Origin of the sequence: Streptomyces venezuelae, assembly GCF_008642355.1 — a bacterium.
GTDB classification, from domain to species: domain Bacteria; phylum Actinomycetota; class Actinomycetes; order Streptomycetales; family Streptomycetaceae; genus Streptomyces; species Streptomyces venezuelae_B.
This window is the reverse complement of record NZ_CP029193.1, coordinates 2,166,773-2,223,097: the sequence shown is the minus strand read 5'-3', so window position 1 is coordinate 2,223,097 and position 56,325 is coordinate 2,166,773. Positions and strand designations below refer to the sequence as shown.

The window sequence follows — 56,325 nt, the reverse complement described above, 5'->3', positions numbered from 1 at the left end:
AAGGAGTGGGATGCTCGTGTGCCCGGTGTGTCCCTGGGCGCGAATGCAGGTGGCCTGACCAGCAAGGATGGGTGGAAGCGGAAGATGAACAAGCAGCAGGAATTCGTGCTCCGTACGTTGGAGGAGCGCGACATCCGGTTCGTGCGCCTGTGGTTCACGGACGTCCTCGGCTTCCTCAAGTCGGTGGCCGTGGCCCCGGCCGAACTGGAGCAGGCCTTCGACGAGGGCATCGGCTTCGACGGCTCGGCCATCGAGGGCTTCGCCCGGGTGTACGAGTCGGACATGATCGCCAAGCCGGACCCGTCGACCTTCCAGGTGCTGCCCTGGCGCGCCGAGGCCCCCGGCACGGCCCGCATGTTCTGCGACATCCTGATGCCCGACGGCTCCCCGTCCTTCGCGGACCCGCGCTACGTGCTGAAGCGCGCCCTCGCCAAGACCTCCGACCTGGGCTTCACCTTCTACACCCACCCCGAGATCGAGTTCTTCCTGCTGAAGGACAAGCCGCTGGACGGCTCGCGGCCCACCCCCGCCGACAACTCCGGCTACTTCGACCACACCCCGCAGAACGTGGGCATGGACTTCCGCCGCCAGGCCATCACGATGCTCGAATCCATGGGCATCTCGGTGGAGTTCAGCCACCACGAGGGCGCCCCCGGCCAGCAGGAGATCGACCTCCGCTACGCCGACGCGCTCTCCACGGCCGACAACATCATGACGTTCCGCCTGGTCATGAAGCAGGTCGCCCTGGAACAGGGGGTGCAGGCCACCTTCATGCCGAAACCGTTCTCCGAACACCCCGGCTCCGGCATGCACACCCACCTCTCCCTCTTCGAGGGGGACCGCAACGCGTTCTACGAGTCCGGCGCCGAGTACCAGCTCTCCAAGGTCGGCCGCTCCTTCATCGCGGGCCTGCTGCGGCACGCCGCCGAGATCTCCGCGGTCACCAACCAGTGGGTGAACTCGTACAAGCGCATCTGGGGCGGCTCCGAGCGCACCGCGGGCGCGGGCGGCGAGGCACCCTCGTACATCTGCTGGGGCCACAACAACCGCTCCGCGCTGATCCGCGTCCCGATGTACAAGCCCGGCAAGACGGGCTCGGCCCGGGTCGAGGTCCGCTCGATCGACTCCGGCGCCAACCCCTACCTCACCTACGCGGTGCTGCTCGCCGCCGGCCTCAAGGGCATCGAGGAGGGGTACGAACTCCCGCCGGGCGCGGACGACGACGTGTGGGCACTGCGTGACGCCGAGCGCCGCGCCCTGGGCATCGAGCCGCTCCCGCAGAACCTGGGCGAGGCCATCGCGCTCATGGAGAAGTCCGAACTGGTCGCCGAGACCCTCGGCGAGCACGTCTACGACTTCTTCCTGCGCAACAAGAAGCAGGAGTGGGAGGAGTACCGCTCCGAGGTCACGGCCTTCGAGCTGCGGAAGAACCTGCCGGTCCTCTGAAACCTGCCGGTCTCTGACACCTGCGGGTGTCTGACACCTGCGGGTCCTCCCACACCTGCCGGTCCTGCACCACCCGGGTGAAGTCGTCCCGCCCGTCCGCCGCCCCTGATATGCCCCGGCGCAGGCCGGGTACCCGTGCCGTGCCGCGTGATCGCGTGGCACGGCGGGTGCCGTGGGGGCGAGGAGGAGGCAGGCGTGGACGCCTCGGTGGACCGGATCGCACGGCCGTGGGGCAGCCGCACCCCGTACGACCGGCATGAGCCGTGGCCCGCACGGGTCGACACGTTCCTCGCGGACGGCGTCGAACCCGGCGCGGTGACGGACTGGGTGCAGGCCGCCTCGATCCTGCACTCCGACGGCGACGCCATGGACATCGCCGTCGTCGACGGGCGCATCGCGGGGGTGCGCGGCCGAGCGGGCGACCGGGTCAACCGGGGGCGGCTCGGCCCCAAGGACCTGTTCGGGTGGCAGGCGAACGCATCGCCCGACCGGCTGACCAGGCCGTTGATCCGCCGGGACGGGCGGCTCGTGGAGTGCGACTGGGACACCGCGATGGAGCGGATCGTGAGCCGGTCGCGCGAACTGCTCGCGGAGAGCGGCCCCGGCTCGCTCGGCTTCTACACCAGCGGGCAGCTGTACCTGGAGGAGTACTACACCCTCGCGATCCTGGCCCGTGCCGGCATCGGCACCCACCATCTGGACGGCAACACGCGGCTCTGCACGGCCACCGCCGCCGAGGCGCTGAAGGAGTCCTTCGGCTGCGACGGACAGCCCGGCAGCTACGACGACGTCGACCACGCCGACACGATCGCCCTCTTCGGGCACAACATCGCCGAGACCCAGCCCGTGCAGTGGATGCGCATCCTGGACCGGCTAGCCGGGGGAGACCCGCCCCGGCTGCTCTGCGTCGACCCGCGCCCCACGCGCGTCGCCCGCGAGGCCGCCGTACATCTGGCGCCGCGCGGCGGCACCAACGTAGCCCTCCTCAACGCGCTCCTGCACGAGATCATCCGCACCGACCGCGTCGACCACGACTACCTCGCGGCGCACACCATCGGCTTCGACGAGCTGGTGTCCGAGGTGGCGGAGTGCACGCCCGCGTGGGCCGCCGGGATCTGCGACGTGCCCGCCGCCCGTATCGAGGAGGCCGCCGAGCTCGTCGGCACCGCCGACCGGCTCCTGTCCACCGTCCTCCAAGGCGTCTACCAGTCCCACCAGGCCACCGCCGCCGCCGTGCAGATCAACAACCTGCACCTGATCCGCGGCATGCTGGGGCGGCCCGGCGCGGGTGTCCTGCAGATGAACGGACAGCCCACCGCCCAGAACACCCGCGAGTGCGGTGCCGACGGCGACCTGCCCGGGTTCCGCAACTGGCAGAACGACGACCACGTCGCCGACCTGGCACGCGTGTGGAACGTGGAACCGGAGACCATTCCGCACTTCGCCCCGCCCACCCACGCCATGCAGATGTTCCGCTACGCCGAGCAGGGCTCGATCCGCATGCTCTGGATCAGCGGCACCAACCCCGCCGTCTCCCTGCCGGAGCTCGCCCGCGTCCGTGCGATCCTCGGTCAGGAACGCCTCTTCGTCGTCGCGCAGGACCTGTTCCTGACCGAGACCGCGCAGCTGGCCGATGTCGTCCTGCCCGCGGCGACCTGGGGCGAGAAGACCGGCACGTTCACCAACGCCGACCGCACCGTGCACCTGGCCGACAAGGCCGTCGAGCCCCCCGGCGAGGCCCGCCCCGACCTCGACATCTTCCTCGACTACGCCGCCCGGATGGACTTCCGCGACAAGACCGGCGGACCCCTCGTCACCTGGCACGACCCGGAATCGGCGTTCGAGGCGTGGAAGCGGTGCAGCGCAGGACGGCCCTGCGACTACACCGGACTGAGTCATACGAAGCTGCGTGGCGGCAGCGGGATCCAGTGGCCCTGCAACGACGACGCGCCGGACGGCACGGACCGCCTCTACACCGACGGCATCAGCTGGGCGCGGCCCGACCACTGCGAGACGTACGGCAAGGATCTGCAGACCGGCGCGGCGACCGACGCCGACGAGTACCGCGCGTCCAACCCCGAGGGCAAGGCCATGATCAAGGCAGCCGCCTACCTGCCGCCCCATGAAGCGCCCGACGACCGGTACCCGTTCCAGCTCACCACCGGCCGCACCCTCTACCACTTCCACACCCGCACCAAGACGGGCCGCGCGCCCCAGCTGAACGAGGCCGCCCCCGACGTCTGGGTGGAGGCATCCGCCGCCGACGCGGGCGCCCTCGGCCTCGACGAGGGCGACCTGGTCGAGGTCAGCACGGATCGCGGGTCCCTGCGGGGGCGGCTGCGGGTGACCGGCATCCGTGCGGGGCTGCTGTTCGTCCCCTTCCACTACGGCTACTGGGACACCAAGGCGGGCAGCGGCCCGGACGGCGAAACCCCTGGGCGTGCCGCCAACGAGACGACCGTGACCGACTGGGACCCCGTCTCCAAACAACCCCTGTTCAAGACGGCCGCGGCCGCGCTGCGCCTCGTCGAACGCGCACACGGCGAGATCGCCTCCGCGCCCACGACCACCGCGTCCGCGCCGGCCCGCCACGGCTCCGTACCGGACACCACGGGCGGCCCTTCCGCCTACGTCACCGAGGACACCGCATGAACGGCATCGGCCTCACCCTGCGCGCCCTCCACCGAGGCGAGTGCCGACTGGCCGCGGACCTGCTCGCCGCCGCCGACCGGCACCGCGCCGACCACGAGGTCCGCCACGTCGCCACGGACCTCGCCCACTGGTCCCGGGAACACGCCCGGCGCCTGACAGAGGCCGGGGCAGGGCCGGAACCCGCCGCCCACGAGGACACGCGCACCGCCTGCCCCGGCCCCGACCCGGAGGAAGGCCACCGCGGCCTGTCCCTCCTGCGCGACCTGCGCGCCCTCCACCTCGCCGCGGTCGACAACTCCCTGCACTGGGAGATGCTCGCCCAGGCCGCCCGGGCCACGCGCGACGAGGCGCTGCTCGTCCTCGCCTCGGAGTGCCATCCGCGGACGCTGCGGCAGATGCGCTGGACCAACACCGTGATCAAGAACATCGCGCCGCAGGTCCTGGCCGTCAGTCCTGCGCGGTGATCGCCTCCCGCAGCGGCGTGGTCGCCCGCACCCGGTACTCCTGGATCGCCCAGCCGTTCCCGTCCGGGTCCTTGAAGTACATGAACGTGCCGCCGTCCTGCGGCGCGTGCTGCACCGGCTCCGAGACGTCGAGCCCGCGCGCGACCAGCTCCGCGTGCGCGGCCTTCGCGTCGGCGACGCACAGCTGCAGGCCCTGGTAGGAGCCGACGGCTGGCCTCGGGCCCGCCATCGTCTCCCAGAGCGCGTCGCCCGCCAGCGCGATGGAGCAGCCCGACCCCGGCGGGGTCAGCTGGACGATGCGCATGCCGGGCATGACCTCCGTGTCGATGTCGACGTGGAAGCCCAGCTTCTCGCTGTAGAACTCCTTCGCCCGGTCGATGTCGCTGACCGGAAGCGGGATCACTTCGAGTGTGTATTCCATGGTCCGCAGTACACCAGGGAGTTGAGCCCCTGTCAGCGGCCGTGCGCAGGGTGTCGCGGGGTGGCCGGGCGCCGGTTCGCCGGGGAGGCCTTAGGCTCGGGCCGAGGAGTGATCGAACGGAGGCTCGCATGACGGTGCCGCAAGGGCGACGAAGCAGTACGTTCACACGGCTGCTGCGGCACGGCTTCACCGACCCGTCAACCGCCGAGCGGCTCCTCGACGACCCCGCGCTGAGCGCCCTGCGCGACGACCCGCTGCTCCTGGACGCCCTCGGCGCCACCGCCGACCCCGACCTGGCGCTGCTCGGCCTGGTCCGGCTCGTGGAGGCGCAGGGCGACGACCTCGGACGGCGCGAGCTCCTCGACACCCTCGTCACCGCCAAGCCCCTGCGCGACCGCCTCCTCGGTGTGCTTGGCGCCTCCGAGGCCCTCGCCGACCACCTGGCCAGGCACCCCCTGGACTGGCGTGCCCTCGTCACCTACGAATCGGCGGACCTGCACCCCGGCGTGGCGGAGTTCGAGCGGGGCCTCGCCGACGCCGCCGATCCCGAGTCGCTGCGCGTCGCGTACCGTCGCTGCCTGCTCTCCATCGCGGCCCGCGACGTGTGCGGCACGACCGACGTCGCCCAGGCGGCGGCCGAGCTCGCGGACCTCGCCACGGCGACGCTGCGGGCGGCGCTCGCCCAGGCCCGCGCGGCCGCGCCCGGCGACGCCGCGCAGTGCAGGCTCGCGGTGATCGCGATGGGCAAGTGCGGCGGTCACGAGCTGAACTACGTCTCCGACGTCGACGTCATCTTCGTCGCCGAGGCCGCCGAGGGCACCGACGAGGACAAGGCGATCCGGGCCGCGACGCGCCTCGCCTCGCACATGATGCGGATCTGCTCGGAGACGAACGTCGAGGGCACCATCTGGCCCGTCGACGCGAACCTCCGTCCCGAGGGCAGGAACGGCCCCCTGGTGCGCACGCTCTCCAGCCACCTCGCGTACTACCAGCGCTGGGCCAAGACCTGGGAGTTCCAGGCGCTGCTCAAGGCCCGCCCTGTCGCGGGCGACCTCGCGCTCGGCGAGGAGTACGTAGAAGCGCTCGCCCCGCTCGTCTGGCAGGCCGCCGAACGCGAGAACTTCGTGCCCGACGTGCAGAAGATGCGGCGCAGGGTCATCGAGAACATTCCGGCGGGCGAGGTGGACCGCGAGCTGAAGCTCGGCCCCGGCGGGCTGCGCGACGTCGAGTTCGCCGTGCAGATGCTCCAGCTGGTGCACGGCCGCAGCGACCGTTCGCTGCGGAGCGGCTCGACGCTCGTCGCGCTCCAGGCGCTCGGCGCGGGCGGCTACGTGGGGCGCGTGGACGCCGCCCAGCTCGACGACGCGTACCGCTTCCTGCGCTCCCTCGAACACCGCATCCAGCTCTACAAACTGCGCCGCACCCACCTCGTGCCCGAGGACGACGCCGACCTGCGGCGCATCGGCCGCTCCCTCGGCATGCGCACCGAGCCGATCACCGAGCTCGGCCGCGCCTGGAAACGGCACACATCCGTCGTGCGCAGGCTCCACGAGAAGCTCTTCTACCGCCCGCTGCTCGACGCCGTCGCCCAACTCGCCCCGGGCGAGGCGCGGCTGAGCACGGAGGCGGCCCGCGAACGCCTCGTCGCCCTCGGCTACGCGGACCCCAGCGCGGCGCTCAGGCACCTGGAGGCACTGGCGTCGGGCGTGACCCGCAAGGCGGCCATCCAGCGCACCCTGCTGCCGGTGCTCCTCGGCTGGTTCGCGGACTCCGCCGACCCCGACGCGGGCCTCCTCGGCTTCCGCAAGGTGTCCGACGCGCTCGGCAAGACCCCCTGGTACCTGCGGCTGCTGCGCGACGAGGGTGCCGCCGCGGAGAACCTCGCCCGCGTCCTGTCCGCCGGACGCCTCGCCCCCGACCTGCTGCTGCGCGCCCCCGAGGCCGTCGCCCTCCTCGGTGACCAGGGCGGCCTCGAACCGCGCGGCCGCGCCCACCTGGAGCAGGAGATACTGGCCGCCGTGCGCCGCGCGGAGGGCGCCGAGCACGCCGTGACCGTGGCGCGCGGGGTACGGCGCCGCGAGATGTTCCGCACCGCCGCCGGCGACCTCATCGGCACGTACGGCACGGAGGACAGCCCCGCCGAGGCCGACCCCGGCACGCTCGTGGACCGGGTGGGCGACGCCGTGTCGGACCTGACGGCCGCCACCCTCGCGGGCACGCTGCGCGCCGTCGTCCGCGAGGGCTGGGGCGACACGCTCCCCACCCGCTTCGCCGTCATCGGCATGGGCCGCTTCGGCGGCCACGAGCTGAGCTACGGCTCGGACGCGGACGTCCTGTTCGTGCACGAGCCGCGTGAGGGCGCCGACGAGCAGGAGGCGGCGAAGGCGGCGGCGAAGGTCGTCGCCGAGATGCGCAGGCTCCTGCAGCTCCCCTCCGCCGATCCGCCGCTGCTCATCGACGCCGACCTGCGCCCGGAGGGCCGCAGCGGCCCGCTGGTGCGCACCCTCGGGTCGTACGAGGCGTACTACCGCCGCTGGTCCCTCGTCTGGGAGTCGCAGGCGCTGCTGCGCGCCGAACCGGTCGCGGGCGACGAGGAGCTCGGGCGTGCCTTCATCGAACTCGTCGACCCGCTGCGCTACCCCGCGGAGGGCCTCGGCGAGGACGCGGTCCGCGAGATCCGCCGCCTCAAGGCCCGCATGGAGGCGGAACGCATGCCGCGCGGCGCCGACCCGACCCTCAACGCGAAGCTGGGCCGCGGCGGTCTCTCCGACGTCGAGTGGACCGTGCAGCTCCTGCAGCTGGAGCACGGCTGGGCCGAACCGGGGCTGCGCACGACCCGGACACGGCAGGCGCTGGCCGCGGCCTGCGCGGCGGGGCTGATCCCGACGCAGGACGCGGCGACCCTCGACGAGGCGTGGGTCCTCGCGGCACGCGTCCGCAACGCGGTCATGCTGGTGCGCGGCCGGGCGGGCGACACGTTCCCCTCCGACGGCCGCGAACTGGCGGCGGTCGCCCGGTACCTGGGGTACGACCCCGGCCACGTCGGCGAGATGCTGGACGACTACCGGCGCATCACGCGCAGGGCGCGGGCGGTCGTGGAGGAACGGTTCTACGGGGCCTGAGCGCCGACCCCGGAACCTGCCGGGACTGCCCCGCCGAGCCTGTGGCCCGGCAGCGTCACAGCTGCCGGGCCCCGGTCCACTACGTGCGGTACGCGAAGTAGCGCGCGTCGGGGTAGGACGCGATCAGGCTCGCGAGCGACCTGCGGTAGGTGTCGGTGGAGTGGTAGGTCAGGTACGGCATGCCCTGCCTGTTGCGGTACGTCACCAGCATGGTGTGGTCCTTGGACCCGTTCTTGTCGAAGTCCACCTGCAGGACGTCGCCGACGTCAAGCTGATAGGCGCTCGTCAGGTTCGGGGCCCGCCGGTTGGACAGCGTGAACCAGGCCCATTCGTTCACCCCGACCCAGGAGGTGCTCTGGCCCGCGCTCTCGTACCACCAGTTGCGGTAGTCGTAGGCGGAACCGGGGACGGGCTTCCAGCCGCCCGCCTTCAGCGCCTGGCTGACGAAGTTGGTGCAGTCGCCGCCGGCTCCGTTGAACTTGCGGTAGGCCGGGTTGTAGCTGCGCCAGTACTTCTCCGCGTACCGCGCCATGGCGGAGTAGTCGTAGGTGCCGGCCGTCTTGCCCGAGGGCATCGGCGTGGTGGGGTACTTGGTCGAGGCGGGTGTGCCGTCCGGGTACTGGTTGCCGTCGTCCTCGACGGTTCTCGTCCGGGCCGCCGCGGGCTCGTCGACCGCGACAGGGCCCTGGTTGCGCGAGGTGATCGCGGTCAGCTGCCAGCCGCCGTCCTTCGTGTTCGCGAGCTTCAGCTCCTGCCGCGTCGAGAACGCGGTGGTGCGCGGCCCGCCCTCGCGCACCTTCTTGTACGTCAGCGTCGACGACGCGGTGACCTGGACGGTCGCCGTGCCGCCGGTGAGCGTGGCACTGTCCACGACGACGCGGGTGTCCGCCTTCGTGTAGGCCTCGCCGAGCTGGGCCAGACGCGACTTGCGGGCGCGCAGCGACCGCAGCGCGGCGTCCTCGTCCGTCCGCAGCCGCCCGGACATGCGCGGCGTCACCGCTCCGGTGTCCTGGCCGCCGCGCCCCGCGTGGTCCTCCACCAGGGCCTGGGTGCGCCGGGACAGGACATCGTCGGCGATGCGGGCGAAGGTGGCGAGTGTCCGCTGGTCGGCCTTGCGGGGCGCACCACCGGCGTCCGCGTGCGCCGGGGGCGCGAGCAGGCAGCCGCACATCACGGCCGCGGCGACCCCGGTGAAGGCGGCGGGTCTGTATCTCTTGGGTATCGCTATGGATATCACTGCGTTTCCTCTTCCGTTGCCCGATCACCCCGACCGGGGCACGGAATCTTGACACAAGTGCGGGCCCTTCCCGAGCCGTTGCCCCCTCTTCGCGGAACCCGAAAGCTGCCGGACCGGACGGCCGGGGCCCCGCGAGCCCGGCCGTACGCCTCCAACTGCCTCTAATGTGAGCGCCAGAGCGCTACAGAGGAGGCACACGGGGTGGGTGCGCGCAAGAGGGCCGCAGGCCAGGGCGGCGGGAGACGGCGGGCGGCACAGGGGGAACGCCGCGCGGCGACCGGCCGACGCAGGAAGTCCAGGCAGCGGACCACGGGCGGCATACCCGGCGCCCTCGCCGGGGTGCGGGGGCAACTGCGCCGGCTGCGTCCGGCCTACCCCCGGCCGGGCCGCAGCGGTTGGCGCCGGTGGCTGCCTTCGTGGCGCCAGTGGCTCGGCGCTTTCCTGTACCTGGCGCTCGCTCTGACCGGCTTCGTCACGATCGCGTACGCCACCACGGACATACCGGACGACCTCAACTCGTTCGCCACGCAACAGGACAATGTGTACTACTGGTCCGACGGCAGCGTCATGGCCCGCACCGGCTGGGTCATCAGGCAGGAGATCCCGCTGAAGAGGGTGCCGCCGAAGGTCCGGGGCGCCGTCCTCGCGGCCGAGAACGCGAGCTTCTACTCGGATGCCGGCGTCTCACCGAGCGGTGTCCTGCGTGCGGCGACCGCCGCGATCACCGGAGGAGAGACGCAGGGTGGGTCGACCATCACCCAGCAGTACGTGAAGAACGTCTACCTCAGCCAGGACCGCACCCTGTCCCGGAAGTTCACCGAAGCCCTGCTCGCCGTGAAGCTGGACAACCACACGAGCAAGGACAAGATCTTCCAGGCCTACCTGAACACGAGCTGGTTCGGGCGGGGCACCTACGGCATCCAGCGCGCCTCGCACGCCTACTACGGCAAGGACGTCTCGCGCCTCAACCCCAGCGAAGGCGCCTTCCTGGCCTCTCTCCTCAAAGGCGCCGGACTCTACGACCCGGCCCTCGGCAAGGAGAACCGTGAGCGGGCCGTCGACCGCTGGAACTGGATCCTGGACCGCATGGTGGCGACCGGCCACCTCACCCAGGCCGAGCGGGCCACCTACAAGAAGTTCCCCGAACCCACGAAGTCGGGCTCCGGCGACATCCCCGGCGCGCGGACCGGCTATCTGGTGGAGCTGGCCAAGCGGCACGCGATCAAGTCCGGACACATCACCGCCGCCGACTACGACCTGGGCGGCTACCAGATCCGCACGACCTTCGACCGCAAACGCACCAAGGCCCTGACCGCCGCCGTTCACCGGGCCGAGAAGGACTTCGACGCCGAGCGGCGGCCCGACACCGACGAGCACGCGAAGATCGGCGCGGCGAGCGTGGCCCCCGACGGCCGGCTGCTCGCCGTGTACGGTGGCCGCGACTTCCTGAAACAGGGCTTCAACCAGTCCAACGCGACGACCATTCCGGCCGGTTCGGCGTTCACCCCCTTCGTCTACGCCGCCGCGCTCGAGGACGGCGTCAAGCGCACCCGGGAGGGGGACCGCACCCCCGTCTCCCCGGCGAGCGTCTACGACGGCGACGACAAGATCGCCGTGAAGACGCCGGAGGGGCCCTACTGGGACCGCAGCGGCAAGGTGGTCAAGGGCCGCAACGAAGGGGGCCGCGACTGGGGCCAGGTGACCTTGCGCCAGGCTGTCGCCGACTCCGTGAACACACCTCTGCTCCAACTCGGCCTCGACGTCGGCCTGGACCGGGTGGAGAAGTACGCCCTGCGGGCGGGACTGCTCCCCGCCAGCCTGGGAGAACGGATACCCGTGTTCGCACTCGGGGAGAACTCGACGCCCAGCGCCATCCGGATGGCCGGTGCCTACCAGACCTTCGCCGCCCACGGCATGCACACCGACCCGTACTCGGTGAGCTCGGTGACCCGGGCCGGGGACGCCGTGCCGCTCGCCGTACCGCGACCCGCCCGTGCGATGTCGGAGAAGACCGCCCAGGCGGTCACGGACGCCCTGCGGACCACCATGACCGACGGGTCGGCGAAGACGGCGGGCGCGGCACACCCCGCCGCCGTGGGCAAGACCGGGACGACCACGGCGAACACGGCGGGATGGTTCGTGGGAGGCACCCCCGACGAGACCACGGCCGTGGTCGTCTACCGCATGTCGCTCAAGGACCTGGTGCCCCTGTCGCTCAAGGGGCTGGGCGGCGACGCTTCCGCCACATCCGCCAGCCGGCGAGCAGTGGATCTGTGGACCCACTACATCAAGGCACTCACCTAGGGCGTGTGGGGCATGCCGCCCCCGCTACCTGATGAGCGACTTCCACTTCGGTGCCTGCGCCGGGTCGAGCAGGCGCAGCCGGTCCAGGACCTTCGGGTCCTGGACATCGAGCCAGTCGGCCAGCTCGCGGAACGACACGCAGCGCACTTCCTTGCGCGGACACACCTTGCGCATCACGTCCTCGACGGCGTTCATGTAGATGCCGCCGTTCCAGTCCTCGAAGTGGTTGCCGATGAACATCGGCGCCCGGCTGCCGTTGTAGACGCGGTTGAACCCGTTCATGTACGACGTGGCGACCTGCTTCTCCCACGCCGGGAACTTCGCCGGGTCGCCCTGGGTGCTGTCACCGGACTGGTGGTAGAGGAAGTTGAAGTCCATGGAGAGGACCTGGACCTCCTTGCCCTCCAGGGGCAGGAGTTGCAGAGGAAAGTTCCACATGCCCCCGGCCTTGGACGGCCATATCTGGAAGTCGCCGGACGAACTCGCGTCGTAGCGCCAGCCGAACGGCTCGGCCGCGGCCAGCAGGTTCTCCTGGCCCTCCAGACAGGGCGCACGGCCGCCGACCACTTCCCGGTCCGGATCGAAGGGCAGGGGCTTCTCCTCGGTGAACCCGGTGTTGGTCTTCCACTCCTTCATGAACGCGTACGTCTGCTCGATCTCGCTCTTCCACTCCGCGGCGCTCCAGTCGCCGCCGCCCTTGGGACCGCAGAAGTGCCCGTTGAAGTGCGAGCCGATCTCGTGCCCGTCCTTCCAGGCGCCGCGCAGCTGCTCCAGCGTGGTCCGGATGTGCGGGACGGTCGGATACGAGATGGCGGCCGCGCCCTGGTTGTGCTGCGGCGGACGGTAGAGCGACTTCTTGCTCTCCGGCAGGAGGTAGATCCCGGTGAGGAAGAACGTCATGTGCGCCCCGCTCTCCCGCGCCACCTGGCGGAAGTGGGAGAAGCGGCGGTCATCGCCCTCCAGTGCCCCGTCCCAGGAGAAGACGACGAACTGCGGCGGCTTCTCGCCGGGCTTCAGCTTCTTCGGCTTGAGCTGCCCGCGTTGGGGCCCGGTGTACGAGGTGGAGCCGTCCCCCAGCACCCGCACCTTGCCGTCCCACTTCTCCTCGCCCTTCTTGGCCCGCTTGGCCGCACGCGCCTTCTGCGCCGCACTGCCCGAAGAAGCGGACGCGGTGCGTCCGGAGCCGCCCCCGTCCCCGGAGGAGTCGGCCAGAGCGATGACCCCCGTGGTGGCCGCCCCGCCCAGCCCGATCACAGCCGCGACCACGGCCATCTGCTTGCGCCGCCGCGCCTTCGCACGCGCCTTGCGGGCGGCACGGGACCCGGCGCGGGCGGGTTCAGTGCCGTCGGGTTCGATCACTGCGGTCCCACCCCGTGTCCAGCGCGGCAGGGCCACGCGTGAATTGTTTGTATGAATATAGGACCGACAGCGTGGGTGTGCGCACCCCGGGTCGCTTCAAAGCGCTCACCCCGACGCCCCCCGCTGCCCCATCAGACGCCCGACACTGCCCCTGCGCACCTGGTCCGGGGGCCGTCCCATGGCGTATTCAGGAAGAGTTCGAGTCCGTCTGCCTGGAGGCCCCATGCGCGCCCGTGAAACCGCCCGACCCGCCGACGGGGAGCGCGCAGGCCGCGTACCGGCCCGCGGCACCGCGTCGTCGTCGAGCGCGGAGGGCAGCATGTCCGCGCAGGAGATCCGGGCCCTGCAGCGCAGCGCGGGCAACGCCGCCGTCGTCCGCGCGGTGCAGCGCTCCTCCGTCCACGACGTGCTCCGCGGCGGCGGACGCCCCCTCGACACGGGAACCCGCACGGACATGGAGGCCCGCCTCGGCGCGGACTTCTCCGACGTACGCCTCCACGACGACAGCGCCGCGAAGGCCTCCGCGGCCGAGGTCGGCGCCCGCGCCTACACCTCCGGCAACCACGTCGTCATCGGCGACGGCGGCGCCGACCGGCATACGCTCGCCCACGAGCTGACGCACGTCATCCAGCAGCGGCAGGGCCCGGTCGCGGGCACCGACAACGGCTCGGGCCTCAAGGTCTCCGACCCGTCCGACCGGTTCGAGCGCGAGGCCGAGGCCAACGCCCACCGGGTCCTCTCGGGCCCGGCGCCCGCGGCCCGCACCGAGACGGCCGCGCACGACCACGGGGCCGCGGACCACGCCGGGGCCGCCGTGCAGCGCGCCCCCGCCACACAGACCCAGACCGCTCCCCGCGTGGACTGGAACCAGCTCCTGGACATCATCGTCGGCTCGGACCGTACGCTCGCCGGGTTCCAGTTCGGGTCCGAGTGCCGGAACAACGGCGGCAACAACCTCATCTCCCGGCCCGTGGAGGTGACCGTCACCGCGGGCGGCACCACGGCCCGTCTCGCCGTCCACCTCAACGTCATGCTGACCAGCGGCGGCGAGGTCCGGGACCGCAAGACCGGTGCGTCCACGGCGGCGATCAAGGGCTCCCTCTTCCACCTGACCGCCCGCCCGATGGCCGGCCAGAACCTGATCCACGAGGCGGGCGCGTCCAGCCTCACGGCCCAGGAGTCGATCCACGTGGGCCGCAACAACGCCGAAGGCTGGAACAACCGCCCCGGGAACACCCAGACCCTCGCCGGCGCCGTCGACGTGCCCCGCGACGCCCTCCTCGCCGCGCTGGACGCCAAATACCCGCACAGCGGCATCGAGGACCTGATCGAGCGCTTCAAGAGGGACGTCGGCCGCGCGGTGATCCACGGCCTGGCACCGGAGGTCGTCCACGTCAACTGGGACGGGGACGAGTCGTTCAGGTAGACAGACGGTCCGGCGCGGCCACATCGCGCGGCAGTGCGTACGGCATCGCGCCGTACCAGAACCGCACGACCGCGAAACCGAAGGCCAGGCAGAGCATGCCGCCGACCGCGTCGAGCCAGAAGTGGTTGGCGGTGGCCACGATGACGACGAGCGTCGCCACGGGGTAGAGCAGGCCGAGCACCTTGGCCCACGGGACCGAGGCCAGGGCGAAGATGGTGAGGCCGCACCACAGCGACCAGCCGATGTGCATGGACGGCATCGCCGCGTACTGGTTCGACATGTTCTTGAGGTCGCCGGAGGCCATCGAGCCCCAGGTCTGGTGGACGACCACGGTGTCGATGAAGTGGGTGCCGTTCATCAGACGCGGCGGGGCCAGCGGGTAGAAGTAGTACCCGACCAGAGCGACCGCCGTCGTCGCGAAGAGGACGAGACGCGTGGCCGCGTACCGCCCCGGATGCTTGCGGAAGAGCCAGACGAGGACACCGAGCGTGACGACGAAGTGCAGGGTCGCGTAGTAGTAGTTCATGCCGACGATGAGCCATGTCACCGAGTCGACGGCGTGGTTGACGCTCTGCTCGAACGCTGTCCCCAGGTCGTGCTCGACGCGCCAGATCCAGTCCGCGTTGCGCAGCGCCTGCGACTTCTGCTCCGGCACCGCGTTGCGGATCAGCGAATACGTCCAGTAACTGACGCCGATGAGCAGGATCTCGAACCACAGACGCGGCCGGCGGGGCGTTCGGAGGCGACGGAAACGACGCAGCCCGTTCCGCCCATTGCGGCCGTTCTTCGCGTCCGCGACGGGTGATGAGGCGGGCTTCTCACGGCCCTCAAGTGTCGTCACGGTCGTCTCACCCATAGGGACAGAGTCTGCCAGATCCCCACCCTTCGACCGATCATCCCTTGGTCGGGTTCGGACCGCATTCTCTACGCCGCAGGAAGGAGAGCCCGTCCCTCAAGTGGCCCCGGAGGGCCCTAGGGGCGCCCGGGACCCGAGGCGGTTGAACCTCGAACGACCAGTTCGGGCATGAAGACGAACTCGCCGGGCGGCGCGGGGGTGCCGCCGATCTCTTCCAGGAGCGTGCGCACCGCGGCCTGGCCCATGGCGGGCACCGGCTTGCGCACCGTGGTCAGCGGCGGGTCGGTGAACGCGATCAGCGGCGAGTCGTCGAAGCCGACCACGGAGATGTCGTCCGGCACCTCCAGGCCGCGCCTGCGCGCCTCCCGTACCGCACCCAGCGCCATCATGTCGCTGGCACACGCCACAGCCGTGCAGCCGCGGTCCAGGAGCGCCGAGGCGGCGGCCTGACCGCCTTCCAGGGTGTACAGGGAGTGCTGGACTAGTTCCGTCTCGACGGTGGCGGGGGAGAGGTCCAGCTGGTCCCGCATCGTGCGGACGAAACCCTCGATCTTGCGCTGCACGGGCACGAACCGCCGCGGGCCGAGGGCGAGACCGATGCGTGTATGCCCCAAGGAGACCAGATGGGTCACCGCGAGGCGCATCGCCGCGCGGTCGTCCGGCGAGACGCACGGCGCCTGCACCTTCGGCGAGAAGCCGTCCACGAGGACGAAGGGGACGCCCTGCGCGCGCAGCTGTTCGTAACGGTGCGTGTCGGCCGAGGTGTCCGCGTGCAGCCCCGAGACGAAGATGATCCCCGCGACCCCGCGGTCCACCAGCATCTCCGTGAGCTCGTCCTCCGTGGAACCGCCCGGCGTCTGCGTGGCGAGCACCGGCGTGTACCCCTGCCGGGTCAGCGCCTGCCCGACGACCTGTGCGAGCGCGGGGAAGATCGGGTTCTCCAGCTCCGGCGTGATCAGTCCGACCAGGCCCTCGCTGCGGCGGCGCAGCCGCACCGGGCGTTCGTAGCCGAGCACGTCGAGCGCGGCGAGCACGGACTGACGGGTGCCCGCGGCGACGCCCGGCTTGCCGTTGAGCACGCGGCTCACCGTCGCTTCGCTGACCCCCGCCTGGGCTGCGATGTCGGCTAGCCGTGCGGTCACAGGGTTGGACTGTACCGGTCGCCCCTCAGGCTGCCCACCAGACCGCCGAATCCGCCGGAAGCACCGCCCGCCCCGCGCCCGGCGCGATCTCCGTGCTGGCCAGGAGCGGCGTGCCGGGCGTCGGCAGCGCGACCGGCGACGAGGCGAGGTTCACCGTGCACACGAACGAACCCGCGGAGGTGGTGCGGCGGAACGCCAGCACACCGTCCGGCGCGGGCAGCCACGTGATGTCGCGGCCCGCGCCGAGCGCCGGATGCGCACGGCGCACGGCCAGCGCCCGCCGGTAGAACTCCAGCGTCGACGCAGGATCGCCCGTCTGCGCGGCCACCGACAAGCGCTTCCACGCGTCCGGCTGCGGCAGCCAGCTCGGACCGCCCTCGCGCGGCCCGAAGCCGAACGGGGCACGCTCCCCGGACCACGGCAGCGGCACCCGGCACCCGTCCCGCGTGCCGTCCTGCCCCGACCCGCGGAAGAACGCCGGGTCCTGCCGCACCTCGTCCGGCAGCTCCGTCACCTCCGGCAGACCCAGCTCCTCGCCCTGGTACAGGTACGCCGAGCCCGGCAGCGCCAGCATCAGCAGCGTCGCCGCCCGCGCCCGACGCAGCCCCCGCGCCTCGTCGCCGTCCGCGAAGCGCGTCGCGTGGCGTACGACGTCGTGATTGGAGAGCACCCACGTGGCGGGCGCGTCCACCGCGTTCATCGCGGCCAGCGACCGGTCGATGACGTCGCGCAGCGCGTCGGCGTCCCACCCCGTCGTCAGGTACTCGAAGTTGAACGCCTGGTGCAGCTCGTCGCGGCGCAGGTAGCGGGCGCTGCGCTCGACCGTCGGGGTCCACGCCTCGGCGACGGCGATCCGCCGCGCCCCGCCGTCCCGCCCGTACTCGTCGAGGATGTGCCGCCAGTCGCGGTAGATCTCGTGCACGCCGTCCTGGTCGAAGTACGGCACGGCCTGCTTGCCGAGCAGCTTGACCTGTTCCGGGTGACCGATGTCCGGCAGACCCGCCGCCTTGACGAGACCGTGCGCGACGTCGACGCGGAACCCGTCGACGCCGAGGTCGAGCCAGAACCGCAGCACGGACCGGAACTCGTCGTGGACGTCCGGGTGCTCCCAGTTGAAGTCGGGCTGTTCCGGCGCGAACAGGTGGAGGTACCACTCCCCGTCCTCGACGCGCGTCCAGGCCGGGCCGCCGAACACGGACTCCCAGTCGTTCGGCGGGAGTTCGCCGCCCGCGCCCCGGCCGGGGCGGAACAGGAAACGCTCGCGGGCCGCGGAACCCGGGCCCTCGCGCAGCGCCCGCACGAACCACTCGTGCCGGTCGGAGCAGTGGTTGGGCACGATGTCGACGATGACGCGCAGACCGAGCGCGTGCGCCTCGCCGATCAGGCCGTCGGCGTCCGTGAGCGTGCCGAACATCGGGTCGACGGCGCGGTAGTCCGCCACGTCGTACCCGGCGTCGGCCTGCGGCGACGCGTAGAAGGGGGAGAGCCACACGGCGTCCACGCCCAGGTCGCGCAGGTACGGCAGGCGGGCCGTGATGCCGGGCAGATCGCCCATGCCGTCGCCGTTCGCGTCGGCGAAACTGCGCGGATAGACCTGGTAGATGACGGCGTCGCGCCACCACTCCCCGGCGGGCGAGGACTCGGTGGCGGGCGCGGAGGTGGCGTTCTGGGTCATGGAGTCCCTCAGGACGGGTGCGGAGGTCGGCTTCTCCGGTGAGAACGCCCGGCGGAACACGAAGGTCACGAGGGCGCGAGGGCACCTGGGGGCGGGCGGGAAATTCTATCGCCAAGGTCCTTGTCCGCGAGGAAAGTTCCTGGATCTTCACTGATCCCGGTCGTGGGAGCGCCATCATCTCCCGCCGCGCGCCCCGGAACGCTAACTTGGTCGGGCAGGCCCGCGGGGGGTCTGCCCCACCAGCCCCAAAGGGGCCCTGTGTGACCGTGAACGCCAAGGCAGGCAGCACGATCCTGGTGGTGGACGACGTCGCCGCCAGCCGTTACGCACTCGGTGCGGTCCTGCGCAGGGACGGCCACCGCGTCGTCCTCGCCGCCAGCGCGGGCGAGGCCCTGATCGAACTCGACGTGCGCCGACGCGCCGGCGAACTGCCGGACGTGGCGCTCGTCGACGTCGGCCTGCCCGACATGAGCGGCTTCGAACTGTGCCGCAGGCTGAAGGAGACACCGCCGTTCGCCGCCCTGCCCGTCGTGCACTTCTCGGCCGCCCGGATAGCCCCCGCCGACCGGTGCCTGGGTCTCGACGCGGGCGGCGAGGCCTATCTGACGGTGCCCGCCGAACCGGAGGAGATCCAGGCCGTCGTGCGCGCCGCGGCCCGCGGCGCACGCCACCGCAGCGACGCCGAGGCACAGGCCGGACACCTCACCCGGCTCGCCGAGACGATCCTCGACGTCCAGTCTGCCCGCTGCCCCCGCGAACTCGCCGACGCCGCCGCGGCCGGCACCGCCCGCCTCAGCGACGGCCCCGCCGCGGCCTTCGTCATCGCCGACGACGGCGAACTCCACCGCAGCCTGTCCCGGCGCAGGACCGCCGCCTCCCTGCCCGACGAGGGCGCGCACGACACGGTGGTGCGCCTGATCCAGCGCGGCATGGCAGGCCAGACCGGCGTCCGCGAGACCGTCGTACCCGCACCCGTGTGGCCCGCCGGCTTCTTCCACGCCGAGCCGTCCGACGGCGGGGAACGCCCCGTCGGCGCCCGCCTCACCCTGGCCCGCGCCCGCGAAGGGTCCGCGCCCGTCTGCCTCGCCACACCCGTGTACGACCGAGACCCCGCACCCGGCACCGGACGGTTCGTGGGGCGTCTCGCCCATGCCACCGCCGTCGCCGCCGAACGACTGCTGATGTACGAGGTGGAACGCCACATCGCCCTCACCCTCCAGCGCAGCTTCCTGCCGGCGCACGTCCCACAGACCCCCGGCACCGAAGTCGTCGTCCGCTACGAACCCGCCTCACGCGACACCGAGATCGGCGGCGACTTCTACGCCTCGCTCACCACATCCCAGGGGCTCCTCACCGGCATCGGCGACGTCGTCGGCCACTCCCTGGACGCCGCCACCGTCATGGTCGAGATCCGGCACGCGCTGCGCGCCTACTGCATCGAGGACCCCGACCCGCGCACACTCGCCGAACGCCTCGACGGCATGCTGCAGCGCTACCACCCCGAGGTGACCGCCACCCTCTGCCTGGCCCTCGTCGACCCCGCCACCGGCCACACCCGCGTCGCCAACGCCGGACACATCCCGCCCCTCGTCGTCACCGACGACGGCACCGCCACCTACCTCAAGGCGAAGGGCCCACTGCTCGGCCTCGGCCTGGACAGGCCGCCGCCCACCGAGACGGTCCTGCGCCGCACCGACCGGCTCCTCATGGTCACCGACGGACTCATCGAGACCCGCGGCACCGACCTCGCCGTATCCATGGAGCACCTGCGCACGGTCGCGGCCGGAGCGCCCCTCGGCGTCACGGCCCTCTGCGACACCCTGCTCGCCTGCCTGGGCCACAACCGCGAGGACGACATCGCCCTCCTCGCCATGCGGCTGCGGCAGAGCGACACGCCCCGTACGCCTAGCCGAGCGGCCTCTCCATGAGCAGCACGCCGTACGGGGTGCCGTCCGCCGCGAGCTTGTCCGTGAGTTCGCCGACGACCGCGTAACCGGCCTCTTCGTAGTACGTGCGCAGGCGGGGGCTCGTCACCATGACGTCCAGGCGGCACAGTTCACGGCCCGCCGCCGCGATGCGGCGCTCCGCGTCCCGCAGCAGCGCGCGGCCCGTCCCCGCGGGCGCTCCTGGCCGCGCCATCAGCCGGTGCACGTACCCGGCGACCGGCGGCCGCGCGCCCCACGCCTGCTCGTCCGACCACCACAGTTCGTACGCGCCGAGGACGCCGGAACCGTCGTACGCGAGCCACGCCTCCGCCGTCGACGAGCCGATCACCCGCTCGAAGTGCCGCTCGTCCTTGGCGCCGGACTTCCACTGGTCGATGCCGTGGTCCAGCATCCAGTCGACCACGTCTTCGTACAGCCCCGCCAGGGTCGCCGTGTCGCCGATGTCCGCGCGGCGGCAGGTCAGTTGCGCTGTCATGGGGCCAGTGTCGCAAGCCGTTCCAGGAGTTCCGCGAAGGGGCCGTCCGGCGGCTCCGACGCGAGGACCTCGCGCAGCAGCGTCGCCATGCCCTCGTCGTAGGCGGCGCTCACCGCGGCGAGGGCGGCGAAGTCGTGCACCAGCTGGAGCTCCAGCTCCGCGCGGGGGATGCGTCGGCCGTCCAGCCAGATCAGCGCCGTCGACTCGGCCAGCGAGATCCAGGATCGCACGACGAGTTCGAGCCGGGCGGAGGGCTCGGTGACGTCGAGCTGGAACAGCACCTGCTCGTACGCCGCCTGGCGCACCGAGTCGACCAGCGCGTTCGTCGTCGAGGAGCCGACGGCGGGGCCGCCCCGCATCAGCGCCGAGAAACCGGGCCCGTGGTCGTCGACGAAGGCGAAGAAGCGGCCCATGACCCGCAGCAGCCGCGCCCCGGGCGGGCCCTCGCGGGGCTCCACGAACCGCCCCGCCAAGTCGTCCGCCGCCCGGCGCAACGCCGCCTCGTACAGGCTGAGTTTGCCGGGGAAGTAGTGGTAGACCAGCGGACGCGAGATGCCCGCGGCCGCCGCTATCTCGTCGATGGACACGTCGTCGGGCGAGCGGTTGCTGAACAGGTCGAGCGCGACCCCGATCAACTGCTGCCGCCGCTCCTCGACACCCATCCTGCGGCGCACCCCGGTTGTCATGCGAACACCTTACCGAGCAGAACCGGCCCCGCGACCGGCCGGTCCGTGTCCGTTCCGGCGTCCGGCTCACATGTCGAGGACGAGCCGCTCACCGCGCGCCCGCGAGACGCAGATGAGCATCGAGCCGGTCCGCTCGTCATCGGTGAGCAGTTCGTCGCGGTGGTCGATCTCCCCCTCCACGACACGCTGTCGGCACGTCCCGCAGAAGCCCTGTCGGCAGCTGTACGGGGTGTCGGGCAGCTCGGCGCGGACCGCGGCGAGCACGGTGGTGTCGGCGGCGACCGCCACCGTACGTCCGCTGCGCCGCAGCTCCACCTCGAAAGCGGTGTCGCCTTCGGTGGAGGTGCGTGGCGTGAACCTTTCCACGTGGAGGGAGCAGCCGTCGGGCAGGGCGGCGGCGACGGCGTCCATCAGCGCCTCGGGCCCGCACACGTGGACGGCTGCCCCGGGCGGTGTCCCGTCCAGGAAGGCGGCGACATCCGGCAGTCCGTCCTCGTCCTGGGCGACCACGGTGACGCGCCCGCGCCCCGCGCCGCCGAGCTTCTCCACCTCTTCCAGGAACGGCATCGACGCCCGCGACCGCCCGCCGTACAGCAGCCGCCACGGCGCGCCCGCCGCCTCGACGGCCCGCAGCATCGGCAGGACCGGCGTGATCCCGATGCCGCCCGCCACGAAGACGTACGACGCCGCGACGGCCAGCGGGAACCGGTTGCGCGGCCCGCGCACCTCGACCACGGCGCCTTCGCGGAGCTGCTCGTGCACCTCGCGCGAACCGCCCCTGCCGCCCTGCTCCGCCGTGATCAGGCGGGTCGCGACGGTGTACGAGGACGTGTCCTCGGGGTCGCCGCAGAGCGAGTACTGCCGCACGAGCCCCGAGGGCAGCACCAGGTCGAGGTGGGCGCCGGGCAGCCAGCCGGGCAACCGGGCGCCCTCCAGGCGCAGTTGGACGACGCCGTCGGCGACCTTCTCGTGCCCGGCCACGCGGAGCCGCAGCGCCCGGGAGCGGGGCTGCCCCGAGACGGGCTCCTCCAGGGCGGGCAGCGGCCACAGCGGGGAGACCGCGATGCGGCGGCGCAGGGCACGCCGGGCGAGCAGGGCGGCGCCCGCGGCGAGGGCGACGGTGCGGATGCGGGGCATGTCAGGCGGTCCCCTTCTCGGCGGCGAGCGCGGCGACGGCCGCGGGCGAGGACGCGAGATAGGCCACGGCCTGCTCGGTGCTGCCCTCCTGCGAGGGGTGGTAGGCCCGGCTGAGGTAGCGCGGGATGGAGCGGATCATGTCGCCGGTGGAGGGCAGCGTGCCCGCCTTGCCGCTGCGGTGGAAGTCCTTGAAGGACGCCTTCCCGTCGACGAGCGTCGGGTCGTTCTCCATGAAGAACCGCGCCCCGCGCTGCCAGAGGAAGACCAGCGCGGTGAACGCCGTCGCCCACGTCCTGACCCGGCGCCCATAGCCGCCGTCGACGTGCATGAACAGCTCGAAGGCGACGGAGCGGTGCTCGACCTCCTCAGCGCCGTGCCAGCGCAGCAGATCGAGCATGGTGGGGTCGGCGCCCCTGCGGTCCAACTCCTGCGCGTTGAGGACCCAGTTGCCGAGGAACGCGGTGTAGTGCTCGATGGCCGCGATGATCGCGACGCGTTCCATCAGCCACCACCGGCGCGCCTTGCCGGGCGGCAGCGTCCGGTCGCCGAGCAGCTTCTCGAAGAGCCAGTCGACCTGCGCGGTGTACGGCGTCGGGTCGAGACCCTGCTCCTTGAGGTGCGGCAGGACCTCGTCGTGCGCCTGCGCGTGCATGGCCTCCTGGCCGATGAACCCGATGACGTCCTCGCGCAGCCGCTCGTCGCGGATGAGCGGCAGGACCTGCTTGTAGACGTGCACGAACCAGCGTTCGCCCGCGGGCAGCAGCAGATGCAGCACGTTGATGGTGTGCGTGGTGAACGGGTCGTCGGGGAGCCAGTGGAGCGGGGTGCTCTCCCAGGCAAAGGAGACGTTGCGTGCCTTGAGCGCTATGTGCTCGGACGCGACGGGCTCGGGCGCCCGGCTCTGCGTATTAGACATGGCGTCAATGTACTGATGGGTAGTTCGGGGGTACAGGGGTCTGCGCGGGTGAGTTCGGTCAGCGGAGCGTGTTCACCTTCGTCCCGTCGGCCAGCGTGCCGCTGAGCCGCGCCTTCGCGGTCCGCTCGCTCCGTACGGCGAGGACGTTGCCCGCCGTGCGCTCGCCGCCGGACCCGGTGACGGACGTGACGTTCTTGCTGCCCGCGCCGAGGAGGTACCAGGAGCCGGCCCGTGACTTCCACAGGACGCCCGCGAGGACCTTCGGGTCGCGGCTGCCGCAGGCGGGGGAGTCCTCGGCCTTGGCGGCGACGGCGCCCACGGGCCCGTCGGCGGTCTGGAACTGGGCGAGGATCCGGCTGCCCTCGCCGCTCCAGGTGTCGGCGCGGGTGCAGACCCAGTCGGCGGCGCCGTTGGCCTCGGGCAGAATCTGACGGGCGTACGTCCACGCGTTCACGGTGCGGACGCCGTGCGAGCGGACCGTGGCCAGGGAGCATGCGGACTTCGACCACTCGGCGGCCGTGGCCTCGCGCGGGGCCTGCGGGCGGCCCGCCGTGAGATGCGCGGGGACGAGCTCGCCGAGGTCGGTCGTCAGGCGCGCGGCCCCGGTGTGGTCGCGCAGCCGCAGCGCGTTCCACGACGTGCAGGCGCCGGTCTGCGCGGGGCCCGCGAACGGGTCGGTGACGCCGTCGGCGGAGCGCCGCACCGCCACGGGCTTCGCGGCAGGCTTCAGGAGGTCCTGCACGCCCACCGAGGTGATCCACGGGGCGGTCAGATAGCGGATGTTGCCGTCGGCGCGGTCGACGACGACGGCGTTCGCCTCCGTGCCGGTCGCGCCGTCCACGCGGGCGAAGTCGAGCGCCGCGCCACCGGTGCCCTCCTTCGGCTCGGCGTACCGCACGATGCGCAGTCCGTCGTAGAGCAGCACCACGCGTGCGGAGTCGACCTCACCGGCGTAGAGCAGCCGGGCGGGTCCGGGCGGCGCCCCGGCGGGGGTGCCCGGGGTCGCGGAGACCTGCACGGACTCGCCGGGGCGCGCCCACACGGCCAGGGCGCGACGGAGCAGTTCCTTGTCGCCGATGAGGTCGCCGCGCGCGGGCCACATGGAGAAGTCGGTCCGGGCGGAACGTTTCCACGCCCCCGCGGCCGCCGTCGTCAACTGGCCCGGATCGAGCGCGGCTTGTCCCGCGGGGTTCTGCGCGTAGGGCGGCGCGGCGGCGCCGTCGGGTCCCCAGCCCTCGCCCGGCAGCCCGAGGAGCGCCCCGCACACCAGGACGGCGGCGGCCGCGACACCCGCGGCCTTCATGTGCTGCCTGCGCCGCATCAGGTCGGTCGGCCGCGCCTGCAGGGAGCAGGGGTCGAACTCGGGGGACGCCAGCAGGTCGTACCGCGCCTCGACCTCGTCGGCCTCGTCCAGGGCGTCCTCGGGGTCGTCGCAGCCCGCGGCTGCGAGCACGGCACCCACGCCGGCGTCGTCCAGCGCTTCGAGACCCCGCAGGACGTAGGCGGCGCGGGCGGCGCCCGACAGGGTGGAAAGCCGCTGATCCAGAGCGAGCTCGTCGGATCCTCCCGAGCGTGGGAAGAGCCGGAGACCGCGCACCTGCGGCAGCAGCGGCGGCAGTTGGGCGCGCTTGGGCCACGCGTTCCACCGCAGGGGGACACTGGCGTCGAGGGCGCCGCGCAGCACTTGGAGCCGCATGTACGCGTAGGCGGGGTCGCCGAGCGCCCGCGCCCTGCCGCCCTCACCGGCCTGGCCGCCACCTCCGCCCCGCTGTCCGGGGACGGCGGCCTCGCCCGTTCTGCGGCTGCGCGGCAGGGCGCGCTGGGTGAGGGCGTGGGCGGTCAGGACCCGGCGGTTGCGGCCGAGGCTCGGCGGCAGCACCAGGTAGGCGAGCCGGACGAGCCGCGGGTAGTGCTCGACGAGGGCGGCCTCGGCCTGCTCCACGTCGACCACCGGGGTGGGGCGGCTGGACTTCGGGGACTTCGACGGAGACTGCACATTCGACGACACGTTCAACAAAACGAGCGAATCGTCGGATGGTCACCTCATGCCGGTGTGTCGGCCACGAGTGCGCGGGCGTAGTTGGCCATGGAGCGCTGGTAGCGGGGGAGGTGCGGGGCGAGGGCCTCGAGCACGAGGGCGAGGCCCTCGCGCTCCCTGCCGAGGCTGGCCAGGCACAGCGCGAGACAGGCACGCACCGCGTCGTCCAACTCGTCGCCCGGCTCGTCCAGTTCCGCGGTGAGCAGGGCGGCACCCTCCTCGGCCCGACCCACGTTCCGCAGCGAACTCGCCAGCTGCACGGCCGTACGCCGCCTGCGGTATCCGTCGAGCCCGCGCTCCAGGGCTTCCTGGTAGAGGGGCACGGCGCGGTCCGAGTGCCCGGTGGAGTCGAAGGCGCAGGCCCGCTCGAAGGGCCCCACGGGGTCCCCGTCGGGCAACTCGTCGACGAGCCGGTCGATCACCGCCCGGAACTCCGCGCCGCCGTCCTCCCCGTAGGAGTCCAACGTCTCCCAGGCCGCCGCGACCCGCTTCTCCCAATCCGTGTCCATCCCGCCAGCCTGACACCGCCCGCCCCACCCGTCACGTCCTTTTCCCGGCGCTACCCGAGCCGCCAGCCGCTGAACTCCACCGTTCCGCGCCCTCCGTCACCTCCGTTCGTCGCGCTCATGAACAACCCCACGTCCTGCACGGCCGCGGCCCCCGGCACCGGCACCGTCGCCACCGTCCGCCACGTCGCGCCGTCGTCCGTCGAGCACGCCCCCGTGAAGGAGTCCCCGGAGCGGGAGAGCCGGAGCAGCACCGGCGCCGTGATGCCCGTGACGCGCTTGTACGTGTCGAGCGTGCCGTCGCCGTTCGTGTCGTAGGAGAGGACGACTCCGTTGGACGGCGTCACGGCCAGGTCGACGAAGCCCGGGGACAGCGGTGTCGCCAGGGAGTTGCGGGCGATCAGGCCCGCCCTGGCCCACGGGCCCGTGTCCGCCTGCCGGTCGACCCGCACCGTCACCGACACCCCGTCGCGCAGCGCCCCCTCGCGGTACAGCGTCCCGAACTCCGCCGTGCCCTTCCACAGGTCGGCGCCGCCCCCGTCGATCGCGTACCGCTCTCCCAACTGGCCGAACACCGCCGCGTTGTTCGTGTAGGTCCGCCACGCGTCGTCCACCGGGCCCGCCTCGTACAGCACGCCCTCGTGGACGGTTCGCACCCGCCGCTCGCCCGCGGGCCCGTACCGGACCGCGATCTCGTAGGGGAGCGGGCGCAGCGGGCGGTCCAGCGGGGTGTCCGGGGCGGAGGCCCGCCACGTGACCGTTCCCGTGCCCGCGGGAGGCACGCGTGGCAGGGACACGGGTCCCGTCGGCTCCGCCTCGATGCCCGTCAACGTGAAGTCGACGCGGCCCGTGGCACGGAGACCGTTGACGTTGCGGAAGGACGCCGTCAGGCGGGAGCGGCCCCCGGGCGGGACGGCGGGCGGGTCGGCGGTGATCTGCAGGCTGCCCTGGTACGGCGCCCGTGCGAGGACGTCCCGGACGCGGGAGGCGACGCGGTGGGGAGTGCCGCCGACGGGGCGCTGCGGATAGTCCTTGCGCTCCCGCGTCCACTTGTCCTCCATCGCGAACCAGTCCACCGGCTTCGGTGCCCGGTTCGCCGCGAGGGCGTCCGCCAGCTCGTCGAGCCACGTCTGCCAGCGCGGCACGTACAGGTCGGCGATGAGGCCTTGCCATTCGCGGTTGCCGTAGTCGTGCAGCCGGCCCGCGTCGGCCGTGGCGCGCTCGCCCCACACGGTGATCAGGACCTTCGCGGTCCGCTCGAACTCGGCGCGTTCCGCCTCCGTCGTCCCCATGCGGCGGGCGGCCGCGATCCACGGGCCGAGGAGGAACGCCGGGTGCGTGCCCGTCACCTCGTCCGAGAGCCGCATCAGCCGCAGCCACAGCTCCGCGAGCGTCCCGAACGTCCGCCGGTCCCGGCGTTCGTACGCCGTCCGCAGCTGCGGCAGGAGCTGGCGGCTGCGGTGGGCGAGCGCCTGCCGTGCGACGTCGACCAGGTCGTGGCGGTAGGCGCCGCTGTCCCGCAGCGGTCCCGCCACGCCGAGCAGCCCGGTGAGCGCGGCATCGAACCGCGCGGGGTCGTAGGTCAGCGCGCGCGGCGCGTACTCGGCGGCGCGGGCCGCCGCGAGGTCGGGGCGGGCGGCGAAGAGCGAGTCGTGCGGGTCGCTGCGTTCGACGGCGGTGTGCTGGTAGGCGGTCGCGTTCAGGGTGCGCCACGCGGACCGCGCGTCGGCGTCACGCCCGCCGTACCGGAAGTCGGCGTACGAGGAGAACCAGGCGGCCCGGTCCACCGGCCCCTTCGTCCACGCCAGCTCGGAGAAGAGCTCGAAGGCGGCCGGGTCGCGGTCCGTGGCCTCGGGCATGAAGGCGGTGCCGGTCAGGGCGCTGCCCGCTTTGTCGCGCCAGGCGAAGAACCGCTCGTTCCACAGGTGGGTGCGGGCGCCGATCGTCGTGCGCCCGCCGAAGTTGGGGATGGTCCCGAAGGCGTACGGGGTGCCGCCCCAGTCCTTCTCCCGGTCCGGCTCCTTCGCGTACCGGTCGGAGACGCCGTCGACGATCAGCATCCGCTTCTTGTCGACGGCGTCGAGCAGCGCGGGCAGCGGGTTGGCCTCCCAGCCGAGGATCACCCATGTGGCGTTCGGCCGCGCCGTGCGCAGGGCCGCCTCCACGCCGCGCGCCGCAGCCGGGACGGGCACGTCGCCCGCGGTGCCGCCCTCGTGCAGCAGGTCCATCTTGAAGAGGTCGGCGGGCCCGAAGAGCGCCTCCTGGTGGCGGTAGAAGGAGGCGGCGACCTTCGCGAACGCCGAGGTCCGCGGGTCGAGCCAGTCGGGCCGCTTGAACCCGTGCCAGACGCCCTGCGGGATGACGCGCGCGTCCCCGCCGTTGCGCTCGACGAACCCGTCGGGCACGTGCCCGTAGTAGCCCGGCAGGACCGGCGCGATGCCGAGGTCGCGGAGCCGCCGTACGATGCGCCGCCCCAACGCCGTGCGGTCCGCGATGAGTCGGTCGGAGAGCGGCCCGCCGTACCCGGAGAGGTTCTGCAGCAGCCACCAGGGCTGGTGCGAGGGCGCGGGCAGCCATGCTCTGGCCTCGGCGTCCGAGTAGCCGAACTCGGTGAGCACCTTCCGGTACACCGCCTCGGCACCCGCGATCACGAGGACCTCGTTGCAGCCGTGCAGGGCGAGCACGTCGATCATCCGCTCCCAGTACGCCCAGTCGGCGTACGGCGCGGTGTACCCGTCGTTCGTGTCGTTCAGGGCGAACCGGTGCGGGAGCGAGGTGCTGCGCGTCAGCGTCCTGGCCGGGGCGGGCAGCCTGCGCGGCAGGTCCAGTTGGCTGCCGTTCCAGGTGATGTGGGCCCCGCACACGTACTTCAGGTACCAGTGGACGCCGGTGAGGAGCACGGCGGGCGTCGTGCCGGACACCTCGATCCGGCCGGTCGTCCCGGTGACCTCGAAACGGTCCTCGCGGCCGCGCGCGGGGAGAAGTCCGAGGCGGAACTGTTCCGCGTGATGCGGCAGGAGTCTGTTGAGTGCCGAGCGCGCGGAATCCGTATCGAAGGCGGGGCCCGCGGCGGAATCCGCGGGCCCGTCGGCGGCGTGGGCCGGCAGCGGTACGCCGCCGACGGCGGCGCCGAGACCGAGGGCTCCCGCGGTGCCTAGCACCGTACGTCTGGACGGTTCGGACATGTGTACCCCCTGGGGAGACGGCTGCGGCGCACGGTATCCGGGCGGTCGACCGGCAACAACGGTGCATACGAGACAGGCGAGTTGAACTCGCCGGAAGAGGCTGGTGGGACGATGACGAGGACGGTCGGCGCGGCGCGGTGCGCGCTTTCGGGCATGGCTGCGGGAGCCCTGATGATGGTGATGGGATGCGGCTCGGGGGGTGACGGCACACCACGCACGGCGAGCGGCAGTCTTGAGCAGCTGGCGGCCGAGGCGGGGTGCAGGCCGGACGTCCGGACGGACGCGGCGGAGCTGCGCCAGGCCACCTGTCAGAACGGTGCCCGGCGCTACGTGCTCGTAACCTTTACAAACGCCCGTGGCCAGGCCGAATGGCTCGACGAGGCGAACGACTACGGCGGTACGTACCTCGTCGGCGGCAGCAGCTGGGTCGCCGTCGGCGCCGCCGACGACATCGCGGCGCTGCACGACCGCCTCGGCGGGACCGTGGTGGACGCCGCGGGAAGGCACGGCGGGAACCACCACGGCCACCCCGAGGGGTGAGAACCGCCCAAGGGGGTCGTCAGGTGCAGCGCCGGCCGGAGTTGATGCACTGGGCGACGCGGCGCATCAGCCGCTCGTCGAAGACGTTGATGAAGTCGCCGTGGTCGGTGACGGGCTTGTGCAGCTGCTCGGGGAACGAGTCGACGGCGAAGCCGGGGCCCGGCGGCACGTCGTACACGATGCGCTGCACCAGCTGCGGCACGGCCCGGAAGCCGCGCGGGCAGGCGCCGGTCCGCGGGTCGGCGAAGGCGACGTGGGTGCGGTGGTTGGCGCTGTCGGTGTTCCGGCCGTCCCAGCAGCTCTGGAAGTTGAACGTACGGACCACCTTGCTGCCCCGGGGGCAGATCGGGTACTTGTCCTTCAGCTGCCGGTTCTCGAAGCCGGTGCAGCTCCACGACGCGTTGGCGTTGGCGTCGCCGTTGGTGAACGCCTTGGCGTCACCGGTGATGATGCGCAGGAAGCGCGGCATCGCGACGACCTTGCCCACCGGGTTCCCCGTGAACTTCAGCGACACGGATGCGGGTGTCTGGATCTCGCCGACGTTCTGGTCCTTGCCGCCGCCGTCGGCCTGCGCGTCGTCCTCGTCCTCACCGTTCTGCAGGCGCAGGACGGGCCAGTAGTACGTCGACTTGTCGCCCTGGTTCCGGCAGCTCGTCCGCCCGTTCGCGAGATCGTCGTCGTCGGAGAAGGCGTCCGTGGCCTGGTTGCCCACGTAGTCGTGCATGTGGTGGGCGCCGTTGCTGACACCGGGCGCGACGATGACGTTGTCCGGGTTGAACTTCCCGTTCTCGTTGCGGCCGCACTGGGTGGTGAAGGTGCCGCGCGAGGCGTTGCGGCCGTTGCGGGGGCGGTTGACGTTGGGGCGGACGGACCGGATCTCGACGAAGTCGTCGGCTTCGGGTCCGTTGGTGGACGCGTTCTGTTCTCCCGAGTCCTCCTGTTGTTCTCCTGCCTCCTCCTGGTCGTCGGCGCGCAGCGTGCAGGGCGCCATGCCGTCGAGGCCCGCGGGGCGGGCGCCGGACCGGTCCAGGGTGTCCGAGATGCCGCCGAGGGTCTCCCTGCGCTTCTCCTCCAGGGGGCCGAGCAGGGACTCCTTGTCCCGCGTCCGCTCGAACTGCCCGTACGCGTCCGTGATCTGGCTGTCCAGGTCGGCGAGCTGCCGGTCCACCTCGCCGCGCGCGGCCTCCGGCACCTCCGGCAGCTGATTGCCCACGTCCGGGCAGCTGATGGTCGCCAGCTGCTGCCCGGCACTCTGTGGCGGGGGCTGATCCGTGCCCTCCTCGGCGTTCGCGTAGACGTTCACGGCGACCAGGCCGCCGCCGCCCATGATTACCGCTGCGGACGCGGCGACCACGCGCCGCGCCAGCCTTGATCGTTTTCGTGAGGTACGTCCCATGGGGCTACATACGCATCAGCGACCCACCGCGTTCAGGCGCACCCCCGATGCACCGGAGGGTGTTCAGCGCCCCTGGTCGAGATAGGCGAGGACCGCGAGGACCCGGCGGTTGTCGTCGTCGGAGACCGCCAGGTCCAGCTTCCCGAAGATGTTGGACGTGTGCTTCGCGATGGCCCGCTCCGTGACGACGAGCTGCGCCGCGATCGCCGCGTTCGACCGGCCCTGCGCCATGAGTTCGAGGACCTCGCGCTCGCGCGGGGTGAGCGCGCCGAGCGGTTCGTCGGCGGCGGACCGCCGGGACAGGAGCTGCTGGATGACCTGCGGGTCCATCGCGGTGCCACCCGCCGCGACCCGCCGCACGGCGTCGACGAACTGCGCCGCGTCGAAGACCCGGTCCTTGAGCAGATAGCCGACGCCACCGTTCCCGTCGGCGAGGAGCTCGCGCGCGTACAACTGCTCCACGTGCTGCGAGAGGACCAGGACGGGCAGCCCGGGGCGGGCCCGGCGCGCGGCGAGCGCGCACTGCAGACCCTCGTCCGTGTGGGACGGCGGAAGCCGGACGTCGACCACGGCGACGTCCGGCTGCAACTCCTCCAGGGCCTTGGCCAGTTCGGGCCCGCTCTCCACGGCGGCCGCGATCTCGAAGTCGAACGCCTCCAGCATCCGCACCAGGCCGTCACGGAGCAGGAAGAGGTCTTCGGCTAGGACAACACGCAAGGGATCTCCATGGTCACCATGGTCGGGCCGCCCGCGGGACTGCTGACGGCCAGTACGCCGTCGAATGTACCGAGCCGGCGTTCGATGCCGCTCAGCCCGGAGCCCGCCCCGGCGACCGCGCCGCCCTTGCCGTTGTCGGTGACGGCGATGCGCAGCATGCCGTCGGCGTGGTGCATGTCCACCCAGACGCGGTCGGCGCCCGAGTGCTTGATCGCGTTGGTCAGGGACTCGCTGACCGCGAAGTACGCGGCCGACTCGACCGGCGCCTCCGCACGGCCAGGCAGCTCCACGTCGACCTCGGTGGGCAGCGGCAGGCGCAGCGCGAGGGCCTTGACGGCGTCGCCGAGACCGCGTTCGGCGAGGACCGGCGGGTGGATGCCGCGGACCAGGTCGCGCAGTTCGGTCAGGGCCTCGCCGGAGTTCTGCCGGGCCTTGACGATCAGCTCCTTGGCCTTCGCCGGGTTGGTCTCGATCATCGCCTCGATGGTGCCGAGGTCCATGCCCACGGCGACCAGGCGGGCCTGTGCGCCGTCGTGCAGGTCGCGCTCGATGCGGCGCAGCTCGGCGGCGGAGTTGTCGACGGCGTCGTGCCGGGTCTCGGTGAGCCGGTCCACCCGCCGCGCCAGGGCGCGCTCCCGCATCCGCGCGGTGGGGGAGAGGCAGGCGCGGGCGAGGAGGAAGTGCCCGTGTACGAGCGCGGGGTTGACGAAGACCGCGAGGATGAAGAAGCCGGTGCCGAGCAGCGCCGCCTGGTCGGCGGTGTCCTGCGAGGTGACGTGGATGAACGCGAACCACTCGCCGCCGCCCGCCTCGTAGATCGGCTTCCACACGCCGGCGGCGAGCACCCAGCCGTACACCATGTAGAGCACGAGCGAGGGCGCGAGGACCGCGACGACCGGCGCCACGGTCATGTTGACCAGCAGCCACTGGAGGTCGCGCCAGGTCGCCGGGTCCTTCAGCATCAGCGAGCAGCGCTCCACCTGCCCGGTGACGCCGCCGCGCAGGTCGGGCGGGAAGGGCCGGTAGGCGTGCGGGATGGTCACGCCCGACCACGACCCGGCGAGGCCGCGGTAGGTGTTGGCGTACGAGCGCAGCAGCATGAGGACCGCCGGCGTCGTGAAGACGCCGATGCCCAGCAGGATGAACGCGATCGACAGCACGGAGAACACGAAGAGGACGATCGAACCCACCAGCGCGAAGATCGTGAGGAAGAGGCCGCGCACCCCCGCGACCACCGCGTCCTTGAGCCTCTTCATGGTCATCCATCCCTCTCGTCACACCGTGGGTCCGGTCGCGTTCCGTGCGTCCGGCACGGTCACATCTTCGCCGTTGACCGCAGGGCGAGTCATTGGGCCCTCCACCCGGCCGGGGGTGTACCTGACGACACCCCCCGGCCTCGCCCTGCGTGCCGACGAGAGGGGGCCTCGGCGGCTGGGGCGCGCGGCCCCCGATTCCTAGCGTGAGTCACGTCTTATCCGACGCATACTCACGCAGACTTGATGGGGGCGAAGCGCCATGAGGCGGAACCTCGCGGCACGACTCGGTGTGTGGAGCGCACACCACCGGAAGACGGCCGTTCTCGGCTGGCTGGTCTTCGTGGTCCTGGCCACGGTCATCGGCGGGGCCACCGGCACGGTCACCGCCTCCGACGAGGAGATGGGCGTCGGCGACTCGGGCCGCGCCGCCGAGATCCTGAAGGACGCGGGCATCGACGAGCCGGCCGGCGAGCTCGTCCTGGTCGGCGCGCGCACCGCCGACGGATGGCGGGACGCGGCCGCCGACCTGTCGCAGGCCCTGGACGCGACCGGCGAGGTACGCGGCCTCAAGGCGCCGCTGCCCTCCGAGGACGGCAAGGACGCGCTGCTCCGGTTCGAGATCAAGGGGGCGTCGGACGAGGCCGTCGACCGCGTCCAGCCGGTCCTCGACGCCGTGGCGAAGGCGCGGGCGGACGGCGAGGCGCGCGGCATCTCCGTCTACCAGTTCGGCGACGCGAGCTCCGAGAAGGAGCTGTCCGACCTGCTCGCCGACGACTTGAAGAAGGCCGAGTTCACCGCCGTGCCGCTGGCGCTCGGCATCCTCCTGATCGCCTTCGGCGCGGTGGTCGCCGCACTGCTGCCGGTGGGACTCGCGCTCACCGCGTGCGTGGCGGCGTTCGGGCTGCTCTCGCTGGCCAGCCACCAGTTGCACCTGTTCGAGACGACGTACTCCGTGATGTTCCTGATGGGCCTCGCGGTCGGCGTCGACTACTGCCTCTTCTACCTGCGCCGCGAGCGGGACGAGCGCGCGGCGGGACGGGACGCGGAGACGGCCCTGCGGATCGCCGCCGCCACCAGCGGACGCGCCGTCCTCGTCTCCGGCCTCACCGTGATGGTCGCCATGGCGGGCATGTTCCTGTCCGGGCTGCTCCTCTTCAAGGGTTTCGCCGTCGCCACGATCCTCGTCGTGTGCGTGGCGATGCTCGGCTCGGTCACCGTCCTGCCCGCGCTGCTCGCCTGGCTCGGCGACCGCATCGACGCGGGCCGCATCCCGTTCCTGAACCGCCGCGCCAAGAAGGGCGCGCACGCGAGCGGCGGCCTGGCCGGGAAGGTGTTGCGTCCCGTCCTCGCCCGCCCGAAGTTCTTCGCCGTCGGCGCCACCGTCCTCCTGCTCGCCCTCGCCGCGCCCGCGCTCGGCATGAAGACGGAACAGCTCGGCCTGGAGAAGCAGTTCGGCTCCGACGCGCCGCTGTCCGTCGCGTACCAGGAGATCACCGACGAGTTCCCGGGCGGCCCCGCCCCGGCCCGCGTGGTCGTCGAGGCGGACGACATCGGTGCGCAGCCCGTTCGGGACGCGCTCGACGCGTTGACCCGCAAGGCCGGTGACGGCGCCGAACTCACCGTCCACGAGGCGGCGGGCGTCGCCGAGATCGCGGTGCCGCTGCCGGGCACCGGCACGGACGCCGAGGCGAAGAAGGCCCTGCACGAGCTGCGGGACGACACGGTTCCGGCCGCATTCGACGGGCTGGACGTGGAGGCGTACGTGGGCGGGGACCTGGCCTCGTCCGAGGACTTCGGCGACCAGCTCGGCAAGGGCATCGTGCCGGTCTTCGCCTTCATCACCGCCGTGACGTTCCTCCTGATGCTGTTCAGCTTCCGCTCCGTCGTGATCGCGGTGACATCGATCGCGCTGAACCTGCTGTCGGTGGGCGCCGCCTACGGCGTCATGACCGCCGTCTTCCAGCACGGCTGGGGCGCGGAGCTGATCGGCTCGGAGAAGGTCGGCGCCGTCGAGAACTGGATGCCGCTGTTCGTCCTCGTCGTCCTCTTCGGGCTCTCCATGGACTACCACGTGTTCGTGGTCTCCCGGATCCGCGAGTCCCGCGACCGGGGCATGGACAACCGCTCGGCGATCCATGAGGGCATCATGCGCACGGCGGGCGCCGTCACGGGCGCGGCCGTGATCATGGTGGCGGTCTTCGCGGTGTTCGGCACGCTGTCCATGCAGGACATGCAGCAGATGGGCGTGGGTCTGGGCGTGGCGGTCCTCCTGGACGCGACGGTGGTCCGCATGATCCTGCTGCCGTCCCTGATGACCCTCCTGGGCGAGCGCAACTGGCACACGCCGAGGTACCTGCGGTGGCTGCCGAAGACCGCCCACGAGGACGCGGAGCCGACCGCGCGACCGCACGCCTCCAACACCCCTGTACAGAGCGTCCGTTGACGCTCGCTCCGTACGCAGTGGGTCCCCGGTGCGGCATCGTCCGCACCGGGGACACCCCTCGTTCAGTCGAGGGCCTTCGCCTCCTTCTCGGGGGCCAGCCCGACGACCGGCCGGTCGGGCCGCTGCGGCGGCGTGCCGCCGATGGACCGCAGCCACTCCCACGTGTCCCGCACCGTCTCGGCGACCGGCCGGGTCCTGAGCCCCGCCGCGACCGCCTTCCGCGACGACGTCCGGTGCATCGTGTCGTGCAGCTCGCCCGGCGCCAGCCACACCGGCAGCTCCGACCACTGCTCGATACCGGCGTCGAGCACCACCCGCGGCTCCGTCCACCGCAGCGTCGCCTCCGGGCCCGCCACCTCCGCGCACGCGTCGAGGAGCTCACCCATCGTGATCCGCCCCATGGGACTGACCAGGTTGTACGCGCCGTGCAGCCCGTCGGCCGCCGCGTCGAGGACCCACTCGGCGAGGTCCCGCACGTCGACGTACTGGATGTCGAGGTCGCGCGGCCCGGGTGCGAGGACCGTGCCGCCGCGCGCCATCCGGTTCAGCCACCACGGCAGGCGTCCGATGTTCTCGTACGGGCCGAGGATGAGACCGGCCCGCGCGAGCACGGTCCGCTCCTCCCCGAACGCGGCGACCGCCGCGAGCTCACCGCCCCGCTTGTCCTCCGCGTACGCCGTCGCGTCCGCGTCGGGGTCGCCGTCCACCACGGGGAAGTTCTCGTCGGAGCCCGCCGCGCCGGGGTACCGGTACACGGAGCCGCTGGACACGTACACATACCGCCCCGCGCGTCCCGCGAGCAGCCGCGCCGCGTCCCGCACCGCCCGGGGCGCCGCCGACCAGGTGTCGACCACCACGTCCCACTCGCCGTCGGCCAGCGCGTCGAGGCCGCCCTCGGCGGTGCGGTCGCCGTGCACGGCACGGGTCCCTTCGGGCGGAGCGTGGTGACCGCGGTGGAAGACCGTCACGTCCCACCCGCGGGCGAGGGCCGCCTCGGTGACCGCACGCCCCACGAACTCGGTACCGCCCAGCATCAGAAGTCTCATGCCGGTGACTCTGCCCCGAAGGGCCCGGTCCTGTGAACCGGGTTCTGCTCGGGGCAGAGCGCGGAACCGTATGCGCGAACAGCGGCTCAGCGGGTGGTGGGCGGCGCGTACTTGTAGCCGACGCGGCGCACCGTCTGGATCGTCCTGCGGTGCTCGGCGCCCAGCTTGCGGCGCAGCCGCGCCACGTGGACGTCGACGGTGCGGCCGTCGCCGACGTGTCCGTACCCCCACACCGTCGTCACCAACTGGTCGCGGGTGTGCACCCGGTGGGGGTGCGCGACGAGGTGGGCGAGGAGCTCGAACTCCAGGTACGTGAGGTCGAGGACGCGCCCTTCGACCTCGGCGGCGCGCTGCACGGCGTCGATCCTGATGGGGCCGGGGGCGGGCACCTGGGGCGCCTCGGGCAGGACGGGTTCGGGGGCGGCGGCGGTCACGGGTTCCTGGCCTGCCGGTACGAGGACGAGGTAGCCGACCATCGGCGGCTGACCGGGCAGGGTCGGCAGGGTGTGCTGCGGGGCGGGCAGCCAGGTGGCGCCCGGCGGCAGGAAGTCGGCGATCTGCACCACCTCGTCGGGCGCGACGGCTCGCAGCCGGCCGCGGCCCGGCACCGGGGGAGGGGTGAGGGTGGAGGGAGCGGATGCGGAGAAGGAACGGGAGTTCGCCATGGGGTGTCAGCTCTTTCGCGCGAAGAAGGAGTCGTCGAGGACGAGACGTACGTCGACGTCGTGCGCGTCAGGCGAAGGCCGGGTGAACGGCTTTAGAGGGCCCGCGCGTTCATCGCGCGGCAACACACCCGGTCGAAGTCGTGGTGCTGACGGGAGGGCCAGAATGGCTCGAGGTCATGACGACCTGTCGCGGTGATCTGGTGGCTGCCCATGGCTCCATTGAATCAGATGAGAACGGGGTCGCCCACCGTAACCGGCGGGCGACCCTCGGGCGACGGTGGGGAACTCAGACCTGGCCGGCCTTCTCCAGCGCGGTGCAGCAGGTGTCGACGAGCAGCCGCGTCACGACGTACGGGTCGACGTTCGCGTTGGGGCGGCGGTCCTCGATGTAGCCCTTCTGCTCCACCTCGACCTGCCACGGGATGCGGACCGAGGCGCCGCGGTCGGAGACGCCGTACTTGTACTCGTCCCAGGGCGCGGTCTCGTGGAGGCCGGTGAGGCGGTCGTCGATGCCCGCGCCGTAGTTCTTGACGTGGTCCATCGGCTTGGAGCCCTCGCCGAGGGACTCGCAGGCGGTGATGATCGGCGCGTAGCCCTCGCGCATCGCCTTGGTGGAGAAGTTGGTGTGCGCGCCCGCGCCGTTCCAGTCGCCCTTGACCGGCTTCGGGTCGAGCGTGGCCGACACCTTGAAGTCCTCGGCGGTGCGGTAGAGCAGCCAGCGGGCGATCCACAGCTGGTCGGAGACCTCCAGCGGGGCGAGCGGGCCGACCTGGAACTCCCACTGGCCGGGCATGACCTCGGCGTTGATGCCGGAGATGCCGAGGCCCGCCGTGAGGCAGTGCTCCAGGTGCGCCTCGACGACGTCACGGCCGAAGATCTCGTCCGCGCCGACACCGCAGTAGTAACCGCCCTGCGCGGCGGGGAAGCCGCCGACGGGGAAGCCGAGCGGGCGGTCGCCCTCGAAGAACGTGTACTCCTGCTCGATGCCGAAGATCGGCTCCTGCGCGGCGAAGCGGCCCGCGACCTCGGCCAGTTCGGCGCGGGTGTTGGACTCGTGCGGCGTCATGTCCGTGTTGAGGACCTCGCACAGGACGAGTACGTCGGCGCCGCCGCGGATCGGGTCCGGGCAGGTGAAGACCGGCTTGAGCACGCGGTCCGAGGCGTGGCCCTCGGCCTGGTTCGTGCTGGATCCGTCGAAGCCCCAGAGCGGCAGCTCCGCGCCCTTCGCGTCGTCCGCGAGGATCTTCGTCTTGGAACGGAGCTTGGCGGTCGGCTCGGTGCCGTCGATCCAGATGTACTCAGCCTTGAAGGTCACGGGGGCCTCATCCTCATAGCGCTCGGTACGGCGCAGAACGTGCGGGTGCTGCGGTGCCGTGGTGATGGGCCGAAGACTGGCAATCGGCGATTTCCCGACCGTTGCTCTCATGTGAACCCCGTGTTACCTGCGGCGAGTGTGGCTCACGTCACGAGATCGCGGCAGGCCGCGGGGCGGGGCCTCACTTGATGACCGCGTTGGCCGCCGCTATCGCGAGCCCGATGGTCGCGTCGGCGCCGCCGATCAGCAGGGCGGAACGGCGCCGGTAGCCGACCCGCGCCGCGGCCGTGGTGCCCCAGGCGAAGAGGAGTGCGGCGTTCAGGAGCAGCCCGCCGTACGTCACGGGGCTCTCGGGCCAGCCGAAGGCCCCGGCGAGTACGAGCAGCAGCACGGTCGGCCAGCAGGCGACGACCACCGGCCACTCGTCGACGAGCGCCCAGCCGAGCTGGCGCCAGCGATGCGTGCCGCGGCCCGGCCGGTACGTCGACATGTGGTGCGCGTAGCCGTGGGCGAGGGCGGCCGTGCCCGCGGTCACCATCACCCAGGACGCGTCGTAGTAGGGCGTGTAGGGGTCTCCCTGCGACTGCAGGGCCGCGAGCAGCGCGCTCGCGAGGACCGTTCCGTATACACCCCCGGACATCCAGCTCCGCACGGCGCGCTCCTCTCCGGGTCTGGAGCACTCCACGCTAGGCAGGGGTATGTAACGGTTTGCCGGACATGGGGCATCGGTCACCGGACAACCAAGGGTCCGCGACGGCGGACTCTCAGCGCGAGAGCGCGTCCCGCACCGCTTCCTCCGTGCGGCCCACGACCGCCGTGCCGTCGTCGGCCGTGATGATCGGGCGCTGGATGAGCTCGGGATGGTCGGAGAGGGCCTTGATCCAGCGGTCGCGGCCGGACGCGTCGCGGGGCCAGGCCTCGGCGTCCTTCAGGTCCAGGTCCTTGGCGGCCTGTTCCTGGGTGCGCGTGATGTCCCAGGGTTCGAGGCCGAGCCGGTCGAGGACGGCGCGGATCTCGTCCTCGGCGGGTACGTCGTCGAGGTAGCGGCGCACGGTGTAGTCGGCGCCCTCCGCGTCGAGCAGGGTGAGCGCGCTGCGGCACTTCGAGCAGGCGGGATTGATCCAGATCTCCATGCCCACACGCTACCTGCGAACCACCCGTCGCAGCCTGCTCGGCGGAGTTTTGTTCGATTACCTCAAAGGCCTTCTGGCCAGCGGCGATTGTCAGTGCCGGGCAGTAGAATCACCGTAGTGTTCGAGGGCGCCCGACGGGGGGTCCTGACCGCGACAGGAGGATGCCTGTGCCCGCTGCCGCACTCACATCGAAGCGTGTGTCCAAGACCGTTCCCAAGCCCGTCCTGATCGACCTGCCGTACGCACCGCTGGAGAAGAAGGCGCTGCCCGCCGGACGCCCGCGGGAGTGGTACGTCAACCACAACCGCCGCCTGAAGGCCATGCGCCTGGCCATAGCGCTGCTCGACTCGGGCGTCTATCTGCCGAACCAGGCGAAGAACAGCACGATCCGGCGGATGGCGGAGGACGTCGGGATCCACCCGCCGTCCGACATCACCTGCCACATGGTGCGGGCGCTCATGCGATACAGCCGCTGACGCACGTACGGGCGCACGCCCGGACGCCCGTGCGGACGCAAGTGCGGGCCACCTGGAGGGAATTGGCCTTCCAGGTGCCCCGTTCCGCGTGCGATCCCGTGCGTTCGCCTGTGCGATGGGACATGCTGAGTCCCATGACCCAGCAGGAACCCGTCGGCGAACTGCCGCTCCTGACGACCGCCGAACTCCCGGACGGCACACGGCTTCCCGTCCGCGCGCTCCGCGCCCCCGAGCCGGAACGCTTCCTGCCGTCCGGCTCGGGCCCCGCGCCGGGCCCGCCTCCCGCACCCGCCGTGCTCATACTCCCCGCGATGGGCGTTCCCGCCCGCTTCTACCGCCGCTTCGCGCGCCAACTCCACGACGAGGGCCTGACGGTGCTCACCGTCGACCTGCGCGGCCAGGGGGAGGCGACACCGTCGGCGGCGGGGCGCGGCGCACCCGGACACGGGTACCGGGCGATCGTCGAGGACGACCTGCCCGCCGTCGTGGCCGCGATCCGCGACGAACTCGGCACGGAACCGCCCCTGTTCCTGCTCGGCCACAGCCTGGGCGGCCAGCTCGGCCTGGTGTACGCGGCGACGGCGCGACGCCCCGCCGTGGACGGGGTCGCCGTGATCGCCACGGGCTCGGTCTGGTTCCGCGCGTTCGCCCCGCCGCGCGGCGCGGGCCTGCTCCTGCTCCAGCTCCTGATCGCCGGCACGGCGACCGTCCTCGGCCGCTGGCCCGGCACCCGGCTCGGCTTCGGCGGCAACCAGCCCAAAGGCGTCATGCGCGACTGGGCACGACAGGTGCGGACGGGCCGCTACAGCGCGGAAGGGTCCGCCCTGGACTACGAATCAGCGCTGGCCACCCTCACGCTCCCCGTCCTGGCGATCTCGGTCGATGGCGACGCGTACGCCCCCGCCTCCTCCCTGAACCACCTCCTGTCCAAGGTCCCGGAGGCCCGCGTGACCCGCCGCCACTGCACGACGCAGGAAGCGGGCGCCGAACTCGACCACTTCACCTGGACCCGGGCGGCCGCCTCCCTGGCGAAGTGGGTGGCGGCCTGGACGACCGAGGAACACCCCCACCCCAGAACCCTCGCCGCCCTCCGCGCGACCACCGGCTCCTGACCCGCGGGGGCCCCGGAGGAAGATGGGCCGCATGACGAAGACGGTCGTTTCCGTGTTCACGCTCGGCGGCACCATCTCCGCGCGCGGCGGCGGGGGTTCGGGGAGGCTGTCCGGGGGTGAGGTGCTCGCGGCCGTCGGGGCCGTGCCGGACGGCGTCGAGGTCGAGGTGCACGATGTGCGCAGGCTGCCGAGTTCCTCGTTGAGCGTCGAGGACGTGGCCGAGCTCGCCGACCGGGTCGACGCGGCGACGGCCCAGGGGCGCGGCGTCGTCGTGGTGCAGGGCACCGACACCCTGGAGGAGACCGCCTTCCTGCTCGACCTGGCCTGCGCGCGCCGCGCCCCCGTCGTCGTGACCGGGGCGATGCGGCGGCCCGACCTGCCGGGCGCCGACGGACCCGCGAACCTCGCCGCGGCCGTGGCCGTCGCGGCCGACCCCGGCTGCGCGGGCCTCGGTGTCGTCGCGGTCCTCGCCGACGAGATCCATGCCGCGCGGCACGTACGGAAGACGCACACCACGTCCGTCGCGACGTTCGCGTCGCCGGGCGCGGGCCCGCTCGGCCGGGTCGTCGAGGGCAGGCCCCGCATCCAGCTCCACCCCGCGCGGCCGGTGACCGACCGCCCCCTGAGCCTGCGCGGTACCGCCCGCGTCGCCCTGGTCACGCTCGCCCTCGGGGACCGCGGCGAACTCCTCGAAGCGGTCGACGAACGGTTCGGCGGGCTGGTCGTGGCGGCGTTCGGTGCGGGCCACGTCCCCACCTGGCTCGTCGACCCGCTGGCCGCACTCGCCGCCCGCATCCCCGTCGTCCTCGCCTCCCGCACGGGCGCGGGCCCGCTGCTGAGCGAGACGTACAAGGGCCCCGGTTCGGAGTACGACATGCTCGGGCGCGGCCTGCTCTCCGCAGGGCCGCTCGACGCGCCCAAGGCGCGGCTGCTCCTCCACGCCCTGCTCGCGGACGGCGCCGACCACCCTCAAGTGGCCGACGCCTTCCGCGCGTTGAACACGCGGTGAGCGACTAGCCGATCTGGTCCGGTGTGACCGTCAGCCACCGCTTGTCGGCGGTCACCTTCTGGCCCAGCTCGCGCTGACGCTCCGCGTTCTTCCTCTTCATCCCGTCGAGCTGCTTCATGTACGCGTCCTTGCGGTTGACCCACACGCGCACGCCACCGTGCGCCACATCGGCGGAGTGGAAGAGCATCGGCCCGTCGCTGACCGGCGTGTCACCGGCCGCAAGGATCGGCTTCCGCCATTCGTCGATGTACGTGTTGATCGCCGCGGGCTTCCCCTCGTACCAGGTGAGCGGCGCCCACAGGTTCGGCGTCAGCTCGCGCTTCGCGAGCTTCGCGCGGTCCTTCTCGCCGAAGCGGCCCTCGGCGATCTCCTTGCGGGAGCTGGTGACCTCGCCGGTCTTGCGGTCCTTGAGCTGCAGGGAGACACCGATGACGTTCTGCGGCTTCACGCCGTAGCCGTACTTCGGGTCCGCGAGCACCATGCGCACCAGATCCTCGCTCGCCGCGCTGACCACGTACACCTCGATGCCGTGCGCCCGCAGCGTCCTGTACAGCTGTCGCATGCCGCACGAGAACTCCGGCGGCTTCACCTCGGTCTTCGTGAGCTTCCCGTCCTCGTAGTACTCGGCGGGGATCGGCTTCTCGTACGCCAGGAGCTCGTCGACGTACCCCTTGAGCTCCTTCAGCGTGAAGCCGGAGAAGATCTGCGCGGCCCACGGGTAGCAGACCTGGTCGTCCACCTCGCACAGCCGGTTGTAGTAGCTGTACAGGCTCTCCTTGTGCCCGGCCTTGTCCTTGAAGGGGATGACCTTCAGGGACGGGTCCATGGTCTTGCGGGTGAGGACGCCCTTCATCTCCAGGAAGGGCAGCAGCGACTCCTCCAGGTCGTTGCGGTACGTCGTGTTGTCCGCGTCGAAGACGGCGTACGCGCCCTTGTGTTCGTTCTCCGCGATGACCTCGCCGAGCTGCTCGGCGACGGGCTCCGGCCAGTGCGACAGCTCGCGGGCGGTGGCCGCCGAGGTGTCGGCGGCGCTCGCCTCGCCCGTCGGCCACAGCGCGCCGCCCGCGAGCACGGCGGCGGCCAGCGCGCCGGTGGTGCCGATGACGGCGAGCCTGCTCTTCGCCCGTGCGCTCTTTGCCCGTACTGCCCGTACTGCCATGTCTCTACGTCCCTGCCGTTCCCTGCGAGCGATGTGCGCCCCGACCGGAGCGGCGCGCCATGTTATGGGGCGGCACCCGCATTTCCCATGATCGAAGTCACCGTCGCGCGGGGGCATGGGGCGGGTGAACACGGGTAGCCGAGGCGTCCGCGCGGTTCTGTTCAGAGGCCCGGGGGATTCACTCGGCCGATACTGAGTGCATGGACTCCCGCGAGTTCGTCCGGACCGCACCCGGACTCGACGGCATGGTGGTCTCCGCGGTCGGCTACCGCACCGAGGGGCAGCGCCCAGGCCTGCACCGGGGCCTCCCCTCCCCGTACCTGACGCTGATCTTCTCCCTGGACGGCACCATCGCCACCGGCAGCACCCCGGACCAGGCGACCGGCGCGGACGCGACCCGCACCGACATCGTCGTGGGCGGCCTGCACCAGAGCCCCGCGTACGTCGTACAGCCCGAGCACGAGGCCGGCATCCAGCTCGCCGTGCACCCCCTCGCGTCCCGCGCGCTCCTCGGCCTGCCCGCCGCCGGACTCGCCGGGCAGCTCGTCGTCGGCGGCACGGACGTCCTCGGCGCCACGGCCGCCGAGGTCCGCGAGCGGCTGTGCGACCTCGACCGCTGGGAGGACCGCTTCGCGCTCCTCTCGGCGTACCTGCGCCGCCGCGCGGCCGGGGCGGAGGACACCGCGGGAACCGTCCGTCCCGAGGTCGCCGAGGCCTGGGCGTGGCTGGCCAGGCACCGGGGCGCGGGCACGCTCGGCGGCCTCTCCCGGCACGTCGCGCTCAGTGAGCGCAGGCTGACCGCGCTGTTCCGCGCCGAGACGGGCCTGACCCCCAAACAGGCGGCCCGCCTCATGCGCTTCCAGCACGCCAAGACCGCCGTGGCCCGCGCGGTCGCCGCGGGCGCGCCGCCCGACCTCGCCCGCGTCGCGGCCGACACCGGGTACTACGACCACTCCCACCTCGTACGCGACTTCCAGCAGTACACAGGGATGGCGCCGACCGGCTGGCTGGCCGAGGAGTGCCGGAATATCCAAGCCGGGGCGCACGGCCGGGGCGAAGAGTAGAGGCATGGACACCAACCGGAACACTTCGATGGAACAGCAGCTCAGCACGCCCGCCCCGGCCATCTGGCCGGCCCTCCAGGCGCAGGACGCCCCCGCCCTGATCGACTTCCTCGTCGGCACCGTCGGCTTCCTGCGGACCGCCGTCTACGAGGACGAGGGCCGCGTCGCCCACGCCCAGCTCGACTGGCCCGAGGGCGGCGGCGTCATGCTCGGCTCGTACGACCCGGCCAACGCGGCGACCTGCGGCAAGCCCGGCACGGCGGGCGCCTACGTCGTCACGGACCACGTCGACGACCTGTACCGGCGGCTCGTCGAGGCCGGGGTGAAGGTCACCGGCGAGATCGAGGACAAACCCTACGGAAGCCGTGAGTTCGGCATCGAGGACCCGGAGGGCAACCGCTGGTCCTTCGGCACGTACCGGGGCGAGCCGAGGCCCGGACCGACCATCGAGCAGCCGTGATAACTTGCGCAAGCCAGTCAAACCCACACCTGGGCCAGGGAATCCGGTGCGAATCCGGAACTGACGCGCAGCGGTGAGGGGGACGGGCGGGACCACGGCCACTGGGCGTCTCACGGCGCCCGGGAAGGCGTCCCGCCCGGCCGATCCCGAGTCCGAAGACCTGCTGGCGCCCTCCGGCCGCTCACCCGGCGGCGGGGGTCCGACGCAGGCCAGGCTCCGCGTATGAGCCGCGACACCAAGGGATCACGTGTCCTCGACAGCCCGTATATCCGCCCTTCTCTGTGCCTGCCTGTTCACGCTCACCGCGTGCGGCGGAGGCGGCACGTCGGACAAGGCGGACAAGAAGGCCGCCGGCTACCCGGTCACGGTCACCTCCTGCGGCAAGGAGGCGAAAGTCCTGGCGCCGCCGAAGCGGGCCGTCTCCCTCGACCAGGGCTCCACGGAGATCCTCCTCTCCCTCGGCCTCGCCGACCGCATGGTGGGCACCGGCACCTGGACCGACCCGGTCCTGAAGAACCTGGAGAAGGACAACGCGAAGGTCGAGCGGCTCGCCGACCGCTACCCGTCCCTGGAGAGGGTCCTCGCCAAGGAGCCGGACTTCGTCAGCGCGTCCTTCCTCTTCACGGTCGGCAAGGGCGGCGTCGCCGACCGCGCGAAGTTCGACGAGCTCGACGTCCCCGTCTACGTCTCGCCCAGCGACTGCGCGGGCAAGGACAACGACGGCGGCGGTGACGGCAAGCGCGTCAAGACCCTCACCATGGACACCGTCTACGGCGAGGTGCGCGACCTGGCGAAGGTCTTCCACGTCGAGAAGCGCGGCGAGAAGCTGGTCGCCGACCTCAAGGCGCGGGTCACGAAGGCCACGAAGGGCATCGACGCCTCCGACGCCACACTCCTGTACTGGTTCGCCAACTCCGACGCCCCGTACATGGCGGGCTGCTGCGGCGCCCCCGGCATCATCACCCGCGAACTCGGCGCGAAGAACGTCTTCGACGACACCCGCGAGGAATGGCCCCAGATCAACTGGGAGACCGTCGCCGACCGCGACCCCGACATCCTCGTCATCGGCGACCTCACCCGCAAGTCGCAGTCCGCGGAGAGCGCCGCCGCGAAGATCAAGTTCCTGGAGACCAACCCGGCGACCAAGAACCTGAGCGCGGTGAAGAAGAAGCGGTACGTCCTGCTCAGCGGCCAGGCCATGAACCCCACGATCCGTACGGTCGACGGCATCGAGCAAGTGGCGGCGGGACTGCGGAAGTTCGGACTGGTCAAGTGACGGAGATCGCGCCGGACGCCGGCGCGGGAGGCGGTGCGGTCGGCACCGCCTCCGCCCGAGCCCGGCAGGCGCTGCTGTGGATCGCCGGAGTCGCCGCACTCGTCCTCTCCGTCTCCGCGGCCGTCACCATCGGCCCCGCGGACATCTCCGTGCCCGACGTGTGGTCGACCGTCGCCGCCCACCTCGGCTGGGGCGAGAGCCCGCTCACCCCCATCAGGGACGGCATCGTCTGGAACCTGCGGATGCCGCGCACCGTGCTCGCCGCCGTCTGCGGCGCGGGCCTCGCGGTCTGCGGGGCGGTCATGCAGTCCCTGCTCCGCAACCCGCTCGCCGACCCCTTCGTGCTCGGAGTGTCGTCCGGGGCGTCCACGGGAGCGGTCGCGGTCGTCGTCCTGGGGGTCGGCGGGGGAGTGGTGTCCGTCTCCGCGGGCGCCTTCGCGGGCGCGCTCTGCTCCTTCGCCCTCGTCCTGCTCCTGAGTCACACCCTCGGCGACACCACGGACCGGGTCGTGCTGTCGGGCGTCGCGGCCATGCAGCTGTTCTCCGCGCTCACGTCGTTCGTCGTCCTCACGGCGGGTGACGCCGAGACGACGCGCGGCGTGCTGTTCTGGCTCCTCGGCTCGCTCAGCGGGGTCGGCTGGACGGACGTGTGGCTGTGCGGGGCGGTGCTCGTGGCCGCGCTGGTCATCTGCCTCGGCCACGCCCGTACGCTCGACGCCTTCGCGTTCGGCCCGGAGGCCGCGGCGGCGCTGGGCGTCCGGGTGGCCCGCACCCGGCTCGTCCTGCTCTGCACGACGGCGCTGCTCACGGCGGCGCTGGTCAGCTCGGCGGGCGCGATCGGCTTCGTCGGCCTCGTCCTGCCGCACGCGGCCCGCGCGGTCGTCGGCTCCGGCCACGCCAGGCTCCTCCCGGTCACGGCGCTCGCCGGTGCGGTCTTCCTGGTCTGGGTGGACACGCTGGCCCGCACGGCCCTGGACCCGCAGGAGGTCCCGGTCGGCGTGGTGACGTCACTCATCGGCGTACCGGCGTTCGTGGCGGTGCTGTACAGGACACGGAGGACGACATGACGTCTCCGAGCATCGCCGAGGGCCTGCGGGCGGACCGCGTCAGCCGGGAGGCGGGCGGCAGACTGATCGTCGACGGCGTGAGCCTGGCCCCGCCCACTGGCGCCACAGTCGGACTCCTCGGCCCCAACGGCTCCGGCAAGTCCACGCTCCTGCGCCTGCTCGCGGGCGTCCTGGCCCCGGCGTCCGGCGTGGTCACCCTGGACGGCCGCACCCTGCCGGACACGGGCCGCCGCGCGGTGGCCCGCCGGATCGCCGTGGTCGAACAGCACGCGGCGACGCAGGTCGAACTGACCGTACGGGACGTCGTACGCCTCGGCCGCATCCCGCACCGCCGCGCCTGGTCGACCCCCACGCCCCACGACGAACGGGCCGTACGCGAGGCCCTCGCACGCACCGGGCTCACCGATCGCGCCGCCCAGGCCTGGCACACGCTGTCCGGCGGCGAACGCCAGCGCGTCCAGATAGCCCGCGCCCTGGCCCAGGAGCCCCGCGAACTCCTCCTCGACGAGCCCACCAACCACCTGGACATCCAGCACCAGCTGGACCTGCTGTCCCTCGTCGCCGAACTCCCCGTCACCAGCGTGATCGCCCTGCACGACCTGAACCTGGCGTCGATGTTCTGCGACCACCTGCTGATCCTCAAGGAGGGCACGGCGTACGCGTCGGGCACACCGGCGGAGGTCATCACGGAGAAGCTGATCGCGGAGGTGTACGGGGTGCGGGCGGTGGTGACGCCGGAGGCCGGGCGCCCGTCGGTGCGGTTCGTACGCCCGTAAGGGCTTCCACCACGCCGGCCCGACGACGGAGACTGACGGCGTACGAGGCACCGACGGAAGAGGACCCGTTCGATGATCGTGATCGCGCACCTGAGCGACACCCACACAGACACCGGAGCGGCGGCCCGCGAACTCCTCACCGCCCGGCACCCGCTGCTGACCTGCCCCGGCAACCACGACGCGCGCCCCGCGTACCGAGAACACTTCCTGGGCGAGCCGCCGAGCAAGACCCCGATCAACACGGCCCACGCCACGGACACCTTCACGCCGGCCCTGTGCGACACGTCGGTGCCCGGCGAGGACCACGGCCTGCCGGAGGACGAAACCTTCGACTGGCTGTCCACGCTCCTCGCCGAACCCCACCCGCCCGCCCCGTCCTGATCGGCTGCCACCCGAACGTCACGGCGTTCCTCGCGGGCCACGCGCGCACGCCCGCGGCGGTGGGTGGGGTGGGACCGGGGTTCCCAGGGGAGGCGGAGGGTGGAGACCACCACGTCCACCGAGACCTGTTCCCGGCGGTGGCGTTCCACGTCCTGGACGACACGGGCCGCCTGACGACGTACTACCGCACCGTTCTCCAGGGCGGCGGCCACGTATCAGTGGAACTCCGCGGCCCACACCTCGCCTTCGACGTCCGGCGGCCCCAACAACCGTTTCTCGGCGCCGAATTCTAGGAGCGGGATCATACGTCCGTGGGCGGAACGCGGATGAGGGTCTGCTGCCCTTGCGCAACGAGCGTGCGCGAGCCGTCCCCTTGCACGCCGTGGACCTCCAACTGGCATACGGTCAGCGTCCGTCCGGCCTTCAGTACCGTCCCGACGGCCTCGATGTGATCACCGGCGGCGGGCGCGAGGAGATTGATCTTGTACTCGACGGTGAGGATGTCCGCACCCTCGGGAAACAGCGTGAAGGCGGCGTAACCACCCGCGCTGTCGGCGATGGCGCTGGTCGCGCCGGCGTGGAAGTACCCGTTCTGCTGGGTGACTTCGGGCCGCGCGGGAAGCGTGATGTGTACGCGCCCCGGAGCGATGTGGGATATGCGGGCACCGAGGTGACGCATGAGCCCCTGCCGATCGAAACTGGCCATGACGCGCTTGCGCACCGCGGGCCCGGCAGCCCCGTCCTGGCCAAGGCCTTCCTCCTGCACGTGACGTCTCCCCTCGATGGCTGTTCGCGGGTTCGTCAGCCGGCCAGCTGCTCCACCAACAGGAACCCGCCGATGGCGATCATCATGGCACCGGAGGCCCGGGTCACCACCCGTGCGGCGGACGGCCGGGCCTTCAGCACGGTCCGCGCCAGGACGCCGACGCCGAGGTAGACGACGGCGCAGGCCGTCATGTGGAGCGTGCCGAGCAGCCCGGTCTGCGCGGCGACGGGCCAGTCGCTCGCGGAGTCGATGAACTGCGGAAACAGCGCGAAGTACAGCAGAAGCGCCTTGGGGTTGAGCCCGCTCGTCCCTGCCCCCTTGAGGGCGACCTGCCACGCCGAGGACGCGCCCCCGCCCTCGGACGTACCGGTTGCCGCCGCCGTGGGGGTGACGGGCGCCCGCACGACCCCCCACCCCAGCCACACCAGATATCCGGCACCCGCAACGGTGAGCACCGTGAGGACGGTCGCCGAACTGGCCACGATCACCACGAGTCCCGCGACGGCGAGGAGGGTGTACCCCGCGTATCCGGCTATGAGCCCGGCGACCGCGGGAACGACGGACCGGTCCCGGAGCCCCGCGGTGATCGCGTACGCCCAGTCCGCGCCCGGCGTGAAGATCAGCAGCAGATCCACCGCGAGAAAGGCCGCCACTGTCGCCGTATTCATGTACCTGTGTCCCGTTCCGTCAGAACTTCCAACTCCACGGGGAAGATTAGGAGCGACGAGCCCAAAAGTGTTCCCGAAAATTCCCGGGCAGCGGCCGTACAGGGGGAGAATCTCCCCATGGATGCCATGGACCGGAAAATTCTTACCGAGCTGCAACTGGACGGCCGCCTCACTGTGACGGAACTGGCGGCGCGCGTGAAGCTCAGCGTCTCGCCCTGCCACCGCCGCCTCCGCGACCTGGAACGCGCGGGCGCGATCCGCGGCTACCGAGCGGTGGTGGATCCTGCCGCGGTCGGCCTGGACTTCGAGGCCCTCGTCTTCGCCACGCTGCGCTGGGAGGACCGGGACACGGTGGAGACGTTCGAGGCGGCGGTGGCGGCGGTCCCGCACGTGACCCAGGCCCAACGCCTGTTCGGCGAACCGGACTACCTCCTCCGCGTAGCCACGGCCGACCTCGCCACCTACCAGCAGCTCTACGACCAGCAGCTGGCCAAGCTCCCCGGCGTCCAACGCCTGACGTCGACCCTGGTCATGAAGAACGTGGTCCACGACCGTCCACTCCCCGAACAGCCGACGCCGACTCCGGCCCCGTCCCCGGCGGGGGACGACCGCAGGGCCGCTGCGGCGCGGAAACCCGCAAGGCGCGCGGGCTGACACAGCTTCGTGCGGTACCGGTCGGCCGTGGCGACCGGAAGCGCCTACGACAAAGCCCCGCCACCCTCCCCAGGGAGAGTGACGGGGCTCCGCTCAGCGGCTCAGAGGTCGAAGTACAGCTCGAACTCGTGCGGGTGCGGCCGCAGCTGGATCGGGGCGATCTCGTTCGTGCGCTTGTAGTCGATCCACGTCTCGATCAGGTCGGACGTGAAGACGCCGCCGGCCTGCAGGTACTCGTTGTCCGCCTCAAGGGCGTCGAGGACCGCGGGGAGGGACGTCGGGACCTGGGCGACGTTCGCGTGCTCCTCGGGAGCCAGCTCGTAGAGGTCCTTGTCGATCGGCTCCGGCGGCTCGATCTTGTTCTTGACGCCGTCGAGGCCCGCGAGGAGCAGCGCCGAGAAGGCGAGGTACGGGTTGGAGGACGGGTCCGGCGCGCGGAACTCGACGCGCTTGGCCTTCGGGTTCGAGCCCGTGATCGGGATACGCATGGCCGCGGAGCGGTTGCGCTGCGAGTAGACCATGTTGACCGGGGCCTCGAAGCCGGGGACCAGGCGGTGGTACGAGTTCACCGTCGGGTTGGTGAACGCGAGGAGCGACGGCGCGTGCTTCAGGATGCCGCCGATGTAGTAGCGCGCGGTGTCCGACAGGCCCGCGTAGCCCTGCTCGTCGTAGAAGAGGGGGGAACCCTCGGACCACAGCGACTGGTGGACGTGCATGCCCGAGCCGTTGTCGCCGAAGATCGGCTTCGGCATGAAGGTCGCGGTCTTCTGGTTGCGCCAGGCGACGTTCTTCACGATGTACTTGAAGAGCATCAGGTCGTCGGCCGCGGCGAGCAGCGTGTTGAACTTGTAGTTGATCTCCGCCTGGCCGGCCGTGCCGACCTCGTGGTGCTGGCGCTCGACCTGGAGGCCGTTCTTGTCCAGTTCGAGGGAGATCTCCGCGCGGAGGTCCGCGAAGTGGTCGACCGGCGGGGCCGGGAAGTAACCACCCTTGTAGCGGACCTTGTAGCCGCGGTTGTTCTCGACCGCACCGGTGTTCCAGGCGCCCGCCTCGGAGTCGATGTGGTAGAAGCTCTCGTTCGCCGACGTCTGGAAGCGGACGTTGTCGAAGACGTAGAACTCGGCCTCCGGGCCGAAGTACGCCGTGTCGGCGATGCCGGTGGAGGCCAGGTACGCCTCCGCCTTCTTCGCGACGTTGCGCGGGTCACGGCTGTACTGCTCGCCCGTGATCGGGTCGTGGATGAAGAAGTTGATGTTGATGGTCTTGTCCCGGCGGAACGGGTCCACGCGAGCCGTCGACAGGTCGGCGCGGAGCGCCATGTCGGACTCGTGGATGGCCTGGAAGCCGCGGATCGACGAACCGTCGAAGGCGAGCTCCTCGTCCGGGTCGAACGCCGCCGCCGGGATCGTGAAGTGCTGCATCACACCGGGCAGGTCGCAGAATCGGACGTCGACGAACTTCACGTCCTCGTCCGCGATGTACTTCTTTGCGTCGTCGGCGTTCTGGAACAACATCCAACTCCTCCTACTCCCGCCCGGGGCGGGACGGGGTTGCAGCTCGTTGTGCGGCCAGTGCGGGTGGCACACGCTGGGACCCGACCATAGGGACGGGGGATTTCTCAAGCATGACCCATTTGTTTCGTCGAAGTTAACCGGGCCGGGTGTGGCGTGCGCCCCTTGCCGACCCCGGCCGTCCCCGGCGGACACGCCGCGCAGTACCTTGGACGGGTGGACAAGAGGCAAGCAATCGGATCGTGGCTGTCCGGCCCCCGCGCCGCCGCCGAGGAAGCCGGAGTCGACTTCGGATACCGGGGCCAGCAGCTCGGCCTGCCCGAGGAGGGGCCGGGATCGATCGCACGCCCCGGCCGCCGCATGGGCGGCATCGCCGTGGACTGGGGCCTGTGCATGGTGATCGCATACGGTCTGTTCGCGGGCGGTGACCAGCAGGCCATGGGCAACTGGGCCCTGGGGATCTTCTTCGTCATGAGCGTGCTGACCGTCGGCACGGTCGGCTGCACCCCGGGCAAGGCCCTCTTCCGGCTCCGCGTCATCTCCGAGAGCGGCGGCCGCCTCGCCCCCGGCTGGGTCCTGCTCCGCAGCGTCCTCCTGTGCCTCGTCGTCCCCGCCCTGATCTGGGACCGCGACGGCCGCGGTCTGCACGACCGCCTGTCCCGGTCCGTGCAGGTGCGGGTCTAGACGGATTCCTCTACGACGATGAGGGCCCCGGAACCGATCGGTTCCGGGGCCCTCATCGTCGTAGAGGAGGAGTTACTTCGCCTTCGGGCCGCCCCGAGGCATCCGCATGCCCTTCGGCATCGGACCCTTTGGCAGCGGCATGTTCGACATGAGGTCGCCCATCGCGCGCAGGCGGTCGTTCGTCGCCGTGACCTGGGGGCCCGTGAGGACGCGGGGGAGCTTCAGGAGCGTCGTGCGGAGCTTCTTGAGGGAGACCGTGCCCTCCGTCGTGCCGACGATGACGTCGTGGACCGGGACGTCCGCCACGATGCGGGCCATCTTCCGCTTCTCGGAGGCCAGCAGGCTCTTCACACGGTTCGGGTTGCCCTCGGCGACCAGGACGATGCCGGCCTTGCCGACGGTGCGGTGCACCACGTCCTGGCTGCGGTTCATCGCGACCGCGGGGGTCGTCGTCCAGCCGCGGCCGATCTTGTCGAGCACCGCGGCCGCCGCACCGGGCTGGCCCTCCATCTGACCGAAGGCGGCCCGCTCGGCCCTGCGTCCGAAGACGATCGCCATCGCGAGGAAGGCGAGCAGGAAGCCGAGGATGCCCAGGTAGATCGGGTGATCGACCCAGAAGCCGATCGCGAGGAAGACACCAAAGGTGACGATTCCCACAGCCGCGATGATGAGACCGATTTTGGAGTCGGCCCGCCGGGTCATCTTGTAGGTCAGAGCGATCTGCTTGAGTCGCCCTGGCTCCGCGGCCGCATCCGCCGCGGTGGATTCCTTCCTCGCCATGCGATGAAGTCTACGTGGCCCCGGCCGCGGCTACGACGTGCGGGTTGCCGTCCCCGCCTCTTCGAGCACCCGCAGCGCCTCGACGCGGTCCTTGGCGCGGCGCCGGTCCTCGAGGACGGACGTCCAGGCGTTGCGGCGGGCCGTGCGCTGGCCGCCGCTCATCAGCAGCGACTCGACGGCGCGCAGGGCGTCGGCGACGGACGGGATCGCGGTGGCGCGGACGGGCGCGGCGGACGTGGCGGTCGTGCGAACCTGCGTGGCGCGAACGGGCGCGGCCTGCATGATGGGGCCCTCCTGGAGAGCGGCTCGAGACGGGGGAGAGGCTGTACGTACGCCTATGGGTAGGGCTGTACGTGCGGTAGTACCAACGTCACTGATTGGTGTTACCAGGGCGTGACCGGGTGGTCAAACGCCGATGAAACGTTGACGTTGCGGCCCGAAACGATGACGCGGCCCGTACGGTCCCCTTCACCTGCGGGGATCGCACGGGCCGCGCCATTACGGCCACTACTGGGCGGTAGGAGCTTGTGCGCCGATTCACACACGGTCCGCGTGCGGGGCACGTGCCCGCGTCACACCGCCTGCGACGCCACGTACGCCCCGCGCTTCTCGATCGCCATCTGGTACAGGCGCCCCGCGCGGTACGAGGAACGGACCAGCGGGCCCGACATGACGCCCGAGAAACCGATCTGCTCGGCCTCCTCCTTGAGCTCCACGAACTCGGCGGGCTTCACCCAGCGCTCGACGGGGTGGTGCCGGGGCGTGGGGCGCAGGTACTGGGTGATCGTGACGAGCTCCGTGCCCGCCTCGTGCAGCTGGCGCAGCGCCTCGCTGACCTCTTCGCGGGTCTCGCCCATGCCGAGGATCAGGTTGGACTTGGTGACCAGGCCGGCCTCGCGGGCCTTCGTGATGACCTCGAGGGAGCGCTCGTAGCGGAAGCCGGGGCGGATGCGCTTGAAGATGCGCGGGACCGTCTCGACGTTGTGCCCGAGGACCTCGGGCTCGGACGAGAAGACCTCGGCGAGCTGGTCGGGGTCGGCGTTGAAGTCGGGGATGAGCAGCTCGACCTTGGTGTAGCCCTCGGGGCGCTCGGCCGTCATCGCGTGGATCTGGCGGACCGTCTCCGCGTAGAGCCAGGCGCCGCCGTCCTCCAGGTCGTCGCGGGCGACGCCGGTGATGGTGGCGTAGTTCAGGTCCATCGTGACGACGGACTCGCCGACGCGGCGGGGCTCGTCGCGGTCGAGGGCCTGCGGCTTGCCGGTGTCGATCTGGCAGAAGTCACAGCGCCGGGTGCACTGGTCGCCGCCGATGAGGAACGTGGCCTCGCGGTCTTCCCAGCACTCGTAGATGTTCGGACAGCCTGCCTCCTGGCAGACCGTGTGCAGGCCCTCGGTCTTCACGAGCTTCTGCAGGGCGTTGTACTCGGGGCCCATTTTTGCCCGGGTCTTGATCCACTCGGGCTTGCGCTCGATGGGGGTCTGGGCGTTCCGGACCTCCAGGCGCAGCATCTTGCGTCCGTCGGGTGCGACTGCGGACACATCGGCTCCCTGTAGCTTCGATTCTTCGGCGCACACCAGGGTACGCCCGTGATGTCGTTGGGCTTACTTCTGGCCAACCTCTGGCCAACGGGGTGCATTCCCCTGAGCCCGCTCTGCTCCGGACAGTGGCCCTAGACGGTGGCCTTCTCGACCGCACGCGGCTTCAGCTCCGCGTTCTCCAGTACGTCCCGCAGATGGCGCTCCGCCACCGGCAGCACATCGGCGATGGTGATCTCGCGGTCCAGCTCGTACGAGAGGGACGTCACGCCCGCGTCGCGGATGCCGCACGGGATGATCCGGTCGAACCAGGTGTTGTCCGGGTTCACGTTCAGCGCGAAGCCGTGCATCGTCACGCCCTTGGCGACGCGGATGCCGATCGCGGCGATCTTGCGGTCCTCGCGGCGCTGGCCCGCGTTCGAGGGGGCGTACTCGGGACCGTTGAACCGTGCGTCGAATTCGTCGTCCTGCAGCCGCGGGTCGAAGTCGAGGGAGAGACCGCCGAGTGCGGGGCGCTGCTCCACCGGGTCGCCGAGGACCCAGACGCCGCTGCGGCCCTCGACGCGCGTGGTCTCCAGGCCGAACTCCGCGCAGGTGCGGATGAGGGCTTCTTCGAGGCGGCGTACGTGCGCCACGACGTCCACCGGGCGCGGCAGCTTCTGGATCGGGTAGCCCACGAGCTGGCCCGGACCGTGCCAGGTGATCTTGCCGCCGCGGTCCACGTCGATGACGGGGGTGCCGTCCAGCGGGCGCTCGCTCTCCGCGGTGCGGCGGCCGGCCGTGTAGACCGGCGGGTGCTCCAGGAGGAGACACGTGTCGGGGACCTCGTCGGCGAAACGGGCGGCGTGCACGCGGCGCTGCTCGTCCCACGCCTCCTGGTACTCCACGGCGTCCGGGCCGAAGCCCAGCCGGACGAACCGAAACTCACTCACGGCAGGTGCCTCCCTGAACGTTCACCGTGCACATATCGCGCCCCTGCCACTGTACGGGCCCCCTCGGGCGGCAACCTCGGCCCGGGTTCCTCACACGATCGGATGAAAGGCCCCGCAAGGTGCGTACACGGGCTGCCACGGCCGCTACATTCACGCCGTTCACGAGGCCATAAGGGCTGCTCAAGGCAGGCCCGAAAGGCAGGAGACCGCACAGCCGATGACGGAACGACCCCCGCAGCGCACCCCGAACCGCCAGCTAGCCGCGCTCATCTCGGAAGCAGGGTTCTCCAATGCGGGCCTCGCCCGCCGCGTCGACCAGCTGGGCCTCGAGCACGGCCTGGACCTGCGTTACGACAAGACGTCCGTGACCCGCTGGCTCCGCGGCCAGCAGCCCAGAGGCACCACACCCGCGCTGATCGCCGAGGTCTTCACCAGACGGCTCGGGCGCCGGCTCTCCGCCCAGGACCTCGGTCTCGACGCGTGCGCCCCGGTGTACGCCGGTCTTGAGTTC

50 protein-coding genes, 1 pseudogene and 1 riboswitch (1 of these 52 running past the window's edge) are annotated in these 56,325 nt (G+C 71.7%); of the genes and pseudogenes, 22 read left to right on the top strand and 29 right to left on the bottom strand.

Annotated features, from left to right (window positions below; genetic code table 11):
* Positions 1 to 84 precede the first annotated feature (84 nt).
* From DEJ47_RS10300 to DEJ47_RS10290, 3 genes are all read left to right on the top strand, one after another.
* Positions 85 to 1,446: a glutamine synthetase family protein gene (locus DEJ47_RS10300; protein ID WP_055564891.1), complete on the top strand. Its 1,362-nt coding sequence runs from the start codon at positions 85 to 87 to the stop codon at positions 1,444 to 1,446.
* Between the two features lie 195 nt (positions 1,447 to 1,641).
* Positions 1,642 to 4,098 (top strand): molybdopterin oxidoreductase family protein, encoded by a 2,457-nt coding sequence (locus DEJ47_RS10295; RefSeq protein ID WP_150167078.1) that lies wholly within the window; start codon positions 1,642 to 1,644, stop codon positions 4,096 to 4,098.
* Complete coding sequence (locus DEJ47_RS10290; protein ID WP_150167076.1) at positions 4,095 to 4,562, top strand: hypothetical protein; 468 nt, start codon at positions 4,095 to 4,097, stop codon at positions 4,560 to 4,562. Before DEJ47_RS10295 ends, DEJ47_RS10290 begins: the two co-directional genes overlap by 4 nt.
* Here DEJ47_RS10290 and DEJ47_RS10285 read toward each other — a convergent pair.
* Positions 4,546 to 4,983, bottom strand: a complete 438-nt coding sequence (locus tag DEJ47_RS10285) for a VOC family protein (protein ID WP_150167074.1) — start codon at positions 4,981 to 4,983, stop codon at positions 4,546 to 4,548. The two genes, DEJ47_RS10290 and DEJ47_RS10285, sit on opposite strands and share 17 nt — an antisense overlap.
* A gap of 128 nt (positions 4,984 to 5,111) precedes the next feature.
* Here DEJ47_RS10285 and DEJ47_RS10280 point away from each other — a divergent pair, with 128 nt between their 5' ends.
* On the top strand, positions 5,112 to 8,105 hold the full coding sequence (locus tag DEJ47_RS10280; RefSeq protein WP_150167072.1) for a bifunctional [glutamine synthetase] adenylyltransferase/[glutamine synthetase]-adenylyl-L-tyrosine phosphorylase: 2,994 nt from the start codon (positions 5,112 to 5,114) through the stop codon (positions 8,103 to 8,105).
* A gap of 79 nt (positions 8,106 to 8,184) precedes the next feature.
* On the opposite strand, the gene DEJ47_RS10275 is transcribed toward DEJ47_RS10280, so the two are convergent.
* Positions 8,185 to 9,342, bottom strand: coding sequence for an amidase domain-containing protein (locus DEJ47_RS10275; RefSeq protein WP_223828298.1), 1,158 nt, complete (start codon positions 9,340 to 9,342; stop codon positions 8,185 to 8,187).
* A 201-nt stretch (positions 9,343 to 9,543) separates the two neighbouring features.
* Between DEJ47_RS10275 and DEJ47_RS10270 the strand changes: the two genes are divergently transcribed.
* Positions 9,544 to 11,646, top strand: a complete 2,103-nt coding sequence (locus DEJ47_RS10270) for a transglycosylase domain-containing protein (protein ID WP_190415357.1) — start codon at positions 9,544 to 9,546, stop codon at positions 11,644 to 11,646.
* Between the two features lie 24 nt (positions 11,647 to 11,670).
* Here the strand turns inward: DEJ47_RS10270 and DEJ47_RS10265 are convergent, their stop codons facing one another.
* Positions 11,671 to 12,918, bottom strand: coding sequence for a hypothetical protein (locus tag DEJ47_RS10265; protein WP_150175538.1), 1,248 nt, complete (start codon positions 12,916 to 12,918; stop codon positions 11,671 to 11,673).
* A 310-nt stretch (positions 12,919 to 13,228) separates the two neighbouring features.
* Between DEJ47_RS10265 and DEJ47_RS36825 the strand changes: the two genes are divergently transcribed.
* Positions 13,229 to 14,431, top strand: coding sequence for a DUF4157 domain-containing protein (locus tag DEJ47_RS36825; protein WP_398333670.1), 1,203 nt, complete (start codon positions 13,229 to 13,231; stop codon positions 14,429 to 14,431).
* On the opposite strand, the gene DEJ47_RS10255 is transcribed toward DEJ47_RS36825, so the two are convergent.
* From DEJ47_RS10255 to DEJ47_RS10245, 3 genes are all read right to left on the bottom strand, one after another.
* Positions 14,424 to 15,287 carry a phosphatase PAP2 family protein gene (locus DEJ47_RS10255; RefSeq protein ID WP_150167070.1) on the bottom strand — a complete coding sequence of 288 codons (864 nt, stop codon included), beginning with the start codon at positions 15,285 to 15,287 and terminating at the stop codon, positions 14,424 to 14,426. The genes DEJ47_RS36825 and DEJ47_RS10255 overlap by 8 nt on opposite strands.
* Positions 15,288 to 15,403: 116 nt before the next feature.
* Positions 15,404 to 16,429 (bottom strand): LacI family DNA-binding transcriptional regulator, encoded by a 1,026-nt coding sequence (locus tag DEJ47_RS10250; protein WP_263398889.1) that lies wholly within the window; start codon positions 16,427 to 16,429, stop codon positions 15,404 to 15,406.
* Between the two features lie 25 nt (positions 16,430 to 16,454).
* Positions 16,455 to 18,104, bottom strand: a complete 1,650-nt coding sequence (locus DEJ47_RS10245) for a glycoside hydrolase family 13 protein (protein ID WP_150167066.1) — start codon at positions 18,102 to 18,104, stop codon at positions 16,455 to 16,457.
* A 260-nt stretch (positions 18,105 to 18,364) separates the two neighbouring features.
* Between DEJ47_RS10245 and DEJ47_RS10240 the strand changes: the two genes are divergently transcribed.
* On the top strand, positions 18,365 to 20,032 hold the full coding sequence (locus DEJ47_RS10240) for a SpoIIE family protein phosphatase (protein WP_398333656.1): 1,668 nt from the start codon (positions 18,365 to 18,367) through the stop codon (positions 20,030 to 20,032).
* Here the strand turns inward: DEJ47_RS10240 and DEJ47_RS10235 are convergent.
* The 7 genes from DEJ47_RS10235 to DEJ47_RS10205 form a co-directional block, all read right to left on the bottom strand.
* Positions 20,010 to 20,525, bottom strand: coding sequence for a GNAT family N-acetyltransferase (locus DEJ47_RS10235; protein WP_150167064.1), 516 nt, complete (start codon positions 20,523 to 20,525; stop codon positions 20,010 to 20,012). The two genes, DEJ47_RS10240 and DEJ47_RS10235, sit on opposite strands and share 23 nt — an antisense overlap.
* Positions 20,522 to 21,211: a TetR/AcrR family transcriptional regulator gene (locus tag DEJ47_RS10230; protein ID WP_150167062.1), complete on the bottom strand. Its 690-nt coding sequence runs from the start codon at positions 21,209 to 21,211 to the stop codon at positions 20,522 to 20,524. The genes DEJ47_RS10235 and DEJ47_RS10230 overlap by 4 nt, the downstream gene beginning before the upstream one ends.
* Before the next feature lie 66 nt (positions 21,212 to 21,277).
* A complete protein-coding gene (locus DEJ47_RS10225) occupies positions 21,278 to 22,348 on the bottom strand; it encodes a PDR/VanB family oxidoreductase (RefSeq protein ID WP_150167060.1) in 1,071 nt (356 codons plus the stop codon).
* A gap of 1 nt (position 22,349) precedes the next feature.
* Positions 22,350 to 23,264: a metal-dependent hydrolase gene (locus tag DEJ47_RS10220; RefSeq protein ID WP_150167058.1), complete on the bottom strand. Its 915-nt coding sequence runs from the start codon at positions 23,262 to 23,264 to the stop codon at positions 22,350 to 22,352.
* 58 nt (positions 23,265 to 23,322) lie between these two features.
* Complete coding sequence (locus tag DEJ47_RS10215) at positions 23,323 to 25,272, bottom strand: hypothetical protein (RefSeq protein ID WP_223828296.1); 1,950 nt, start codon at positions 25,270 to 25,272, stop codon at positions 23,323 to 23,325.
* A gap of 35 nt (positions 25,273 to 25,307) precedes the next feature.
* The gene (locus tag DEJ47_RS10210; protein ID WP_150167054.1) at positions 25,308 to 25,811 is read right to left on the bottom strand and encodes a tetratricopeptide repeat protein; all 504 of its coding nucleotides are present in this window, start codon (positions 25,809 to 25,811) and stop codon (positions 25,308 to 25,310) included.
* Positions 25,812 to 25,861: 50 nt separating this feature from the next.
* On the bottom strand, positions 25,862 to 28,993 hold the full coding sequence (locus tag DEJ47_RS10205; protein WP_150167052.1) for an alpha-N-acetylglucosaminidase: 3,132 nt from the start codon (positions 28,991 to 28,993) through the stop codon (positions 25,862 to 25,864).
* Positions 28,994 to 29,104: 111 nt separating this feature from the next.
* Between DEJ47_RS10205 and DEJ47_RS10200 the strand changes: the two genes are divergently transcribed.
* Positions 29,105 to 29,533: a hypothetical protein gene (locus tag DEJ47_RS10200; protein ID WP_150167050.1), complete on the top strand. Its 429-nt coding sequence runs from the start codon at positions 29,105 to 29,107 to the stop codon at positions 29,531 to 29,533.
* Between the two features lie 19 nt (positions 29,534 to 29,552).
* Here the strand turns inward: DEJ47_RS10200 and DEJ47_RS10195 are convergent, their stop codons facing one another.
* The 3 genes from DEJ47_RS10195 to DEJ47_RS10185 form a co-directional block, all read right to left on the bottom strand.
* Positions 29,553 to 30,929, bottom strand: coding sequence for a DUF1996 domain-containing protein (locus DEJ47_RS10195; RefSeq protein ID WP_150167048.1), 1,377 nt, complete (start codon positions 30,927 to 30,929; stop codon positions 29,553 to 29,555).
* Between the two features lie 63 nt (positions 30,930 to 30,992).
* The gene (locus DEJ47_RS10190; RefSeq protein ID WP_150167046.1) at positions 30,993 to 31,646 is read right to left on the bottom strand and encodes a LuxR C-terminal-related transcriptional regulator; all 654 of its coding nucleotides are present in this window, start codon (positions 31,644 to 31,646) and stop codon (positions 30,993 to 30,995) included.
* On the bottom strand, positions 31,631 to 32,902 hold the full coding sequence (locus tag DEJ47_RS10185; RefSeq protein WP_398334521.1) for a sensor histidine kinase: 1,272 nt from the start codon (positions 32,900 to 32,902) through the stop codon (positions 31,631 to 31,633). The genes DEJ47_RS10190 and DEJ47_RS10185 overlap by 16 nt, the downstream gene beginning before the upstream one ends.
* Before the next feature lie 259 nt (positions 32,903 to 33,161).
* Here DEJ47_RS10185 and DEJ47_RS10180 point away from each other — a divergent pair, with 259 nt between their 5' ends.
* The gene (locus DEJ47_RS10180) at positions 33,162 to 35,345 is read left to right on the top strand and encodes an MMPL family transporter (RefSeq protein WP_190415356.1); all 2,184 of its coding nucleotides are present in this window, start codon (positions 33,162 to 33,164) and stop codon (positions 35,343 to 35,345) included.
* A gap of 62 nt (positions 35,346 to 35,407) precedes the next feature.
* Here the strand turns inward: DEJ47_RS10180 and DEJ47_RS10175 are convergent, their stop codons facing one another.
* The 5 genes from DEJ47_RS10175 to DEJ47_RS10155 all read right to left on the bottom strand — a co-directional run bounded on the left by DEJ47_RS10175 (position 35,408) and on the right by DEJ47_RS10155 (position 39,504).
* Positions 35,408 to 36,391, bottom strand: coding sequence for an NAD-dependent epimerase/dehydratase family protein (locus tag DEJ47_RS10175; RefSeq protein ID WP_150167043.1), 984 nt, complete (start codon positions 36,389 to 36,391; stop codon positions 35,408 to 35,410).
* Between the two features lie 86 nt (positions 36,392 to 36,477).
* A complete protein-coding gene (locus tag DEJ47_RS10170; protein WP_150167041.1) occupies positions 36,478 to 37,056 on the bottom strand; it encodes a winged helix-turn-helix domain-containing protein in 579 nt (192 codons plus the stop codon).
* Between the two features lie 286 nt (positions 37,057 to 37,342).
* Positions 37,343 to 38,371, bottom strand: a complete 1,029-nt coding sequence (gene glnII / locus DEJ47_RS10165; protein WP_150167039.1) for a glutamine synthetase — start codon at positions 38,369 to 38,371, stop codon at positions 37,343 to 37,345.
* Between the two features lie 181 nt (positions 38,372 to 38,552).
* A complete protein-coding gene (locus tag DEJ47_RS10160) occupies positions 38,553 to 39,023 on the bottom strand; it encodes a hypothetical protein (protein ID WP_150167037.1) in 471 nt (156 codons plus the stop codon).
* 112 nt (positions 39,024 to 39,135) lie between these two features.
* Positions 39,136 to 39,504 carry an ArsC/Spx/MgsR family protein gene (locus DEJ47_RS10155; RefSeq protein WP_150167035.1) on the bottom strand — a complete coding sequence of 123 codons (369 nt, stop codon included), beginning with the start codon at positions 39,502 to 39,504 and terminating at the stop codon, positions 39,136 to 39,138.
* A 167-nt stretch (positions 39,505 to 39,671) separates the two neighbouring features.
* Between DEJ47_RS10155 and DEJ47_RS10150 the strand changes: the two genes are divergently transcribed.
* The 3 genes from DEJ47_RS10150 (at position 39,672) to DEJ47_RS10140 (ending at position 42,101) form a co-directional block, all read left to right on the top strand.
* Positions 39,672 to 39,980, top strand: coding sequence for a hypothetical protein (locus tag DEJ47_RS10150; RefSeq protein WP_150167033.1), 309 nt, complete (start codon positions 39,672 to 39,674; stop codon positions 39,978 to 39,980).
* A gap of 134 nt (positions 39,981 to 40,114) precedes the next feature.
* Positions 40,115 to 41,092, top strand: a complete 978-nt coding sequence (locus DEJ47_RS10145) for an alpha/beta fold hydrolase (protein ID WP_161236742.1) — start codon at positions 40,115 to 40,117, stop codon at positions 41,090 to 41,092.
* 31 nt (positions 41,093 to 41,123) lie between these two features.
* A complete protein-coding gene (locus DEJ47_RS10140) occupies positions 41,124 to 42,101 on the top strand; it encodes an asparaginase (protein ID WP_150167029.1) in 978 nt (325 codons plus the stop codon).
* A gap of 4 nt (positions 42,102 to 42,105) precedes the next feature.
* Here DEJ47_RS10140 and DEJ47_RS10135 read toward each other — a convergent pair whose 3' ends face one another.
* Complete coding sequence (locus tag DEJ47_RS10135) at positions 42,106 to 43,260, bottom strand: HAD family hydrolase (RefSeq protein ID WP_223828295.1); 1,155 nt, start codon at positions 43,258 to 43,260, stop codon at positions 42,106 to 42,108.
* A 200-nt stretch (positions 43,261 to 43,460) separates the two neighbouring features.
* Between DEJ47_RS10135 and DEJ47_RS10130 the strand changes: the two genes are divergently transcribed.
* The 7 genes from DEJ47_RS10130 (at position 43,461) to DEJ47_RS36375 (ending at position 48,577) form a co-directional block, all read left to right on the top strand.
* Positions 43,461 to 44,324, top strand: a complete 864-nt coding sequence (locus DEJ47_RS10130; protein WP_150167027.1) for a helix-turn-helix domain-containing protein — start codon at positions 43,461 to 43,463, stop codon at positions 44,322 to 44,324.
* Positions 44,325 to 44,328: 4 nt separating this feature from the next.
* Positions 44,329 to 44,784 (top strand): VOC family protein, encoded by a 456-nt coding sequence (locus DEJ47_RS10125; protein WP_223828294.1) that lies wholly within the window; start codon positions 44,329 to 44,331, stop codon positions 44,782 to 44,784.
* A riboswitch (cobalamin riboswitch) is annotated at positions 44,782 to 44,967 on the top strand. It overlaps the preceding gene by 3 nt.
* A 64-nt stretch (positions 44,968 to 45,031) precedes the next feature.
* A complete protein-coding gene (locus DEJ47_RS10120; RefSeq protein WP_150167025.1) occupies positions 45,032 to 46,060 on the top strand; it encodes an ABC transporter substrate-binding protein in 1,029 nt (342 codons plus the stop codon).
* Between the two features lie 5 nt (positions 46,061 to 46,065).
* Positions 46,066 to 47,127, top strand: a complete 1,062-nt coding sequence (locus DEJ47_RS10115; RefSeq protein WP_398334519.1) for a FecCD family ABC transporter permease — start codon at positions 46,066 to 46,068, stop codon at positions 47,125 to 47,127.
* Entirely contained in the window at positions 47,124 to 47,903 is a 780-nt protein-coding gene (locus tag DEJ47_RS10110) for an ABC transporter ATP-binding protein (protein ID WP_150167021.1), read from the top strand. The genes DEJ47_RS10115 and DEJ47_RS10110 overlap by 4 nt, the downstream gene beginning before the upstream one ends.
* 72 nt (positions 47,904 to 47,975) lie before the next feature.
* Entirely contained in the window at positions 47,976 to 48,284 is a 309-nt protein-coding gene (locus DEJ47_RS36380) for a hypothetical protein (RefSeq protein ID WP_190415353.1), read from the top strand.
* Positions 48,285 to 48,352: 68 nt separating this feature from the next.
* Positions 48,353 to 48,577: a hypothetical protein gene (locus DEJ47_RS36375; protein WP_190415352.1), complete on the top strand. Its 225-nt coding sequence runs from the start codon at positions 48,353 to 48,355 to the stop codon at positions 48,575 to 48,577.
* 8 nt (positions 48,578 to 48,585) lie between these two features.
* On the opposite strand, the gene DEJ47_RS10100 is transcribed toward DEJ47_RS36375, so the two are convergent.
* Entirely contained in the window at positions 48,586 to 48,990 is a 405-nt protein-coding gene (locus DEJ47_RS10100; RefSeq protein WP_150175533.1) for a PaaI family thioesterase, read from the bottom strand.
* A gap of 95 nt (positions 48,991 to 49,085) precedes the next feature.
* A complete protein-coding gene (locus DEJ47_RS10095) occupies positions 49,086 to 49,718 on the bottom strand; it encodes a LysE family translocator (RefSeq protein WP_150167019.1) in 633 nt (210 codons plus the stop codon).
* Positions 49,719 to 49,835: 117 nt separating this feature from the next.
* On the opposite strand from DEJ47_RS10095, the pseudogene DEJ47_RS10090 reads away from it, so the two are divergent.
* A pseudogene (locus DEJ47_RS10090) lies at positions 49,836 to 50,282 on the top strand (Lrp/AsnC family transcriptional regulator); the annotation flags it as partial.
* A gap of 191 nt (positions 50,283 to 50,473) precedes the next feature.
* Here DEJ47_RS10090 and glnA read toward each other — a convergent pair.
* The gene (glnA, locus tag DEJ47_RS10085) at positions 50,474 to 51,883 is read right to left on the bottom strand and encodes a type I glutamate--ammonia ligase (protein WP_150175532.1); all 1,410 of its coding nucleotides are present in this window, start codon (positions 51,881 to 51,883) and stop codon (positions 50,474 to 50,476) included.
* A 216-nt stretch (positions 51,884 to 52,099) separates the two neighbouring features.
* On the opposite strand from glnA, the gene DEJ47_RS10080 reads away from it, so the two are divergent.
* Positions 52,100 to 52,567, top strand: a complete 468-nt coding sequence (locus DEJ47_RS10080) for an RDD family protein (RefSeq protein ID WP_150167015.1) — start codon at positions 52,100 to 52,102, stop codon at positions 52,565 to 52,567.
* Positions 52,568 to 52,639: 72 nt separating this feature from the next.
* Here the strand turns inward: DEJ47_RS10080 and DEJ47_RS10075 are convergent, their stop codons facing one another.
* The 4 genes from DEJ47_RS10075 to lipB all read right to left on the bottom strand — a co-directional run bounded on the left by DEJ47_RS10075 (position 52,640) and on the right by lipB (position 55,814).
* Positions 52,640 to 53,347 carry a DUF4191 domain-containing protein gene (locus DEJ47_RS10075; protein ID WP_150167013.1) on the bottom strand — a complete coding sequence of 236 codons (708 nt, stop codon included), beginning with the start codon at positions 53,345 to 53,347 and terminating at the stop codon, positions 52,640 to 52,642.
* Positions 53,348 to 53,377: 30 nt separating this feature from the next.
* Positions 53,378 to 53,629 (bottom strand): hypothetical protein, encoded by a 252-nt coding sequence (locus DEJ47_RS10070; protein ID WP_150167011.1) that lies wholly within the window; start codon positions 53,627 to 53,629, stop codon positions 53,378 to 53,380.
* 290 nt (positions 53,630 to 53,919) lie between these two features.
* Positions 53,920 to 54,885: a lipoyl synthase gene (locus DEJ47_RS10065; RefSeq protein WP_150167010.1), complete on the bottom strand. Its 966-nt coding sequence runs from the start codon at positions 54,883 to 54,885 to the stop codon at positions 53,920 to 53,922.
* Between the two features lie 131 nt (positions 54,886 to 55,016).
* On the bottom strand, positions 55,017 to 55,814 hold the full coding sequence (gene lipB, locus DEJ47_RS10060; protein ID WP_150167008.1) for a lipoyl(octanoyl) transferase LipB: 798 nt from the start codon (positions 55,812 to 55,814) through the stop codon (positions 55,017 to 55,019).
* A gap of 217 nt (positions 55,815 to 56,031) precedes the next feature.
* Between lipB and DEJ47_RS10055 the strand changes: the two genes are divergently transcribed.
* On the top strand, positions 56,032 to 56,325 hold the beginning of the coding sequence (locus DEJ47_RS10055) for a regulator (RefSeq protein ID WP_150167006.1). It continues 1,152 nt past the right edge of the window; the window shows 294 of its 1,446 coding nt (coding positions 1–294); its start codon is at positions 56,032 to 56,034; its stop codon lies off the right edge, out of view.

Bases quoted from the DNA above. Each gene is read 5' to 3' on its own strand.
- DEJ47_RS10300 (WP_055564891.1), top strand. From the start codon at position 85: ATGAACAAGCAGCAGGAATTCGTGCTCCGTACGTTGGAGGAGCGCGAC.
- DEJ47_RS10290 (WP_150167076.1), top strand. From the start codon at position 4,095: ATGAACGGCATCGGCCTCACCCTGCGCGCCCTCCACCGAGGCGAGTGC.
- DEJ47_RS10285 (WP_150167074.1), bottom strand. From the start codon at position 4,983: ATGGAATACACACTCGAAGTGATCCCGCTTCCGGTCAGCGACATCGAC.
- DEJ47_RS10280 (WP_150167072.1), top strand. From the start codon at position 5,112: ATGACGGTGCCGCAAGGGCGACGAAGCAGTACGTTCACACGGCTGCTG.
- DEJ47_RS10265 (WP_150175538.1), bottom strand. From the start codon at position 12,918: ATGGCCGTGGTCGCGGCTGTGATCGGGCTGGGCGGGGCGGCCACCACG.
- DEJ47_RS36825 (WP_398333670.1), top strand. From the start codon at position 13,229: ATGCGCGCCCGTGAAACCGCCCGACCCGCCGACGGGGAGCGCGCAGGC.
- DEJ47_RS10255 (WP_150167070.1), bottom strand. From the start codon at position 15,287: ATGGGTGAGACGACCGTGACGACACTTGAGGGCCGTGAGAAGCCCGCC.
- DEJ47_RS10245 (WP_150167066.1), bottom strand. From the start codon at position 18,104: ATGACCCAGAACGCCACCTCCGCGCCCGCCACCGAGTCCTCGCCCGCC.
- DEJ47_RS10235 (WP_150167064.1), bottom strand. From the start codon at position 20,525: ATGACAGCGCAACTGACCTGCCGCCGCGCGGACATCGGCGACACGGCG.
- DEJ47_RS10230 (WP_150167062.1), bottom strand. From the start codon at position 21,211: ATGACAACCGGGGTGCGCCGCAGGATGGGTGTCGAGGAGCGGCGGCAG.
- DEJ47_RS10225 (WP_150167060.1), bottom strand. From the start codon at position 22,348: ATGCCCCGCATCCGCACCGTCGCCCTCGCCGCGGGCGCCGCCCTGCTC.
- DEJ47_RS10220 (WP_150167058.1), bottom strand. From the start codon at position 23,264: ATGTCTAATACGCAGAGCCGGGCGCCCGAGCCCGTCGCGTCCGAGCAC.
- DEJ47_RS10210 (WP_150167054.1), bottom strand. From the start codon at position 25,811: ATGGACACGGATTGGGAGAAGCGGGTCGCGGCGGCCTGGGAGACGTTG.
- DEJ47_RS10205 (WP_150167052.1), bottom strand. From the start codon at position 28,993: ATGTCCGAACCGTCCAGACGTACGGTGCTAGGCACCGCGGGAGCCCTC.
- DEJ47_RS10200 (WP_150167050.1), top strand. From the start codon at position 29,105: ATGACGAGGACGGTCGGCGCGGCGCGGTGCGCGCTTTCGGGCATGGCT.
- DEJ47_RS10195 (WP_150167048.1), bottom strand. From the start codon at position 30,929: ATGGGACGTACCTCACGAAAACGATCAAGGCTGGCGCGGCGCGTGGTC.
- DEJ47_RS10185 (WP_398334521.1), bottom strand. From the start codon at position 32,902: ATGAAGAGGCTCAAGGACGCGGTGGTCGCGGGGGTGCGCGGCCTCTTC.
- DEJ47_RS10180 (WP_190415356.1), top strand. From the start codon at position 33,162: ATGAGGCGGAACCTCGCGGCACGACTCGGTGTGTGGAGCGCACACCAC.
- DEJ47_RS10175 (WP_150167043.1), bottom strand. From the start codon at position 36,391: ATGAGACTTCTGATGCTGGGCGGTACCGAGTTCGTGGGGCGTGCGGTC.
- DEJ47_RS10170 (WP_150167041.1), bottom strand. From the start codon at position 37,056: ATGGCGAACTCCCGTTCCTTCTCCGCATCCGCTCCCTCCACCCTCACC.
- DEJ47_RS10155 (WP_150167035.1), bottom strand. From the start codon at position 39,504: ATGGAGATCTGGATCAATCCCGCCTGCTCGAAGTGCCGCAGCGCGCTC.
- DEJ47_RS10145 (WP_161236742.1), top strand. From the start codon at position 40,115: ATGACCCAGCAGGAACCCGTCGGCGAACTGCCGCTCCTGACGACCGCC.
- DEJ47_RS10140 (WP_150167029.1), top strand. From the start codon at position 41,124: ATGACGAAGACGGTCGTTTCCGTGTTCACGCTCGGCGGCACCATCTCC.
- DEJ47_RS10135 (WP_223828295.1), bottom strand. From the start codon at position 43,260: ATGGCAGTACGGGCAGTACGGGCAAAGAGCGCACGGGCGAAGAGCAGG.
- DEJ47_RS10130 (WP_150167027.1), top strand. From the start codon at position 43,461: ATGGACTCCCGCGAGTTCGTCCGGACCGCACCCGGACTCGACGGCATG.
- DEJ47_RS10125 (WP_223828294.1), top strand. From the start codon at position 44,329: ATGGACACCAACCGGAACACTTCGATGGAACAGCAGCTCAGCACGCCC.
- DEJ47_RS10110 (WP_150167021.1), top strand. From the start codon at position 47,124: ATGACGTCTCCGAGCATCGCCGAGGGCCTGCGGGCGGACCGCGTCAGC.
- DEJ47_RS36380 (WP_190415353.1), top strand. From the start codon at position 47,976: ATGATCGTGATCGCGCACCTGAGCGACACCCACACAGACACCGGAGCG.
- DEJ47_RS10100 (WP_150175533.1), bottom strand. From the start codon at position 48,990: ATGGCCAGTTTCGATCGGCAGGGGCTCATGCGTCACCTCGGTGCCCGC.
- DEJ47_RS10095 (WP_150167019.1), bottom strand. From the start codon at position 49,718: ATGAATACGGCGACAGTGGCGGCCTTTCTCGCGGTGGATCTGCTGCTG.
- DEJ47_RS10075 (WP_150167013.1), bottom strand. From the start codon at position 53,347: ATGGCGAGGAAGGAATCCACCGCGGCGGATGCGGCCGCGGAGCCAGGG.
- DEJ47_RS10070 (WP_150167011.1), bottom strand. From the start codon at position 53,629: ATGCAGGCCGCGCCCGTTCGCGCCACGCAGGTTCGCACGACCGCCACG.